The sequence below is a fragment of the Micromonospora sp. C31 genome (genome assembly GCF_018070575.1).
Classification (GTDB): Bacteria; Actinomycetota; Actinomycetes; order Mycobacteriales; family Micromonosporaceae; genus Micromonospora.
This window is the reverse complement of record NZ_JAGPXN010000002.1, coordinates 291619-345193: the sequence shown is the minus strand read 5'-3', so window position 1 is coordinate 345193 and position 53575 is coordinate 291619. Positions and strand designations below refer to the sequence as shown.

Sequence of the window (53575 nt, the reverse complement as noted above, 5' to 3'; positions counted from 1 at the left end):
TCCGGTTCACCATCGGCCGGCGGCGATGTCCCGCCCGCGTCGACCCGGACGGCGACCGGGCTGTGGCCGGCGCCACGCTGCCGCGGAGGCCGGTTGTCGCTCACCGGGCCGCGTGCTGTCATTGGCACATGCCCGGTGGTGAGGAACTGCTCCGGTCGAGGGGCCTGCGGGTCACCCGACCGCGCCTCGCCGTGCTCGACGTGCTGGCCGCCGGCGGTCACCTGGAGGTCGACGAGATCACCCGCCGGGTCCGCGAGCGCCTCGACTCGGTCTCCACCCAGGCCGTCTACGACGTGCTGGGCGCTTTCTCCCGGGCCGGGCTGTCCCGCCGCATCGAGCCGGCCGGCAGCCCCGCCCGCTACGAGGCCCGGGCCGGGGACAACCACCACCACGTGGTCTGCCGGGGCTGCGGCGAGATCGCCGACATCGACTGCGCGGTCGGCAGCGCGCCCTGCCTGGATCCGGACATCGCCCACGGGTTCGAGGTCGACGAGGCGGAAGTGACGTTCTGGGGCCTCTGCCCCACCTGTCAGGCCCGCCGCTCCGCCGACGACTGACGGCCGGAGCCCTCCGCACGACGCCCGGCGGCCCTCCGCACACCGGCCGGCGGGCTCTTCCGCGCGGCGCGCGGCGACGGGGCGTGGCACGCTTGGTCGGTGGACTCCGATGACCTCGGTCTCTTCGGTCCCGGTTCGGTCACGTGGAAGGTGCACGAGGAGCCGATCCTGATCGTCGCCGGCCTGCGTTCGCTCTACCTCCAGTCGCTGCATCCCCGGGCCATGGCCGGGGTCGCCCAGAACAGCAACTACCGCTCCGACGCCTGGGGCCGCCTGGTGCGCACCGCCACCTACGTGGGCACCACCATCTACGGCACCACCGCCGAGGCGGAGGCCGCCGGGCTCCGGGTGCGCCGCCGGCACGCCCGCCTGCGGGCCACCGACCTGTCCACCGGGGAGGAGTTCCGCGTCGACGACCCCGAGCTGCTGCGCTGGGTGCACGTCACCGAGGTCGAGTCGTTCCTCGACACGGCCCGCCGGGCCGGGCTGCCGTTGGCCGCCGACGAGATCGACGGCTACTACACCGAGCAGCGGCGCTCGGCAGCCCTGGTCGGCCTCGACCCGCAGACCGTCCCGGGCACCGCCGCCGAGGTCGCCGACTACTACCGGCGGATCCGCCCGGAGCTGCGGATGACCCGCGAGGCGGCCGAGACGGCGCTCTTCCTCACCGCGCCGCCGATCCCGTGGAAGCTCAGCCTGCCCGCCCGGATCGGGCTCAACCTCGGGCCGCCCCGCTGGGCGTACTTCGGCATCGCCGGCACCGCGCTCGCGCTGCTGCCGGCCTGGGCCAGGCGGATGTACGGCGGGCTGGGCCTGCCCACGACCGCGCTCTCCGCCGACCTGAGCGTCAGGGCGCTGCGGCTGACGCTCGCCACGTTGCCGCGCCGGTGGCTGGAGGGCCCCTTGCAGCAGGCCGCCAAGGAACGCGCCGCCCGGCTCGCCGGCACGCCGGCCTGACGGGAACGCCGGCCTGACCGGCACGGCCGGCCCGAACGCGCTGCCGGTCGGGGCGTGCGGCTGACCCGACTGCCGGCCCGACCGCGCGGCCGGCCCGACTGCCGGCCGAGTGTGCGGCTGACCCGGCTGTCGGCCGGGCGAGCCGGGCCGGTCAGTCCTGGCCGGGCACCGGGTCGACGGCGCGCTCGACGGCCGCCCACGGCTCCTTGCCCGGCGCCTGCGCCCCCACCGGGCAGGTGCGCCGGTAGTCGCACCAGCCGCAACGTGGGCCTGGCGTGGTCGGGAACGCCTCGTCGGGGTCCTCCCCGTCGGCCACCGCCCGCTCGGCGGCCATGATGTCGCGGGCCGTCTCCTCCGCCCGGGTGAGCTGCCGGGCCAGGGACTCCGCGGTGTGCTCGTGCGCGGCCACCGTGCCGCTCGGCAGGTGGTGCAGCTCCACCCGGCGACACGGCCGGCGGAACACCCGCTCGGCGGCGTACGCGTAGAGCGCCAGCGCCTGCGAGCCGCGCGCGTCGTCGGCGTCCAGCCCCGTGCGGCCCGTCTTGTAGTCGACGATCGCCAGCTCCGGGCCGTCGGGCCCGGGGCGGGAGTCGATCCGGTCGGCCCGGCCGTTGAAGGCCAGCACGGCGGTCTTGACCGCCACCACCCGCTCCACGCCGAGCGGATCGACGCCGGGCTCCAGGGTCTCGACGTAGGACTCCAGCCAGCCCAGCGCCCGCCGGTAGGCCGCCCGCTCCTGCTCGTCGTCGCGGTAGCCCTCGCGCACCCAGGTGCCCTTGAGCAACGCGGCGAGAGCCTCCGGCCGGCGCCGCTCGGGGCTCAGGGCGTACCAGTTCTTCAGGGCCGTGTGCACGCTCGCGCCGAGGGAGTTGTGCGCCCAGGGTGGGCCCTTCGGCGGGGCCGGACGGTCGACGTAGGAGTAGCGGTAGCGGCGGGGACAGTCGGCGTAGGCGCCGAGCTTGCTGGGGGTGCAGACGAAGAGCCGCTCCGGCATGCCCTCGAAGCCGAGCTGCTCGGGCTGCTCGCCGCGCGGGCGGGGCGCCCGGCCGCCGCTGGTGGAGGACCGTCCGGCTGAAGAGGCTCGTCGCACACCGCGATCCTGCCATCCACCCCCGACGGAACCGGTCGCCGGTCAGGTCATGTCGGCGTACTGGGTCACGAACGCGGCCACCGCGTCCGCGATGAGCTGCACCGCGATCGCGGCCAGCAGCAGACCGGCGATCCGGGTCAGCACCTCGATACCGCCGGGCCGCAGGACCTTGACGATTCCGCCGGAGAACCGCAACACGATCCACACGGTGGCCATCACGGCCACGATCGCGGCGGCGATGGCCGTGACGTCCGCCCCGCCGTCGGCCTGCTGGACGAAGAGCATGGTGGCCACGATGGCGCCGGGGCCGGCCAGCAGCGGCGTACCCAGCGGCACCAGGGCGATGTTCGAGGTGACCTGCTGACTCGGGTCGTCGGCCTTGCCGGTCAGCAGCTCCAGCGCCACCAGGATGAGCAACAGCCCGCCGGCGGCCTGGAGGGCCGGCAGGTCCACGTGCAGGTAGTCGAGCAGCGTCTGCCCCGCCACCGCGAAGATCACGATCACGCCCAGCGCCAGGGCGACGGCCTGCCAGGCCGCCCGGTTGCGGTCCCGCGCCGTCAGCGGGCCGGTCAGCGCCAGGAAGATGGGCATCATGCCCGGCGGGTCGACGATCACCAGCAGGGTCACGAAGACCTCACCGAACAGCTTGGCATCCACGTGATCAAGGTAGCCGCGCCGCCGGAGACGGAAACGCGGATCAGCCGGAAGCGACCTCGGTCACCCCGCGCGCCTCGGCGACGATCCGCTCGTACGCCCCGGGGTCGGTGGTGAACGCGCCGAGTCGGACGGTCTTGTGCGTGCCGTGGAAGTCCGACGAGCCGGTCACCAGCAGTCCCAACTCGTCGGCCAGGGCCCGCACGTGCGCCCGCTCGGCCGGGGAGTGGTCCTCGTGGTCGGCCTCCAGCCCCGCCAGCCCGATCGCGGCCAGGTCGGCGATCAGCTCGTCGGGCACGATCCGCCCCCGCCGGCTGGCCCGGGGATGGGCGAACACCGGTACGCCGCCCGCCGCGCGGACGAGCCGGACCGCGCGGAAGACGTCGATGTCCTCCTTGGGCAGCCGGTAGCGCTCACCCAGCCAGTCCGGCCCGAACGCCTCCGTGGTGGTGGCAACCAGGCCGGCCCGGATGAGCGCCTGCGCGATGTGCGGCCGACCCACGGTCCCGCCGCCCGCGCCGGTCAGGATCGCCGGCCAGCTCACGTCGATCCCGTCGGCCCGCAGCAGCGCCACGATCCGCTCGCCCCGCTCCTCCCGGGCGGCCCGCACCCGGGCCAGCTCCGCGACGAGTTCCGGGGCGTCCGGATCGAACAGGTACGCCAGCAGGTGCAGCGGCACCGGGGGTTCCTCGCCGTACCAGCGACAGGAGAGCTCCGCGCCCCGGACCAGGCTGAGCCCGGCCGGCAGCGCCGCCAGGGCGGGCGCCCAGCCGGCCGTGGTGTCGTGGTCGGTGATCGCCACGACGTCCAGCCCCGACTCCGCCGCCGCCCGCACCAGCTCGGCCGGGCTGAGCGTGCCGTCGCTGGCGGTGGAGTGGGTGTGCAGGTCGATCCGCGGTGCCGCGCTCATCGGCCCGACGCTACCGGCCGACGGCCCGCCCCGGGCACGCGGGCGCGCTCAGGAACGGCTCCCGTCGCCCACCGGCACCGGGCGGCCCCCGGCGGGCAGGCCGGTCACGGGCGCGGACCGGGCCGCCTCGCCGGCGAGCACCCGGCCCACCTCGACCCGCACCAGGGTGCCGGCCCCGTCGGAGTAGTGGGCCGCGCCCTGCGGCGTCCAGGCCACCGGCCCGGCCACGGGCGGACCGGCCGGGCGGGTCGCCGGGGCGGGGGTGAGCCGGTCCAGGTCCATCAGCAACGCGCGGTCCTGCCCGCCCGCCTTCCCGTTGGTCAGGAGCCACCGCCCGTCGGCGGAGACCGCGCCGGCCCCGTCGACGGTCAGCGTGGGCCCACAACCCGTCCGCACCGGCGCGAGGTCGCGGGCCGGGTCGAGCAGGGCGACGCAGGGTCGGCGGGGGGTGCCGGCGGACACCAGCGCGACCGCCAGGCCGTCGGGGCGGATGCCGTGGAGGTGCAGCGCCCCGTCGCCCGCGCCGCGCGGCGGGCCCGCCGCCGGGCGCCACAGGGCGTGGCCGGGCCGGCCCGGGTCGAGGCGGACCAGGACGGTGTCGCCGGCGAACCCGACCGGCACCGCGGCGGGCGGCGCCGGGGTGCGGGCGGCGGCGACGACCTGGGTGCCGACGATGCCCGCCACGACCAGGTCCGTCCCCTCCCGCCAGGCCACCTGCCGCCCGTCCGGGCTGAGGACGATGTCCCGTGCGCCGGCCAGGAGCAGGTGTGCCGCGCCGTCCGGCAGCACGATCCACAGCGAGCGGCCGGCCGCCGTCGGCACGCCCACCACCGCCCAGCCGGCCCGGTCGGGGAGCCGCTGGGCGCGCTCGGCGGACCGGCCCACGTCGGGCAGGGCGATCCGCTGCCCGGCGGCGGTGACCAGGACCTCGTCGAGGATGAGATCCACCTCGCCCCGCCCCAGGTCGGACCGCGGGGCGGCCGACAGCGGCGGCGTCGGGCCCGGCAGCGGCGAGGCGTACGGACCGCCGAGCACGACGGTGGGATGGCTGGGCCGCCCGGGCTGCCGCCCCAGCTGCGCCATCCCGGCGCTGAGCGTCACGGTGGCCACCGCGGCGAGGGCGATCCCGGTCAGCGCCCGCCGGCGCCGGGACCGGTCGGCCCGCCGGATCGCCAGTCCCGCCGGGTCGGCGGCGAGCGGGCGCGCGACGGCCACCCGCCGGGCGAACGTCTCCCGCACCGCCTGCTCCAGCTCGTCCCGGGTCACGGCGAATGGACGCGGCGGGCCGTCGGTCCGGTTGTCACCACGGCCGGCCGGACGACTCACCGGTGCTCCTCGGCGCCCGTGCGGGCGGCCTGTCGCCCGTCGCGGGCGGTACGCGACGCCGCCCCGGCGCCGGCGCGCGCGCCCGAGGCCACGGGGACCTGATCGTCCGCCGACTCGTCCGTCGACTCGGCGGGCGGCGTACCACCCCCGGCGTCCGGCGCGGGCGGGGCGGTCGCCACGGGGAGCCCGGCGACCGGTGTCGGAAGCCCACCGGCGGCGGGGGTGGTGGCGGTGGCGTTTCCCGACCTGCCCGGGGCGGCGGCAGCGCCGTCCGGGCTGCCCGCTGGGGCCGGCGCGACAGCCGGTGGGGCGTTCGTCGCGGCGACCACGGCTGCCGCGTCCTCCCCCACCACCATCGTCGGCGCCCCGTACGCCGTCGACGGGCGGACCGGCGTGCCGCCGCTGGCCGGCGCGAGCCGGCCGGCACCGCCGTGCACGGGGGCGGAACGACCGGTCGCGCCGCCGTACGCGGGGACGGGACGGTCGACGCCGCCGTACGCCGGAGCGAGCCGGTCGGTGCCGCCCCGGGCGGGGGCGGGCCCGTCCGTGCCGTCGGTTCGGACCGGGTCGGTCCTGGTCGGCAGGTCGAGGGTGGCCTCGGCGCCCATCCGGCGGCGCAGGGTGCCCAGGGCGCGCGAGGTCTGGCTCTTGACCGTGCCCGGCGAGATGCCGAGCAGGGCGGCGGTCTGCGCCTCGGACATGTCCTCGTAGAAGCGCAGCACCAGCACCGCCCGCTGCCGGCTGGGCAGCGCGCTCAGGTGGCGCCAGAGCAGGTCCCGGTCGAGCTGCTGCTCGATCTCGTCGACCCCGGCCCGCTCGGGCAGCACCTCGGTCGGGCGTTCACCGTGCCAGCGCCGGCGCCACCAACTGGTCGAAGTGTTGATCATCACCCGGCGGGCGTACGGCTCGATCGCCTCGATCCCGCCGAGCCGCTTCCAGGCCAGGTACGTCTTGGTCAACGCGGTCTGCAGCAGGTCCTCGGCGGTGGCCCAGTCTCCGCTGAGGAGGTAAGCGGTGCGCAGCAGGGCACCGGAGCGGGCCGCGACGAAGTCGCGGAACTCCTCCTCCAAGGGATCCCTGCTCACCACCGGCCACCTCCGCGCCCCGTTCCCCTGGCAGGTTGCCACGCCAGGGGCGGTCAGGGCGACGGCGAAAGGTGCGCGGTTCCTCCGATGTTCGGACGAAAAGTTTCACGCCCCGTCGTCAGCCTTGGCCTCATCGGCCTCCTTGCCCAGCCGCGCCTCGACCGCCTGCGGCTCGTACATCTCCTCGACGACGCGCAGGTAGAGCTCGTTCGGGTTGGGCAGGTTCTTGATCTCGCGCAGCGCCTGCTCCTGGCCGGCGGACTCCAGCACGAACGTGCCGTAGTTGAGCGCCCGGCCGGTCGGGGTCTGCTCGTACTTCATGTCGGTGACCCGGACCAGCGGCATCATCGCGACCCGCCGGGTGATGATGCCGTTGACGACCATCACCCGCTTGTTGGTCAGGATGAAGCGGTCGTACCACCAGTCGGCGACCTTCCAGGCCACCCAGCCCATGACGGCGAACCAGAGCAGCACCGCGATCGTGGTGAGCGCGCCCACGTCCTGCCCGGCGAGGAAGCCGGAGAGGTAGCCGAGCACGAAGGTCGCGGCGACGCCGACCAGCAGCGGGGTCGAGAGGTGGATCCAGTGTCGCTTCCACTCGCCCCGGTAGCGCTCGGTCGGGAAGAGATAGCGCGCGACCAGCGAGCTGGGCTCGTCCTCCAGCGGCAGCACCCGGCGCGGCGCCATGCCGGAGGCGTCGGCCCGCAGACCGGCCAGCTCGTCCTCGGAGATCTGCGGCGGCTGGTAGCCGGCCTCCGGGTCACGGACCCAGGCCCGACCGGACCGCCCCTCCCCGGCGTAGGCCGGACCGTCGCCGTAGCCGGCATCGTCCGAAAGGGAGGGGCCGTCGGAGAGGCCCGGACCGGTGCCGTAGCCCGGCCCGTCGTCGGGGCCGAGCCGGGGGATCGGCTCCGTGTCGCGCTCCCGGCGTTCCCGATCGGGATCGTCGGGATCGAAGGGTGGACCGGAGGGGTTTCCCATCGGCGGCTAGGCGACGAGGCTGGTGAAGAAATCGCCGAACCCCTGGGCGATGTCCATGATCCCGCCGCCCAGCGACTTGAACACATCCGCCGCCGAATTTGGTCGATAGGCGACGAAGAAGATCAAGAATGCGATTCCGGCCCAGGTGAGGACCTTCTTGACCATGGCGGGCCATCCTCTCGCGCGGCGCCGGGTCCCATTACCGCAGCGGCACCCAGAGTATCAGTGTGGTGTCGTACAGTGAATATCTGCGTCCGTTCTCCGACATTCCGGTTTGCCTGTCAAGCCCTGAGGCCCGTCAAGCCTTCCCGTGCAGGTACGGAGACGGTGCGCCGAACACGAGCTCGGGCGGTGTCCACTCGGTCAGGTCGTGCAGCACGACGTCTTCCGCGAGCAGGTGACCCGCACTCGCCGGCCAGGCTATCGCATGGAGCCACAAACCCCGAGCCTCGCCGGCGTACGCGCTTCGATCCGTCGCCGAGTTAACGAGCCACAGTGGAGTCGGATGACCGGCCACCTTGATCCTGGCCTGCCCCACGTGCTCCGGGTGCCCCGGCCCGGGATCCGTCAACGCCTGCGCGAGCTCCGGGCCCGGGTCCGGGCCGGCCAGCCCCGCGAACCGGGTGCCCAGGCCGACGCCCGGCTCCTCGGCCACGAAGACCACGTCCGCCGGGCCGTCCCCGAACGGCTCCGGCCCGGCGCAGGCGACCGCCGTGGCGCGCACCCCGGTGCGGTCGTCGCCGGCGTACGCCACGCCGGTCATGGTCCAGCCCGTCGGCAGCGGCCACGGGCACCACAGCGGCGCCCTCGGCCGGGTCGGCGGCTCGGCGGCGGCGGCGATCCGCTCCACCACGCTGGCCACGATCTCGGCCCCGATGTGCTCGGGCACGTGCAGTGGGGAGACCGGCCCGCAGCCCAGGCAGCGCGACTCGGTGTGCATCAGGTCCGGCGCCCGCACCGGTCCACCACATTTAGGGCAACTCACCGCGACACTCACCATCCCACCGTCACCCCGTGGCGCGGCCCCGTCAAGCGGAGCGCCGGTTTCGGTGCCGCCGGATGCCAGCCCGGGCGGGCCGCCTCAGTCCGGCGGCGGCCCGGCGTGGGTACGGATCCAGGCGTGCATGGCGATGCCGCTGGCCACGCCGGCGTTGATCGACCGGGTGGAGCCGTACTGCGCGATGGAGAAGAGCTGGTCGCAGGCGGCTCGCGCCGGCCCGGAGAGGCCCGGGCCCTCCTGCCCGAACAGCAGGACGCAGCGGCGGGGCAGGGTGGTGGTCTCCAGCGGCCGGGAGCCGGGCAGGTTGTCGATGCCGACGACGGGCAGTTCCCGCCCGGCCGCCCAGGCGACGAACTCCTCGATGGTCTCGTGGTGCCGGACGTGCTGGTAGCGGTCGGTCACCATGGCGCCCCGCCGGTTCCACCGCCGGCGGCCGACGACGTGCACCTCGGCGGCGAGGAAGGCGTTGGCGTTGCGGACGACCGTGCCGATGTTGAAGTCGTGCTGCCAGTTCTCGATCGCCACGTGGAAGTCGTGCCGCCGCCGGTCCAGGTCGGCCACCACGGCCTCGCGCCGCCAGTACCGGTACCGGTCGACGACGTTGCGTCGGTCGCCCTCCGCGAGCAGCTCGGGGTCGTAGCGCGGGTCGTCCGGCGGGTCCCCCGGCCACGGTCCCACGCCGACGTCGAACTGGTCTCCGGTCACGGTCAGGCAGGGTACGGCCCGCCGGCCCCGCCCCGGGCCGCAACCCCGGCCCCGGGAGCCCGACCCGCCCCCGGGAGCCCGACCCGACCCCGGGCAGCCGCAGCCCGGTCCGGGACTCCGGCACGGAGCGCCCCCGCAGCAGGTGGAGCGAAGCGGGTCAGCGCAACGCCAACGCGACCCCGAGCCGGTCGAGGAAGCGCCGGTCGGCGGGCGCCGGCGGCAGCCCCGGGGGCCCGGTCGTCGCCGCCCCGCACACCCGGGCCGCCACCGACTGCACCCACTGCCGGTACGCGGCCGAGTCGGCGGGATCGGCCCGCCGCAGCAGCACCCGGGTCGCGGCCCGGCAGGCGGCGAGCAGGTCCACCACGTCGGCGAGGCGGTCGACGGGGTCGCTCGCCCCGTCGTCGCGGGCATAGATGGCGACGACCACCGCGCGTACGAGATCGCTGTCGAAGGCCCGGCCGGCGGCGAGCGCGTCGAGGCCGGCGAGCCCGGCGGCGACGCCCCGGCGGGGCCGCCCGGGGGCGGGCGCGGCGGCGGCCACGATCACGCGGCCGGGCAGGCTGGTCAGCAGATCCCACTCGGCGGCGGAGTAGACGGCGGTGGTCAGCGGTGCGGCGCGGCGGCCGGCAGAGGACGGCTCTCCGGCGACGGAGTGGCTCATGGGGACCTCCGGCGCCAGCATAAGCCCCGGATCGGAAAAAGGGCCCCTACCACCCGGAATCCGGATGAGAAGGGGCCCGTCGGTCAGCGCGGTTCGGGGAAGCTGGGCCGTTCCGGGTCGACGCCCTCGGGCACCGCCGTCGCGGCGTACTCCTTCTTGGGGACCATCACCCGGCGGCGGAAGACGCAGACCATGGTGCCGTCCTGGTTGTAGCCCCGGGTCTCCACGGACACCACGCCCCGGTCGGGCTTGGAGGAGGACTCGCGCTTGTCCAGCACGGTGGTCTCGCCGTAGATCGTGTCGCCGTGGAAGGTGGGCGCGACGTGCCGCAGGGACTCGACCTCGAGGTTCGCGATGGCCTTGCCGCTGACGTCGGGCACCGACATGCCCAGCAGCAGCGAGTAGATGTAGTTGCCGACCACCACGTTGCGCTTGAACTGGCTCGCCGTCTGAGCGTAGTGCGCGTCCATGTGCAGCGGGTGGTGGTTCATGGTGAGCAGGCAGAAGAGGTGGTCGTCGTACTCGGTGACCGTCTTGCCGGGCCAGTGCCGGTAGACCGCGCCGACCTCGAACTCCTCGTAGTAGCGGCCGAACTGCATCCTTGTCCCCTTCGACGGGCGGCGATGGAGTTCGGCACAGCATGCCTTATGGAGTGTTAAGGCGATGCGCGGGGCGCGTGGCGTGCGGAAATGTCACACCGCCACAGCCGGGGGGAGACGCAATGAGCGGCGGGGCCCTCCCCGGCACCCGCCGCCCACGCTCTGATGCGGAGGATTCTGCCGTACGAGAGGGCACACCGAACAGAGACGGAGGTCACATTTACCTTTTCGTAACATTACTGTGCGTGTGCAACCGACCGGGCCTCGGCGGGCGCCGCACGCCGGATAGCCGCTTGTCAACCGCCCGATTGCTCATTCGTTCCGGTCAATCGTGTCGATCTCCCTGGAAACGCTCCCATCACGTCCGGTCACGCAAATGCGCCGCGCACTTGCGTAACGCAACCCTGGACGGAAACAACCATCATCGATGGGAGCGCGCCCCGCGCAGCGCCGCGACGAGCACGTTTCGGCGGAAGCGGGTCGGGAATTCCACGTGGTACGCCCTGGTTCCACCAGACGTAGCTATTCCGCGCCGATCGGAGACTTTCATGGCAACCGTAGAGCTGACCACGGCAAACTTCGACGAGGTGACCGGCAGCGACGGCATCGTGCTGGTCGACTTCTGGGCCGACTGGTGCGGCCCGTGCAAGCGGTTCGCCCCGGTCTACGAGCGCTCCTCCGACAAGCACTCCGAGATCGTGTTCGGCAAGGTCGACACCGAGGCGCAGCAGGAGCTTGCCGCCAAGTTCGACGTCCGGTCGATCCCGACCATCATGGCGATCCGCGACGGCGTCATCGTCTTCGCCCAGCCGGGCGCCCTGCCCGAGTCCGCCCTGGAGAACCTGATCGAGCAGGTCCAGGCCCTCGACATGGACGACGTCCGCCAGAAGCTGGCCGGGCACAGCCACTGAGCCGCAGCGCCGCACGACGGCCGGGTCCCGACGGGCCCGGCCGTCGTCGTCCGGCCGACGGGCACCGGGCAGAGGGCCGCTCTGGCCCCCTGGCCAGCGGTTGGTGGCCGTCGGAGGGAGCCGGGGCGGGCGGTACATCCCGTATCGTCACGACCCGATGGATACCTTGACCACCCGCGGTCGCGCCGCCCGGCTCGCCGCCACCGCCCTCGGTCTGGCCGTCCTGCTGGCCGGCACCGCCTGGGGCGCCGACGACCACTTCCCGTTCGGCCCGTTCCGGATGTACTCCACGTCCAACCCGCCGAACTCCCCCGCCCCGGACACCCGCGTCGAGGGCGTCGACAGCAGCGGAGCGGTCGTCGACCTGGGCGAGCGCGCCACGGGCATCCGGCGGGCCGAGATCGAGGGCCAGCAGAGCCGCTACGCCGCCGACCCCGCGCTGCTCGCCGAGGTCGCCGACGCGTACGCCGAACGCCACCCGGACGCGACCGAGCTGGTCGAGGTCCGCATCGTCGTGCGCTGGCACGGCATCCGCGACGGGCGGCCCACCGGCCGCTGGACCGACGAGACCGTGGTCGCCTGGCGGGCGGACCGATGAGCCGCTGGTTGACCGAGGCGGTACCCCGCGGCCGGGTGGCCGCCTTCCGCACGCTGATCTACCTCTTCGTCGCCGCCGACCTGGTCGTCTTCACCCCCTGGGTACGCACCCGCGTGGCGGTGCCCGGCGAGCTCTACCAGCCGCTGCTGGTCGGCCGCCTGCTGCCGCTGCCCACGCCGACCCAGACGCTGGTCAGCGCGCTCTTCTGGGCCCTGCTGCTGCTCGCCCTGCTCGCCGCGACCGGCCGGGCACCCCGGCTGCTCGGCTGGACGGTCTTCGCGCTCTACTTCGAGTGGATGATCGTCGCGATGAGCTACGGCAAGGTCGACCACGACCGCTTCGGCCTGCTCGTCGCGCTGGCCGTGCTGCCCACCGCGGGGCGGGCCCGGCACGGCGACGCCACCCGCACCGAGGCGGGCGGCTGGGCCCTGCGGGTCACCCAGATCGCCGTCATCTGCACGTACTTCCTGGCCGCCTGGGCCAAGCTGCGCTTCGGCGGGCTGGACTGGCTCACCGGCTCGGTGCTGGCCAGGGCCATCATCCGGCGCGGCACCGAGTTGGCCGACCTGATCGCCGCGGTGCCGTACCTGCTGATCGTCGCCCAGTTCGGCATCGTCGCGTTCGAGCTGCTCAGCCCGGTGGTCTTCCTGCTCAGGGAGCGCTGGCGCCTGGCCATGGTGGGCTTCTTCTACTCGTTCCACCTGGTCACGATGGCGGCCATCACGATCTCGTTCGCCCCGCACCTCGCCGCGATGACCGCCTTCCTGCCGCTGGAGCGGGTCCGGCCGGTGCTCTGGGCACGCCGGCTGCTCACCCGCCGGGGGCGGGACGCCGCACCGCCCGCCGGCGCCGGACCGGCACTGGCGGGTCAGGCGTCCGCGGCCGGACGGCCGGACGGCCCGTAGAGGCGCTCCCGCGCCTCCTGGGGCAGCGCGCACGCGGCCGTGCCGCCGGGCAGCCGGTGCCGGTTGCGGGCCACCCAGCGGTACGCGGGCCACGCGGCGGCGCGTACCGGGGGGAACCGGAGGCCGGCGCCCGCGACCCGCCAGAGCGGACCGCTGTCACCGAGCAGCCGCGCGATCGCGTCCGGGCCCGCCGCGCGGGAGCCGTCCGCACCCACCCACTGCACCGCCTCCTCGCACTCGGCCTCGCTCAGGCCCAGCGCGTCGAGGTCGGCGAACTGCCACGGCACCACCCGGACGCCGGTCGGGATGCGCCGGTCGATGAACTCGGCGCACCGGGTGCAGAACGCGCAGTCCCCGTCGTAGACGAACGTCGACCTCTCCATGCCTCCATCCTCCACCCGTCGACCGCGCCCGGTGCGGCGAGGGGGGGCGGGAACACGGCGGGTCGCTTGCGCCGCGATCGTACGCGTGTTCGAATGATGGCCATGCGCTGGGACAACCTCGCCGCTCCCCCGGACGAGGGGGTCCCGGGTCGGGCAGCGCCGGCGACACCACCCCTGCCGCTGGCGCTGCCCGGCGCCGTCGCCCGCACCTTCGACACGCCGGGCTTCGCCGGCATGACGTTCTACGAGGTGCAGGCGAAGTCGATCATCAACAAGGTGCCCGGCGCGTCCCGGGTCCCGTTCCAGTGGACGATCAACCCCTACCGGGGCTGCTCACATGCGTGCGTCTACTGCTATGCGCGGAACACGCACACCTACCTCGACCTCGACGCCGGGGCGGACTTCGACCGGAAGGTGATCGTCAAGGTAAACGCGGGTGAGCTGGCCCGGCGGGAGCTGGCCGCGCCGCGCTGGCGGGGCGCGCCCGTCGCGATGGGCACCAACGTCGACTGCTACCAGCGGGCCGAGGGGCGCTACCAGCTCATGCCGCAGATCATCGCGGCGCTGCGCGACTTCGCCAATCCGTTCTCGATCCTCACCAAGGGCACGCTGATCCTGCGTGACCTGCCGCTGCTGCGCCAGGCCGCCGAGGTCACCCGGGTCGGCGTGGCGTACTCGGTGGGCTTCGTCGACGAGCACCTCTGGCGCACGGTGGAGCCGGGCACCCCCAGCCCGAGGCGGCGGCTGGACGCCGTACGGGCCCTGGCCGACGCCGGCTTCGACGTCGGCGTGCTGATGGCGCCGATCCTGCCCGGGCTCAGCGACGACGACGCCTCGATCGACGCGACCGTGGCGGCCATCGCCGCCGCCGGGGCGAGCAGCGTGACGCCGTTGGCGCTGCACCTGCGCCCGGGCGCCCGGGAGTGGTACGCGCGCTGGCTCGGCCGCGAGTTCCCGCACCTGGTCCCCCGCTACCGCGAGCTCTACCGCTCCGGCGCGTACGCCCCGCAGCCCTACCAGCGGGAGCTGACGGCCCGGGTACGCATCGCGGCCCGCCGGCACGGGCTGCACGGGGGCGAGCGCGGCGACGACCGCCGCCCACCCGACCCGCCGCCCGCGCCGCCGCCCGCCGAGCAGCTCACCCTCCTGTAGCCGGCCAGCAGGCAGGCGATCCCCGATCGGGCGCCGCGCGCTCGCGGGCGGGGGCTGAGCGACGGGGTTAGAGTCGGCGGGTGCGCTCCGCTCAGCAGATCCTCGCCGACTCCGCCGTGATCGCCGTCGTGGGCGCGTCCCGCGACCCGCGCAAGGCCGCGCACAGCGTGCCGTTGCAGATGCAGCGGTACGGCTGGCGCATCATCCCGGTCAACCCGACGGCCGACGAACTCTTCGGTGAGCGGGTCTACCGGTCCCTGACCGACATCCCGCACCCGGTCGACCTGGTGGACGTGTTCCGGCCCGCCCAGGACGCGCTCGACGTGGTACGCGAGGCGGTGGCCATCGGCGCTCCGGCGGTCTGGTTGCAGCTCGGCATCGTCTCGGCCGAGGCGCGGCGCATCGCCACGGAGGCGGGCGTCGACTACGTCGAGGACCGCTGCCTGATCGTGGAACGCGCCGCCGCCGGCCTGACCCGGCTGGGCTGAGCGGCTCGGGGAAGGGGCACGCCGCAGCGGTGAGCGCCGGCCACCGGGGCGGTTGTCCGAGATCCGTACCCTGCGGCCATGTCTCCCCGCCTGTCCGGCCGACTGCCGAAGCGCGACGACGGACTCTGGTCCCGCCGGCTGCTCGCCGCGACGGCGGCGGCAGCGGCGGCGGTGACGGTGGTCGCGGTGCTGTCCCGGGTTCCCCGGTTCGAGGTCGACGGGACCGTCTGCGTCTTCTATCTGTTCGTCGGTCTGACCGCGCTGCTGCGACGGTGGCGGCCACGGCAGGACGCCCGGCTGGTCTGGCGGGAGAGGGTCGCCGGCCTGGACGGGGTGGAGCCGGGTCTGGTCGCTCGGCGGTCCCTGGCCGGCCGGGGTGCGGCTGCGGCCGAGGGTGTGGCGGTCGCTGAAGCCGGCGCCGGTGGTCGGCGGCCGGGACGTGGCGGTGCCGGAGCAGCGCCTGGCGGCCGCGATCGAGGCGTACCGGGAGCGACCGCGGGCGCTGGCGGTGGGGCCGGTCACCGCACCGGAACCCACCACCAGCGCCGATCCGCCGTGGAGCAACGACCCGAGGTGTTAGGAAGGGCCCCCTCCTATACCTGAGGCGTTAATAAGGTGCCCTTCCTTACGGTCAGAGTTTGTACTGCTTGAGCAGGCCCCGGGAGATGATGGTCTTCTGGATCTCCGAGGTGCCCTCGCCGATGAGCAGGAACGGGGCCTCGCGCATCAGCCGCTCGATCTCGTACTCCTTGGAGTAGCCGTAGCCGCCGTGGATGCGGAACGCCTCCTGGACGACCTCGGCGCAGTACTCCGAGGCGAGCAGCTTGGCCATGCCGGCCTCGACGTCGTTGCGCTGGCCGGCGTCCTTGAGCCGGGCGGCGTTGACCATGAGCGCGTGGGCGGCCTCGATCTTGGTGCCCATCTCGGCGAGCTTGAACGCGACGGCCTGGTGCTTCGCGAGGGGCTGACCGAAGGTGTGGCGCTGCTGGGCGTACGCGACGGCGAGTTCGAAGGCACGGATGGAGATGCCGCAGGCGCGGGCCGCCACGTTGACCCGGCCGACCTCGATGCCGTCCATCATCTGGTAGAAGCCGCGGCCGACCTGCTCCGCGCCGCCGAGGACGGCGGAGTCGGGGACGGTCACGCCGTCGAGCACCATCTCGGTGGTCTCGACGCCCTTGTAGCCCATCTTGTCGATCTTGCCGGGGATGGTCAGGCCGGGGGCGGTCTCGCCGAAGCCGGGCTCCTTCTCCAGCAGGAAGGTGCTCATGTTGCCGTAGACGGAGTCGGCGCCGGTGTCGGTCTTGACCAGGGTCGCCACCACGGAGGAGTACGCCCCGTTGGTGAGCCACATCTTCTGGCCGTCGATCACGTAGTGGTCGCCGTCGCGTACGGCCCTGGACTTGATCGCGGAGACGTCGGAGCCGCACTCCGGCTCGGACATCGAGAAGGCGCCGCGCACCTCGCCGGTCGCCATCCTCGGCAGCAGCCGGGCCTTCTGCTCGGCGGAGCCGTGCTGGGAGATCAGGTACGCGACGATGAAGTGGGTGTTGACGATGCCGGAGATCGACATCCAGCCCCGCGACAGCTCCTCGACCACCAGCGCGTAGGTGAGCAGGGACTCGCCGAGCCCGCCGTACTCCTCGTCGATGGTGAGGCCGAAGAGGCCCATCTCGCGCATCCCGTCGAGGATGTCGCTCGGGTACTCGTCGGCGTGCTCCAGCCGCTGCGCGTGCGGGATGATCTCCTTGTCGGCGAACTCCCGGACGGTTTCCAGGATCGACCGCTGCACATCGGTCAGGCCGGGCGTCTGGGCGAGTCTGGCCATCTCAGCCTCCGGGTGGTCGGCGCCTTACTCATGGGTAACTGAACGCTTGGTCAGTATTGGCCGCCCGGCCGTCGAGGCCAAGGTGACCAGTGCACACAACCGCTGTGAAAAGGTTCACCGCTGCGGGTAGCGTCCGGCAAGAGGGGACGCGATCCGCCACCGGCAGGAGGAGACCGTGAGCCAGCCACCGTCGTCGGGGCCGCCGGATCCCGACCGGCCGTCGTCGCCCTGGGAGCCCCCGCCGGGGCACGACCCGGCGAGCCACGAGCCACCGTCCTACCGGCAGCCCGGCCACGAACAGCCGGCGTACGGGCAGCAGGCGTACGAACAGCCGGCGTACGGGCAGCCCAGCTACGAGCAGCCCGGCGAGCCGCCGCACGGGCAGCAGTGGGGGCACCAGCCCCCGTACACCCCGCAGGTGCCCTACGGGCAGTACGGCCCGCCGTCCGGCCCCCGGCCCGGCGGGACCAACGTGCTGGCCATCCTCTCCCTGGTCTTCGCGTTCGTCTTCTCCCCGGCGGGCATCGTCCTCGGGCACCTGGCCAAGCGGCAGATCCGCAGCACGGGCGAGGAGGGCGACCAGCTCGCCACGTGGGGCCTCATCCTGAGCTACGTCATCACCGGGCTCGGCCTGCTGGCCTGCTGCGGCTGGATCGCGCTGATCGCCGTCGCCGGCAACAGCGGCCCCAACTACTGAGCCCCGGGCTCAGCGGAACTGGGCCTCCCGGACGCTGTTGCCGCCGTCCACCACCAGCATCTGCCCGGTGATGTACGAGGCGGCCGGCGAGCAGAGGAACGCGATCGCCGCGGCCACCTCGTCCGGGGTGCCGGGGCGGCCGACCGGGGTGCCGAGGCCCTGCCTGATCTCCGCCACCGTGGAGGCGGCGGTGTGGATGGTGCCGGGCGCGACCGCGTTGACGGTCACCCCGTCGGCGATCATCTCCATCGCCAGCGCCCGGGTCAGCCCCACGACACCCGCCTTGGCCGCCGCGTAGGCCGCCTCGGTGGGCAGGGCGTTGACCGGCCCGGCGGTGGCCGCCAGGTTGACGATCCGGCCCCAGCCACGCTCCGCCATGCCGCCGATGAAGGCCCGGCTGCACAGGAACGCCGTGGTGAGGTTGCGGTCGATCTCGCCGCGCCACTCGTCGTAGCTGAGCTGGGCGACCGGGCGCAGCACCTCGGGGCTGGCCCGGCTGGCCAGGCCGGCGTTGTTGACCAGCACCTCCACGTCCCCGAGCTGCTCGGCGACCGCGTCGGCGAGCGCGCCCACCTCCGACTCGTCGGTGAGGTCGGCGACGAAACCGGTCACGCCCAGCTCGCCGGCCCGTTCGTGGATGCGCCGGGTGGTGGAGACGATCGCCACCCGGGCGCCGAGGTCGGCCAGCCGGCGGGCCGCCGCGTACCCGATGCCGTCCGGGCTGCCCGCCCCGGTGACCAGGGCGACCTTCCCGTCGAGGCGCATGGTCACCGGGTCCGGCAGCGGCGCGGGATCATCGGTGCCGGCGGCGCCCGGCGGGGCGGCGGCGCGGGTGCGCCGGGCCAGGCCGGGGCGGCTCGCGTCCCGTCTCGGTCGGCTGCCGGAGCGGTCCGCGGCTCGCGCGTCAATCACCATGCCAGGATCCTGCCCGCTTCACCGGGCGCGGGCAATGCGGCACACCCGGTGGCGACGCCCCGGCGTCTGGGCAGGGCTGACTACCCTGACGGGCGCACCCCGACCAGACGGAGCAGACGAGATGACCTATCCCCCGCCCTCCGGCGGCTGGAACGACCCGGCGTGGTCGGGCCAGCAGTCGAGCCCGCCCGCCGACCCCGCCCGCCCGGTGAGCGGTCAGCCCGTTCCCACCCAGCCCGCCGGCGGCGACCCGTACGCGCCGGCCGAACCGTACGCCGCGGACCCGTACGCGGGCGGCGACCCGTACGCCGGGGCGAAGCAGGCCTCCGGGCAGCCGGCACCCGCCGGCTACCCGCCGCCCTACCCGAACTACGGCTACGCCCCCGCGCCGAAGACCAACGGCCTCGCCATCGCCGCCCTGGTGCTCTCCCTGGTCGGCATCGCGTCCTGCGTCACCGCGCCGGTCGGCGCGATCCTCGGCCACGTCGCGCAGAACCAGATCCGGCAGACCGGCGAGGGCGGCGAGGGCATGGCGAAGGCGGCCATCATCGTCGGCTGGATCCTCACCGGCCTGCTCGTGCTGGGGATCCTCTTCTACGTGGCGATCATCGTCTTCGCGATCTCCCAGGCGGACACCAGCGGCACCAGCTACTGACCCGACGGTGCCGCCCCGGCCTCGGGCCGGGGCGGCACGGATCGTCGGGGAGGCGGGACTACTCCGCCGGCGGGGTGAAGGACGAGGTGCGGGTCATGCCCGCGGCCCGCCCCTTCGCCGCCACCACGAGAGCCATCTTGCGGGACGCCTCGTCGATCATCTCGTCGCCGAGCATCACCGCGCCGAGCCGGCCGCCCGCCTCCGACGTGTAGTGCTCGTACGCGTCGAGGATCAGCTCGGCGTGGTCGTAGTCGGCCTGGGCCGGCGAGTAGACCTCGTTCGCGGCGTCGAGCTGGCCCGGGTGCAGCACCCACTTGCCGTCGAAGCCGAGCGCCGCCGAGCGCTTGGCCACCTCGCGGAACGCGTCGACGTCGCGGATCTGCAGGAACGGGCCGTCGATGGCCTGCTTGTCGTGCATCCGGGCCGCCATCAGGATGCGCATCAGGATGTAGTGGTAGGGATCGCCCGGGTAGTCCGGGATGAGCGCGCCGACCACCAGGGACTTCATGTTGATGGAGGCCATGAAGTCGGCCGGGCCGAAGATGATGGTCTCGACCCGGGGCGAGGCCGCCGCGATGGCGTCGATGTTGACCAGGCCGGCGGCGTTCTCGATCTGCGCCTCGATGCCGATCCGGCCGACCTGGAGGCCGAGCGTGCGCTCCAGCTGGGTCAGCGTCATGTCGAGCCACTGCACCTGGGCCGCGTTCTGCACCTTCGGCAGCATGACGCAGTCGAGGTTGGCGCCGGCACCCTCCACCACGTCGATGACGTCCCGGTAGGTCCACGGGGTGGTCAGGTCGTTGACCCGGACGACGCGGGTCTTGCCCGACCAGTCGCCCTCGTTCAGCGCCGCGACGATGTTCTTCCGGGCGTCGGGCTTGGCCAGCGGGGCGACCGCGTCCTCCAGGTCGAGGAAGACCTGGTCGGCCGGGAGCCCCTGGGCCTTGCCGAGCATCTTCACGCTGGAGCCGGGTACCGCGAGGCAGGACCGGCGGGGGCGACCGACTGCGGCCATGGATGCGCTCCTTCCAGCGTGCGGAGGGCACGCCGACGTCACGTGGGCGGGAAAGCGAAGGCTGGACGATGCCGAGGGCCGTTGTGACGCCACGGTAACCTCGTGCCGTGACCGGGGTGAATGGACCTGTGGAAGATCTCACTGGGCGTCGACTCGTGGTGGTGACCGGGGCCAGTTCCGGCATCGGCCTCGCCGCCGCCGTCGATCTGGCGCGCCGCGGTGACCAGGTGGTACTGGTCGGCCGGGACCCGGCCCGGCTCCAGGCCGCGGCGGAACAGGTACGGGAGGCGTCCGGCGAACGACCGGAGCTGTTCCGCGCCGACTTCGCGGACCTCGACGACGTCCGCCGGCTGGCCGGGAAGCTGCGCGAGGCGTACGACCGGATCGACGTGCTCGCCAACAACGCCGGGGCGATCGCGCTCGAGCCCCTCACCACCGTCGACGGTTTCGAACTGTCGATCCAGGCCAACCACCTGGCCCCGTTCCTGCTCAGCAACCTGCTGCGCGACCGGATCGGCCGGCTGGTGGTCACCGCCTCCGGCGCGCACCGCAGCGGGACGCTCGACCCGGCCGACCTGAACGCCCCGCTGCGCCGCTACCGGCCGATGCGGGCGTACGGCACCAGCAAGCAGGCGAACATCCTCTTCACCGCCGAGGCGGCCCGACGCTGGCCGGAGATCCCCGCGTACTCCTTCCACCCCGGGGTGGTGCGCAGCCGGTTCGGCAACGACAGCCGGCTGATCGCCATGGGCATGCGGTTCCTGCCGTTCCGCAGCCCGGAGAAGGGCGCCGAGACGCTGGTCTGGTTGGCCAACCAGGCCCCGGAGCGGCTGACCACGGGCGGCTACTACGTCGACCGGCGGCTGCGCCGGCCGCTGCCCAAGGCGGCCGACCCGCAGCTCGCCGCCCGGCTCTGGACGGCCAGCGCCGAGGCGGTCGGCATCGCCGGATAGCGGTGTCGCCGGCCGCCGGTGCGGCCCGGACGGGCAGTGGATCAACCGCGCCGTGGATCAACCGGGCGGCGGGCCGGCGTCGGCGGGGACGGCGGTGGAGACCGGGCGGACGCGGCGGGCCGCGCGGGCGCCGCCGAGCACCACCACCGCGACGCCGGCCAGCAGCAGCGCCAGCCCGACCAGGGCGGTCACCCCGGGCAGCTGCCCCAGCCAGGCCCAGCCGATCAGGGCCGCGCCCGGGGCCTCCAGCAGGGCCAGCACGCTGACCGTGGTCGCCGAGACGCGCTTCAGCGCGTAGTTGAACATCGAGTGCCCGAGGAGTTGGGCGCCGGCCACCAGGGCCAGCACGACGAGCCAGGTGCCGGTGTCGAAGCCGGTCAGCGGCACCCGGCCGACCAGGCAGACCACGAGCAGGACCAGCGCGCAGACCCCGTAGCAGATGGTGGTGTAGGTGGTCGTGCTGATCGTCGTGCGGGCCCGCTCGCCGAGCGCGGTGTAGACCGCCGCGAAGAGCCCACCGGCCACCGCGAGCAGGTCACCGGCGACGGCCTGGCCGGAGACGGCGAAGTCCGCACCGGTCGCCACGCCCGCCCCCGCGACCGCCACCCCGATGCCGACCCAGACGGCCCCCGGCAGCCGGCGGCCCTGGGCGCGGGCGATCAGGCCCTGCCAGACCGGCTGGGTGGCGCACAGCGCGGTCGCCGCGGCGACCGAGGTCAGCTTGGTGCTGGGCATCCAGGTGGCGAAGTGCGCGGCGAGCGCGACCCCCGACAGGACGCAGTAGACGCCCTCGCGCCGGCCGGCGGCGACGGTCAGCGACCGGAACTCGGCGCGTCGCCGGGCCGCCGAGAACGGGCCGAGCACGGCGACCGAGAGCAGGTTGCGCCAGAACGCGACGGCCAGCGCCGGTGCCGCCGCGACGGCCACCAGGGGCGCGGACGAGGAGACGGCGACGACGGCCAGCACGAGCGCCCCGGTGGTCACCGGGGCGAACGGCGGGCGGTGCGCTACGGGGGACACGGGGGGCAATCCTCACACGTCACGCGCCAGGGCGTACCGTCAGCGCTCCGTTACGATCATGCTTTCGGCGCCGACGATTCCCCCTACCGCCCGGAGGCGCTCCTCCATGCCCACGTACCAGGCGGTCCTGTTCGACTTCTTCGGCACGTTGACCCGTTCCGTCCAGCGGGGCGCGGCCCACCGGTCGACCGCCGAGCTGCTCGGCTGCGCGCCGCGAACGCTCGCCGACGTGCTCGACCGCACCTACTACGAGCGGGCCTGCGGACGGCTCGGCGACGCCGAGGCGACCCTGCGCTGGGTCTGCGAGCAGGCCGGCGTGCACCCCTCCGACGACGCGGTCCGCGCGGCGGTCGCCTCCCACCACCGGGCCGTACGCGCCGACACCCGGCTGCGGGACGAGGCGGTGCCGACGCTGGCCGTGCTACGCGGGCTCGGTCTGCGTACGGGGGTGATCAGCGACTGCACGCACGAGCTGCCGGCGTTCCTGCCGCAGTTGCCGATCGCCCCGCTGCTCGACGTACGGGTCTTCTCCGTGCAGGTGGGGCGCTGCAAGCCGGACCGGGCGCTCTACCAGGCGGCGTGCCGGCGACTCGACCTCGCGGCGGCGGACTGCCTCTACGTCGGCGACGGCGGCAGCCAGGAGCTGACCGGGGCGGAGCGGGCCGGGATGACCGCCGTGCGCCTGGCCGCCCCGGACCTGGCCGGCCACATGGTGTTCAACGCCGACTCCGGCTGGAGTGGGCCGGTGCTGCGCTCGCTCGACGAGGTGGTCGACCTCGTCGGGCGCGTACCCGGGCGGGCGGACGTACTCGTACCGGCGGTCGCAGCCGTGCCGGCGGGTTGCGCCCCCGGGTGAGCCCGGTCCCGGGGCCGGGGCGGGTCAGCGGCGACGGACCCGGTGCAGGCGGAACGGCTTGCGGGTCGCCCGCACCGCCGGCGTCTCGCGGGGCACCTCGGCCAGCGAGTCCGCGGGCAGTCCGGTGCCGGCGACCTGCTCGCCGGCCGGGGCCAGCCGGTTCACCGCGCAGCCGTCGGTCGCCCAGCGCTCGACGAGTTCGGCGGCGGGCCCGGGCGCGTTCAGGCGCTTCGCGGCCACGAGGGGCGCCACGGTCTCCCAGTGCTCGGTGCCGGGCGTCAGGCGGCTCACCCGGGCCGGCCAGGTGACGATCCGCCCGCCGTGGTCACCGCGCAGGGTGACCTGCGCCTCGGTCGCGTCGGCCAGGCCCGGGGCGGACTGCTCCCCGGGGCCGCTGACCACGAAGAGCGACCCCTCCATGGGCAGGCACCACAGCGCGAGCGCCGGCCCGCCGGGCACGCTCACCCAGGCCACGGCGGCCTTCTTCACAGCCTCGTCGACCAGCGGCGTGCTGGTCCGCTCCGCGTCGGTCACCCCGGCATCCTCCCGCATCCGCCCCCGTGCCGTCAGCCGACGAACGGGGGGACCATGATCTCGCCCCGGGCCACCGCCATCACGTGGCCGGCCACGGTGGCGCCCACCGCCTGGCCGTCCTCGGCGGTCACCGTGCAGGCCAGCACGGACGGGCGGTTGATCTCGACGCCCTGGTGGACGGTGTACTCCGCGCGCCCGTCGGCGGGCAGCAGACCGCTGGCGACCAGCCACACGCCGAGCCCCAGGGCGGCCGAGCCGGTGGCCGGGTCCTCCGGCACGCCGAGCCCCGGAACGAAGACCCGGGCGTGCGCGGTTTGCGCGGCGGCGTCCCAGGAGAAGACGCTGACATGCTCCACTCCGTACCGTTGCGCCGCCGCCGCGTTGACCCGGGCGCGGGCCACCGCGTCCGGGCGGACCGGAAGGTAGGGAAACTCCAGCCCACAGCCGGCCACCCGGGGCGCCGGGCCGACGTGGTCGTCCGCGTTCAGGCCGGCCATCTCCAGCAGCGGCTCCGGGTCCAGCTCGGGGCCGAGGGTGGGGACGCCGCCGGTCAGCGTGGCCCCGGTGGCGGTCACCTCGATCGGCAGCACACCCGCGCCGCACTCCTGGGTGACCTGCCCCACACCGAACATGCCCCGACGGCTGGCGGTCACGGCCGCGCCGACGCTGGGATGCCCGGCGAAGGGCAACTCCTCGGCCGGGGTGAAGATGCGGGCCCGGTAGGTGGCGCCGACCTTGGTGGGCGCGAGCACGAACACCGTCTCGGAGAGGTTGAACTCACAGGCCAGCGCCTGCATCTGCTCGGTCGCCAGCGATTCGGCACCGAACACCACGGCCAGCGGGTTGCCGGCGAACGGGCGGTCGGTGAAGACGTCCACGATCTCGTAGGCCAAGGTCGACATGCTGACAAACACTAGGCGCTTAGGCTGGTGCCCGTGAGCACGCCGACCCGGATCTACCTCGCCCGGCTCTCCGGGGTCGCCGTCTTCGACCCCAATGGCGACCAGGTGGGCCGGGTCCGCGACGCGGTGGCCCGGCTGCGGCCGACGCAGCGCCCGCCGGAGGTGGTCGGGTTGGTGGCCGAGATGCCGATGCGACGGCGCATCTTCCTCTCCATCAACCGGATCACCTCCATCGACGCCGACGCGGTCGTGCTCGGCAGCGGCACGCTCAACCTGCGGCGCTTCGAGAAGCGCCCGAACGAACTGCTCGTGCTCCAGGAGCTGCTGGACCGCCGGGTGCAGCTCGACCCGGGCGGGCAGACGGGCTCCGTGGTCGACGTGGCGATGGAGTGCAGCCGGGGTGGCGAGTGGTCGCTGGCCCGGGTCGCCGTGCGCGAGCAGACCGGTCGGCTGTCCCGCCGGGGCCACCTGCACCAGGTCGAGTGGGAGCGGGTACGCGGGCTGAGCGGCATCGCCGACAGCCGGGGCACGGCCAACCTGCTCTCGGTGCTGGAGGACATGCGCCCCGCCGACCTCGCCAACGCCCTCCAGGACCTTCCCGACACCCGGCGCAACGAGGTCGCCGCCGCGCTGGACGACGAGCGCCTGGCCGACGTGCTCAGCGAGCTGCCGGAGCACGACCAGGTGGAGATCCTGGCCGCGCTGGACCGGGAGCGGGCCGCCGACGTGCTGGAGGAGATGGACCCGGACGACGCCGCCGACCTGCTCAGCGAGCTGCCGCCACCCGAGCAGGACGTGCTGCTCGACCTGATGCAGCCCGACGAGGCCGATCCGGTGCGCCAGCTGCTCAAGTACACGCCGGGCACGGCGGGCAGCGTGATGACCTCCGAGCCGGTCATCCTGCCGCCGGACGCCACCGTCGCCGAGGCCCTGGCCCGGATCCGGGAACCGCAGCTCTCCCCCGCGATCGCCGCGCAGGTCTTCGTGTCCCGGGCACCGATGACCACCCCGACCGGCCGTTACCTCGGCATGGTGCACTTCCAGCGGCTGCTGCGCGAGCCGCCGGCCGACCTGCTCGGCGGCATCGTGGTCAACGACCTCGACCCGCTGCGGCCGACCACCCCGCTGCCGGAGATCACCCGCCGGATGGCCACGTACGACCTGGTCGCCATGCCCGTGATCGACCGCAACAACCGGCTGGTCGGCGCGGTCACGGTCGACGACGTGCTGGACCACCTCCTGCCCCGGGACTGGCGGGACCGGGACGCCGCCGCGCGCCCGTTGCCCGCCGAGGCGACGCTGGACGGCGCGGATGGCTGAGCAGCGACGGGCACCGCGGCTCGACCAGCCGCGCGAGCCCCGGGGCGTCAAGCTGCCCCGGTTCGACCCGGAGGCCTTCGGCCGGTGGTCCGAGGGGATCGCCCGGGGGATGGGCACCGCGAACTTCATCGTCTACATGACGATCGTGATCGCGATGTGGTTCGGCTGGAACACGCTGGCCCCGGCGCACCTGCGCTTCGACCCGTACACCTTCACGTTCCTGACCCTGGTGCTGTCCCTGCAGGCCAGCTACGCGGCCCCGCTGATCCTGCTCGCGCAGAACCGGCAGGCCGACCGGGACCGGGTAACCCAGGAGGAGGACCGCCGGCGGGCGACCATGCAGAAGGCCGACACGGAGTACCTGACCCGCGAGATCGCCGCGTTGCGCAACGCGATGGGCGAGGTGGCGACCCGGGACTTCCTCCGCTCGGAGTTGGCCCGGCTGGCCGAGGAACTGGACGAGGCGGGTCGGCGCCGGCAGCGGTTGGAGCACCGGCAGCAGGAGCGGATCCCGCAGCACGGCGACGGGCTGGAGGAGCCCCGCGACGACCTGGACGGCGACCGGACGCAGGACGGCCGGCCGGAGTCCCGGAGCCGGGAGCCGGAGGGCTGAGCCCCGGCAGCGGTGGGGCGGGCGCCCGCCCCGGGGAGCCGGGCCCGCCTCGGTCGTCCCGTTTCACCCGGTACGCCGCCCGGCCCGGCCGCCGCCATCGATTCGCTCACACCGGCCCCCGGTGACGGCGGTCAGGCCTGGCCGCCGACGTAGCATTGCGGGCATGTCAGCACCCGTCAGCACCGTCTCCGACGCGATCCAGGCCGCGCTGGCCACCGTCAACGACCCGGAGATCCGCCGGCCCATCACCGAACTGGGCATGGTCCGCTCCGCCGAGGTCGGCGACGACGGCGTGGTACGGGTCGAGCTGCTGCTCACCGTCGCCGGCTGCCCGCTGAAGGACAAGCTGCGCTCGGACATCACGGCCGCGGTCGGCGCGGTGCCCGGGGTGACCGGCGTGACGATCGAGTTCGGCGTGATGAGCCCCGAGCAGCGCCAGGAGCTCCAGGCGAAACTGCGCGGCGGCGGCGCCGCCCAGGAGCCGGTCATCCCGTTCGCCCAGCCGGGCTCCCGCACCCGGGTCTACGCGGTCGCCAGCGGCAAGGGCGGCGTCGGCAAGTCCAGCGTGACGGTCAACCTGGCCGCCGCGCTGGCCGCCCGCGGGCTCTCCGTCGGTGTGGTCGACGCCGACATCTACGGCCACTCGGTGCCCCGGATGCTCGGCGCGGACGGCCGCCCGACCCGCGTCGAGGACATGATCATGCCGCCGCAGTCACACGGCGTGAAGGTCATCTCGATTGGCATGTTCACCGCCGGCAACGCCGCCGTGGTGTGGCGCGGGCCGATGCTGCACCGGGCGTTGCAGCAGTTCCTCGCCGACGTCTACTGGGGTGAGCTGGACGTGCTCCTGCTCGACCTGCCGCCGGGCACCGGCGACGTGGCCATCTCCCTGGCCCAGCTGCTGCCCAACTCCGAGATCCTGATCGTCACCACCCCGCAGACCGCCGCCGCCGAGGTGGCCGAACGGGCCGGCGCGATCGCGCTGCAGACCCACCAGCGGGTGGTCGGCGTCATCGAGAACATGTCCTGGCTGGAGCTGCCCGACGGCTCGCGGATGGAGGTCTTCGGCTCCGGTGGCGGCCAGACGGTCGCCGAGTCGCTGACCAAGACCATCGGCGCGCAGGTGCCGCTGCTGGGGCAGATCCCGCTCGACACCCGGGTACGCGAGGCCGGCGACGAGGGAACCCCGGTCGTGCTGGCCGCGCCGGAGTCACCCGCCGCCACGGCGCTGGGCCAGATCGCCGACCGGCTCGCCGTGCGACGGGAGTCGCTGCTCGGCAAGCCGCTGGGCCTCAAGCCCGCCGGCCGCTGACCGTACGCCGGCCACGGCCGGCGACCCCCGCCACCCGTCCGGGGGCGGCGTTCCCCGCGGAGCGCCGCCCCCGTCGCCGTCTCCGGCGCGGCTACGGCGGGCGGGGTCAGGTCGCGTCGTCGTAGCTGACCCGGGGAGCGGGGGCCGGGGCGGCGCCGGTGGCGGTGGCCGGTCGGCTGCCGCCCGTACGCAGGTCGGCGGCGGAGGCCACGTCCTTCAGCTCGTCGTGCACGCCGGTGACGTCCGCCCGCAGGTTGTCGTAGACGCCCTGGAGGGGCTTCCGGATCGCCTGCTCGTCCTCCTCGCTGAGCAGGTGCTTGCGGATGAACGCCTTCGGGTGCAGATCCTCCAGCTGGATGTCGGTGCCCAGCTCGCGACTGAGGTCGGTCGTGGCGTTGCTGGCCATGGCGCGCAGGTTGCGCACCATGCGCAGGCCGTCGCTGATCACCGCGGGCAGCCGGTCACCGAAGATCAGCAGCGCCAGGAGCAGCAGCGCACCGATCTCCCACCAGTTCAGGTTCTCGAACACTGCGCGGGCCTCCTTCGGCGTCAGCAGCAAGACTACGCACGTCGGGCACCCCCGGGGAGAGGTGACCGGTCCCTACTTGGCGTCTGCGGCCAGTGTCACGGAGGCGTTCTGCCGGTTGGCGCCCCGGCGGTACTCCACGGTCACCACCGCGCCGGGCGCGAACTTCCGGACCAGGGCGATGAGGTCGGTCGGTTCGGTCATCGGCCGGCCGTTGAGCTTCAGGATCACGTCCCCGGCCTTCAGCCCGGCACCGGCCGCCGGGCCCGACGGTTCCACGGCAGCCAGGCGTACGCCGGTTCCGCCGGTGCCCGCGCCGGCCCCGCCGACCTGGGCGCCGATCACCGTGCGCCGGGCCTTGCCGGTGCCGATGATGTCCTGGGTGATCCGCTTGGCCTGGTTGATCGGGATGGCGAAGGCGAGGCCGATGTTGCCCGCCTCCTGCCCGTCGGAGACCAGCGACTTGATGGTGGAGTTGACCCCGATCACCCGGCCCGCGCCGTCGACCAGCGGGCCGCCCGAGTTGCCGTGGTTGACCGCCGCGTCGGTCTGGATCGCCGCGTAGTAGCGCGTGGGACCGCCGGGCTCGCCGGCCCGCATCGTGCGGTCCAGGGCGCTGACGATGCCGGCCGTGACCGTGTTGGCCAGCGAGAGCGGCGAGCCCATGGCCAGCACCGGGTCGCCCACGGCCAGCGCGTCGGAGTCGCCGAACTCGACCGGCCGCAGGCCCGTCCGGGAGACCTTGATCACCGCGATGTCGGATTCCGGGTCCTTCCCGACGACGGTCGCGGGGGCCGAGCTGCCGTCGTTGAAGATCACCGACGCCTTGCCGGTCGCCCCCGCCACCACGTGGTCGTTGGTGATCACGTGCCCGTCGGCGCTGGCGATGAAGCCCGAGCCCTCGCTCGTGCCGCCCAGGCCCGCCACCCGGACGGTCACCACGCTGGGCAGCACCCGCTCGGCGACCCCGGCCAACGACTCGGGCCTGCGCTGGGCCAGGCCGGGCGCCTGCGGGTCCGCGCCGAGGACCGTGCCGGCCACGGCGCCCCCGCGCACCGCGAAGGCGTACCCGAGCGCCCCGCCCAGGCTGCCCGCGAGCAGCGCGGTGATCAACGGGATGAGCAGCAGCTGCCGCAGCGTCGGCCGGCCCGGGGCATCCGGGTCGCTCACCGGCTCCGGCTCCGTGCCGGGGCCCGGCGCGGCCGGCAGCACCACGGCCGCAGGCGCGGAGGGGTCGCGCCACGGGTCGGCCATCGCGTCCGACCACCAGGGCGAGGTCGTGCCGCCCCCGGCGCCGTGAGGCGCCGACGGCGAGCCCACCGGGGGGCGTCCGGGCAGCGGCGGTCGTGCCGGTGCCGGAGTTCCCCCGGGCTGGCGCCAGTCCCAGCCGTCGGTCACGTCGGTGCCCTCCCAGTCCATCCCCGGCTCCCGTGCGCCACGGACCCGGCGACAGGGTCGCCCGGTCGCGCTCGCCGGAACACCACTTCCAGGATTACACGGATGCGCCGGATGGAGTCACCGGTTGCCGACGGTGATCGTCGGGTGGCGGACGCGCGGCTGCGCCCGTTCGACGTCGCCTCTAGGCTCACAGTGCCCACCCGCCCCCGCACCACGCATGCCGCCCGGAGGTGTCCCATCGCCACGGTCGCCGGTTCCGGCACTTCGACGGCCCAGACCCTGCACTTCGCCGAGTCGTACGTGACCGAGGATCTCGTCCTGCGCACCGCCCGCAGCCTGGCCCACGAGGTCGGCCTCGAGGCGGTCACCGCCGGTGCCGGCGCGGCGCTGCGGCTGCTCGCCGCCGCCGGCAGCGCCCGGGCGGTGGTGGAGATCGGCACCGGCACGGGAGTCAGCGGGGTCTGGCTGCTGCGCGGAATGCGCGCCGACGGCGTGCTCACCACCATCGACGTCGAGGTCGAGCACCAGCGGATCGCCCGGCGGATCTTCACCGAGGCGGGCTTCGCCGCCGGGCGCACCCGGATCATCACCGGCCGGGCGCTGGACGTGCTCCCCCGGCTCGCCGACGGCGCGTACGACCTGGTCTTCGTGGACGCCGAGGCGACCGGGTTCGCCGCCTGCGTCGACGCCGCGCTGCGGCTGCTGCGGCCGGGCGGCGTGGTCGCGCTCAACGGCACGCTGGCCGGCGGCCGGATCGGCGACCCGGCCGCCCGCGACGTCGAGACGGTGACCGTCCGCGAGGCGATCAAGGCGATCCGGGAGTCCGAGCACTGGATCCCGGCGCTGCTGCCGGTCGGCCACGGGCTGCTCGCCGCCGTCAAGTGCTGACCCGCCGCTGACCGGGCGACCGCCGGGGGCGGGCGCCGCCTGGCGGTCAACCCAGCGAGCCCAGCCAGCGCAGCAGCGAGCGTACGCCCCAGCCGGTCGCGCCCCGGGTCAGCTCGGCGTCGTCGCCGTCGGCCCACGAGGGGGCGGACATGTCCACGTGCAGCCACCGGTCGTGCAGCTCGCCGGTGAACTCCCGCAGGTAGAGCGCGGCCAGCACGGAACCGGCGCCCCGGTCCGGCGAGCTGTGCAGGTCGGCCAGCTCGCTGCCGAGGTGCTCGGCGTAGTCGGCGGGCAGCGGCATCCGCCAGGCGGACTCGCCGGCGGCGGAGATCGCGGCCAGCACGTCCGCGGCGAGCCCGTCGTTGTCGCTGTAGAGCGCGCCGGTGCGCTTGCCCAGCGCGACCGCGTTCGCCCCGGTGAGCGTGGCGAGATCGACCAGCAGGTCGGGCCGGAGCTCGGCGACGGCGTACGCGAGGGCGTCGGCCAGGACGAGCCGCCCCTCGGCGTCGGAGTTGGTGGTCTCGCTGGTGGTGCCGCCGTAGTGGCGGATGACGTCGCCGGGGCGGAACGCCGAACCGCTGAGCATGTTCTCGGCCAGCGGCGCGAGCGTGGTGACCCGGACCGGCAGGCGCAGGGCCGCCGCGCCGAGGGTCGCCGCGACCACCGCCGCCGCCCCGGCCATGTCCTTGCGCATCAGCTTCATCGACGCCACCGGCTTGATCGAGATGCCGCCGGTGTCGAACGTGATCCCCTTGCCGACCAGCACCACGTGGGTACGCGCGTCGGCCGGCCGCCAGTCCAGCTCTACCAGGCGCGGGCCGCTGGCGGAGCCGCCCCCGACGGCGAGGATCCCGCCGAAGCCCTCGGCCGCCAGCTCGTCCGGGCCGCGTACGCGCAGGTGCAGGTCGGGCACGTCGGCGGCGAGGGCGGCGACCTGCTCGGCGAACCACTGCGGGCTCTTGACCGACGAGGGGGTGTTGGTGAGGTCGCGGGCGAAGCGGGTCATCCGGGCCGTCGTCCGGGCCACCTCCACGGTCGCGGCGTGCGCGTCCGGGTCGGCCACCACGACGTCGACCTCCGCCAGGGCGGGGGCGGTGCCGGCGTCGGTCATCCGGAACCGGTACGAGGCCAACAGCAGCCCCTCGACCAGTCCGCGTACGGCTGCCGACGTGGCCTCGACCGGCATCGCCAACGTGACGCGTGTCTCATCCTTCGCGGCGCGGGCCAGGGCCGCGCCGGCCGCCCGCCAGCCCGCCTCGTCGCCCTCGCCGACGCCGAGCAGCAGCAGCCGGCCTGGATCCCGTCCGGGGCGCAGCTGTGCCCGGACCTCGCCGGGGCGCCCGTGCATCCGGGCCGCCGGCACCAGGGCGGCGGCCTCCTCGGTCACGCCGTCGGGCAGCGTCGCCGCGGTCGGGGCCGGTCGGGCCGGATCGTCGTCGGCCGGGCCGGGCCGGACGGGCAGAACGAGGGTGTCGAGCCGGTCCGGCTCGGCGAGCAGACGGATGGCGAGCACGCGGAGCCGTACCTCCAGGGAAGCTCGCGGAGCGCGGCTCCGCGGGGAATGAAGACCCTGAGCCACCGGCGGGGCCGGTGGCTCAGGGGTTGACGAAAGGCCCGCGCGGGCGCACGGACCGTTCCTCGGTCAGCCGGCGGCTGCCTTCAGTGCGTCACCGAGCGCATTGGCCTCGTCGGGAGTCATCTCGACGACGAGCCGGCCACCGCCCTCCAGCGGGACGCGCATGACGATGCCCCGGCCCTCCTTGGTGACTTCCAGCGGACCGTCGCCCGTCCGCGGCTTCATCGCCGCCATGTTGTCTCCCCTCAGACCTACACCAGGGTCGGTGGGTTGCCCCACAGCCACTTCGTCTTGACCACCCGCAACCTACGCGGGGGTGTCGACCAACGATTTTCCCTGATGAACACCGCCGGACCCAAACCGAAGCAGCATTGATGTAACAGCATCTAGCTTATCCTGAGAAGGCCTGTCACAATGTGCGGTCATGCAGGCACGGTCGGCACTCTTCGACCTGTACGGCGACCACCTCCGGGCGAGGGGCGGCCGGGCACCCGTCGCCGCCCTGGTCAGGCTGCTGGCGCCGCTCGGGATCGCCCCGCCCGCCGTGCGCACGGCGGTCTCCCGGATGGTCCGCCAGGGATGGCTCGACCCGTGCCGGCTGACCACCGGGCCGGGGTATTCGATCACACCGAAAGCCGCCCGCCGGCTGGACGAGGCGGCGGCGCGGATCTACCGGACCGGCCGGATCACCTGGGACGGACGGTTCGACCTGCTGGTGCTGGAGGCCCCCCTGTCCCGCCGCGACCGGCAGCGGCTCGCCGCCAACCTGACCTTCCTCGGCTACGGCGCCCTGGACGAGTGCACCTGGGTGGCGACCCGGCCCGGTGAGGACGTGGACGTGCTGCTCGACGAGGCGGACGTGCGCTACGAGCGGTTCACCGCCGCGCACACCGCCGGCACCCCCGGCGCCATGGGCGTCGTGCGCCGGGCCTGGGACCTGGCGGAGATCGGCCAGGCGTACGAGCAGTTCGTCGCCGAGCAGCGCCCGCTGCTGGCCGGGGTCACCGTGCGCAGCCTCGACGAGGAGGCGTACGCCGCCCGGTTCCGGCTCGTGCACGCGTGGCGTACCTTCCTGTTCCGGGACCCGCAGCTGCCCCCGGCGCTGCTCCCCGAACGCTGGCCCGGCACCGCCGCCGCCAGTTTCTTCGACCGGCACGCGGCCCGGCTGCGGCCGGCCGCCGACCGGTACGTCGAGCAGTGCCTCGACGCCGGCAACCGCATCGCCCGACAGAAGGGTCGTTAGAAGTGACCGAGCCGCTGCTCGTCGACCGCACCGACGCCGTCGTCACCCTGACGCTGAACCGCCCCACGGCGATGAACGCGCTGGACGTGGCGCTCAAGGAGGCGCTGCGGGAGACGCTGGCCGAGCTGGAGACCGACCGGTCCTGCCGCGCGGTGGTGCTCGCGGGCGCGGGTCGGTCGTTCAGCGCCGGCCAGGACCTGCGCGAGCACGTGCAGACCCTGGAGTCCACCGACGGCAACCCGCTGGACACCGTCCGCGCGCACTACAACCCGATCGCCGCCCGGCTGGCCAACCTGCCCAAGCCGGTGGTCGCCGCCGTGCGGGGGATGGCCGCCGGCGCGGGCGCCTCGCTGGCGTTCCTGGCCGACATCCGCATCGGCGGGCCGTCGACCAGCTTCCTGATGGCGTTCGCCAAGGTCGGGCTCGCCGCCGACACCGGAGCCTCCTGGACGCTGCCCCGGCTCGTCGGGCACGCGAAGGCCATCGAGCTGCTGATGCTGGCCGAGCCGGTGCGCGCGGCGGACGCCTGCCAGCTCGGGCTGCTCAACCGCCTGGTGGAGGACGACGAGCAGGTGCTGCCGACCGCGCAGGAGCTGGCCGCCCGGCTGGCCGCCGGCCCGACCGTCGCGTACGGGGCGATCAAGCGGCAGCTCTCCATCGCCGACGCGGGCACGCTGGCCGACGCCCTGGCCGCCGAGGCGCAGGCGCAGGCGATCTGCGGGGCCACCGCCGACCACCGAGCCGGCACCCTGGCCTTCGTCAACAAGCAGAAGCCGGTCTACGAGGGCCGCTGACGCCTTCCCGCCCGGCCGGCCCCCACGGGCACCCGCAGGCGGCCGGCCGTGCCGTCGGCGGGGCGTGGGCCGGCGCGGCGCGGACCACCGGCAACGGCCATCCGCGCGTCGACGCGCGGCCGTCGCCGGACCGGGTCAGTCGTCCTCCTCCGGATCCTGGTTGGCCTCCGCGCCGAGCACGAACGCCTGCATGGCCAGCTCGTCGCCGGAGGGCGAGACGAAGGCGGGCAGCTCGCGGGGGCCCAGCTCCTGCACGTAGGCCCAGAACAGCCGGACCGCCTCGGCGGGCGACGCGGCCTCGATCGGCAGGTCGAGGCTGACCAGCCAGGAGCGCCGCCGTGGTGGCGGGCCGAGCCGGTCGGCCAACTCCCGGAGGGCCGCCGGGTCGAGCGCGGTCACCGGCCCGTCGAGCGCCAGCGCCTCGGCCGGCACCGGCTCGTCGAAGGCCCGCCGGGTGTACGCCACCACCAGCGACGCGTCGACCCACTCGGACTGCGGATCGTCCGGATCCTCCCGCTGCTCACCACCGGCCGCGGCGACCCGGCCCAGCGCCACCAGCCGGAGCGGCGCGTCGACCAGCACGGCCACCCGGTCGCCGGGGCGGGGCCCGGGGTCGTCGGCCAGGCCGGTCAACGCGAGCGTGTCGTGGTGCACGAGCCGCTCGGCCTCGTAGCGCCCGGTGGGCAGCAGCACCGCCCAGGCGCCCGTGCCGTCGGCGGGGCGGGCCCCGTCCACCCGGTGCGCGGTGTCGGTCGTCATGACCTCCATCCCATCACGCCACCCGTGCCGCCACGACGTGGCAGCCCACAAGGTGGTCGTCGACCATCCCCGTGGCCTGCATGAGTGCGTAGGCCGTGGTCGGGCCGACGAAGCGGAAGCCCCGCTTCTTGAGCGCCTTGGCCATCGCCGTGGACCCGGCGGTCAGCGCCGGCACCTCCCCGAACGACGCGGGCCGGGCCGGCCGGGGCGGCGGGGCGAAGGACCAGAGCAGCGCGGAGAGCCCCTCCGGAAGCTCCAGCGCCGCCCGGGCGTTGACGATCGCCGCCTCGATCTTGGCCCGGTTGCGGACGATGCCGGCGTCGGCGAGCAGCCGGGCGACGTCGGCGTCGGTGTAGCCGGCCACGGCCCCGATCCGGAACCCGTCGAAGGCCAGCCGGAACGCGGGACGCTTGCGGAGGATGGTCAGCCAGGACAGCCCCGACTGGAACGCCTCCAGCGTGAGCCGCTCGTAGAGCGCGTCGTCGCCGCGCACCGGGCGACCCCACTCGGTGTCGTGGTAGGCGGCGTAGTCGGGGGTGCTGTGCCCCCAGCCGCATCGCGGCAGCCCGTCGGCGCCGATCACCAGGTCAGTCACGCGTCCACGCTAGGGCACGGCACCGACGGGCCCGCGCCCCACGGTCCCGTGCCGAGCCTCGGCCGACGGGCCCGCACCGCCCGGGTTCGGCGACGTCGGGGCGTCCCGGTCACGCCGACCCCCCGACTTCGGCGACGTCAGGTCGATCAAGCGAGGTGTCGCTCGGACGAGGGCACGCGAACCGGCCCCGCCATGCCCACCGGTCAGGGCAGCCGGCCCTGCTCCACCAGCCGACCGAACTTCTTCAGCGCCTGGGTCAGGCTGAACTTCGACCCGGGCCAGAGCACCGGCCAGGCCACCCGGCCCGCCGGGCCGCCCGGCAGGTGGAACCACTCGTGCCAGACGACCTGGGTGCGGTCCCGCTCCAGCGGCGTGCAGCGGAGCACGCCGGGACCGCGCAGCAGCTTCCCGCAGTGCACCACGCCCACCTCGTAGGGCGCGTCCACCCGCACCACGCGCATCTCGTCACGCAGCACGGCGGGGCCGAACGCCGTGACCGCCTCGACCAGGCTGCCCTCGCCGCCGTCGCCCTCGACCACCCGGACGGTGGTGAAGGGGATCCAGTCCGACTGCCGTTCCCAGGCGGTCAGCGCCGCGAAGACCCGCTCCGCCGGCGCGTCGACGATCACCGTGGCAGTGACCTCGCCCGCGCCGGGCTGTGCCACGTCGCGCAGGTCGTCGCCGGGTTCCGGCGCGGTCACCTCGGCTCCGACCCGACAACCGGACCGTCACCGGTCGCGTCGCCCGCCGGCTGCGTCGTGCCGCCCGCCCCGCTCCGCTCCGCGACGCCGTCGGCAGCGGCCCGCCCCGTGCCGCCGTCGTCGCCGGCTCCGGCCCGGCCGGTGGCGGCATCGTCGCCCCGCGTCGCGGCTCCCGCCGTCGAACCGGCGGCCGGGCCCGCGAACGCGGGGATCGGCTCGACGACGACGTCGGTGTCCCCCGGCGCCTCCGGCCGGTCGGCCCCGACCGGCACCGTCCCCCGGGCCGCCGCCGACGGCTCGGCGGCTGCCTGCTCCCGCGCCTTGCGCAGGGCGTCGGCGTCCGCCGTCCGGCCCTCGCGCAGCGCGGTGACCTCCGCCTCCAGCACGCCGATCAGCTCGGACTTGTAGCCGATGTCGTAGGCCGCCCGGCGCATCGCGTGGTCGACCTGGGCCATCCGGTAGCCGCGCAGCGCGGTGTCGAACCGGACCTCGCCCACGTCGGACTCGCCCAGCGGTCGGCCCGCCGGCAACGGCACGGCCCGTCCGTCCGGCTCGGCAGGTGCCAGGCCGGGATCCCGGCCGGAGACCAGCACCGTCACCCCGAACACGACCGCCGCAACGGTCAACGCCACGACCAGCAGGAGCAGAACCTGACCCATACACAGATCGTGGCACGTCGAACCGCCCGGAGCGACCCCACCACCCGCAGCGTCCCGGATCCGCGGCACAGGAGCCGCCCCCGGAGCCCGCTGCGGGCGCACCGCGCCGCCCGGGGCGGCGAAGCCGCTCGTCCTGCCCAGGGGAGTCGAGGAGGACCGCTGCCGCCGGACCGTCGACACCTACGCGCGTCGGGGCCGCCAGACCGGCGGGGCCCGGCCCGGGCGGACCGGCTAGCGTCGTGACCGGCCGACGACGGGTTCGGGTCGGCGGGGAACCTTCAGGAGGCGGCATGGCCGGGGCGCTTCGGCTCGGTGGGCGCACGTTCGGCCCGGACGAGCTGGTGGTGATGGCGATCGTCAACCGCACGCCGGACTCGTTCTTCGACCGGGGCGCCACCTTCGCACAGGACAGCGCGCTGCGCGCCGTGGAGCGGGCGGTCGAGGAGGGCGCCGAGATCATCGACATCGGCGGGGTCAAGGCCGGCCCGGGCGACGAGGTCGACGTGGCCGAGGAGATCCGCCGCACGGTGCAGACCATCGCCGCCGTCCGGGCCGCCTTCCCCGACGTGGTGATCTCGATCGACACCTGGCGGGCCGAGGTGGCGGTGGAGGCGGTGGCGGCGGGCGCCGACCTGCTGAACGACACCTGGTCCGGAGCCGACCCGGCACTGGCCCAGGTGGCGGCGCGCACCGGCGCCGGGCTGGTCTGCTCGCACGCCGGCGGGCTGGCGCCCCGCACCCGCCCGCACCGGGCGGCCTTCGCCGACGTGGTCGCCGACGTGCTCACGACGGTGACCGGGCTCGCCGAACGCGCGGTCGCGCTGGGCGTACGCGCCGACGGGATCCTGATCGACCCGGCACACGACTTCGGCAAGAACACCCGCCACTCGCTGGAGATCACCCGCCGGCTCGGCGAGCTCTCCGGCACTGGCTGGCCGCTGCTGGTGGCCCTGTCGAACAAGGACTTCATCGGCGAGACGCTGGACCTGCCCGTGGCGGAGCGGCTGGAGGGGACGCTGGCGGCCACCGCGGTCTCGGCCTGGCTGGGCGCCCGGGTGTTCCGCGCGCACCAGGTCCGCCCCACCCGTCGGGTGCTCGACATGGTCGCCTCGATCCGGGGCGACCGCCCGCCGACGCTGACCCGGCGGGGCCTCGCCTGACCGTCGCCGCACGGGGGCGGCAGACCGACCGTCGACCGACCGGGGACGGTCAGGACCAGCGCAGGATGTCCTTGCGCCAGGCGTAGAGGATGCCGAGCGCCAGCACCGCGACGAAGACCGCCATCTCCACGACCGTGACCATGCCGAATCCCGGCCGGTCGAAGACGACCGCCCAGGGGAAGAGGAAGACCGACTCCACGGCGAACAGCACGTAGAGGTACGCATACACGTAGTAGCGGATCTGCATCTGCGCCCAGTCGGCGCCGACAGGGTCGAGGCCGCACTCGTAGCTGGCGCGTTTGCCGACGGGATCGGCCGGCCGGGCAGGACGTAACACCCGGTTGGCCGAGAACGCCGTAACGAAGAAGAGGACGCTGGCGAGCAGGAGCAGCCCGAGCGTCGCGTACGAGCCCAGGTAACCGGTCACGGTCGCCGAGCCTACCGCTCCTCGTCGCCGCCCGGGTCGAACCCGTTACGGATTCGTTTCCCGCTGGGACTAGTGCCTCCTGGCAACAGTTGTCGAATATTGGGATCTCACTCATCGTGACCGGAGGACAGATGGCGCGCGTCGACGTACGGCCCGGCCGGCGAGCGCGTGACCGACGCGCCGTACCCCTGCTGGCGATCGGCCTCGCGGTGGGGCTGACCGTCACGGCGGTGCCGGGCTGGGCGGCCGCCGCGCCGGCCGCCGCCTGGGTCGCCTCGCCCGCGACCGAGCCGGTCGAGGAGCCGGGCGAGGAGCCGGGCGAGGACCCCCCGACGGCGGATCCGACCGACCCGGGGCCCGTGCCCACCGAGGCGCCCTCGACCACGGCGCCGCCGCCGGAGACCACGCCGCCGGCCGCGACCACCGCGCCGGCCCCGACGACGGCCGCCCCGCAGCAGCCCGCGCCGACCACCGCCGCGCCCACCACCGGCGGGCCGCCCCCGGCGCCGTCGGTGCCGCCGGTCCGGCCCTCCGCGCCGGCCGCCACCCCGCCGGCGCCCCTGGCCGGGGTCAGCGTCACGACCGACGACGTGACCCTGACCGCCGCGTACTGGAACGCGCCGAACACGGTGACCACGCTGCGGGTCACCGTCACGAACACGGGCGCCACGCCCGCCCGGATCCGGCTCGCCTACACGCTCCCGGCGGGGCTGACCGACACCGGCACCGAGGGCTGCGCCCCGGTGGGCGGCGGGGAGCACCACTGCGGTGAGTGGTCGAGCGCGCCCGGCGCCCGCTTCAGCACCTTGCTCCGCGTACGGGTCGACGGCGACGCCTGGAAGCGGATGCCGCTCAACGGCTCCGTTCGGGTCACCGCGACCGCGCCCGGCATGCCCGGCACGGTGGGCGACGACGAGGGCTTCGCGGTGCTCTTCCCGCCCGGCCCGCCGGTGCCGGGGATCAGGCTGGACGCCGACGCGGTCTCCTTCGACATCAGCGGCGGGTCGAGCGGGCTCGACGTACGCCTGGCCAACACCGGCCGGGTGGACGCCGAGGGTCGGGTCGACGTCGTCCTGCCGGCCGGGGTGACCGTGCCGACGCCCCCGGCGGGCTGCACCACGGTCGACCCCACCCGTACGCGCTGCCACCTGGGCACCCTCGCCGCCGGCCGCAGCGTGCAACTGCGGCTACCGGTCTCCGCGACCCCCGAGGCCCAACGGCAGGCCCCGCTGGCCGGCGCGGTGCTCGGGCAGCTCGACCCGCGCAGCGGTCGGGCCCGGCAGGTGCAGATGAGCTTCCGGATCACCGCCGCCGCCGCGCTGGCGACCCCGGTGGCCTCGCCGCCCGCGCCGACCGGGTCGCAGGGCGTGCTGGCCGCCGGGGTCCCGGCCGTCGGCGACGACGCGGGCGGCTCGGTGCGGCGCACGGCGATCCTGCTGATCGCGATCTCCGCGCTGCTGGTGGTGCTCGCCCTCGCCCTGGCCACCACCTCGCTGCGGCGGCGGATGGCCGCCCCGGCGGGTGCGTCGACGGCAGCGACGGAGTGACCCGGCCGGCCCCGGCGACGTCGGGGCCGGCCGCGCACCCGCCCCGCCAGCGGTGATCTGGATTACGGCGGGCGGATGGAAACGCCTCAAATCGGGGTGGAATCTCGCTTGATCCCATCCCACAGGGCGGCCTCCGAGAAGGTTGGGGCGGCGATTCGACGTAGGCTCTCAGGTGAGGTAACTACAGCGGACCGGGCCCGCCTCCGCGGGTCTGGTGCAGCGGTGCGTCAAGGAGGTCACGTGGCCGGGCAAGGCGAGGTCACCATCATGTTCAGCCGCCCGAGCGACCGCGCCCAGCGAAGCGAGGTGCAGGCGTGACCAAGCAGATCCGTCAACTGGACCGGGTGGTCATCCGCTTCGCCGGTGACTCCGGCGACGGCATGCAGCTCACCGGCGACCGGTTCACCTCGGAGACCGCGCAGCTGGGCAACGACATCTCCACGTTGCCGAACTTCCCGGCGGAGATCCGGGCCCCCGCCGGCACCCTGCCGGGCGTGTCGAGCTTCCAGGTGCACTTCGCCGACTACGACATCCTGACCCCCGGCGACTCGCCGAACGTGCTGGTGGCGATGAACCCGGCGGCGCTCAAGGCGAACCTCGCCGACCTGCCGCGGGGCGCGGACATCATCGTCAACACCGACGAGTTCACCAAGCGCAACCTGGCCAAGGTCGGCTACCAGTCGAGCCCGCTCGAGGACGACTCCCTCGCCGGCTACGTGGTGCACCCGGTGGCGCTGACCTCGATGACGGTCGGCGCGCTCGCCGAGCAGGCGGTGTCGAAGAAGGACGCCGAGCGGGCCAAGAACATGTTCGCCCTCGGCCTGCTCTCCTGGATGTACAACCGGCCCTACGAGTCGACGCTGCGCTTCCTGGAGCGCAAGTTCGCCGCCCGCCCCGAGCTGGTCGCGGCTAACGTCGCGGCGTTCCGGGCCGGCTGGAACTTCGGCGAGACCACCGAGGACTTCGCGGTCCGCTACGAGGTCAAGCCGGCGAAGATGCGGCCGGGCACCTACCGCAACATCACCGGCAACGCGGCCCTGTCGCTCGGCCTGGTGGCCGCCGGCGTCCGCTCCGGGCTGCCGGTCTTCCTGGGCGCCTACCCGATCACCCCGGCGTCGGACATCCTGCACGAGCTGAGCAAGCACAAGCGCTTCGGCGTGCTCACCATGCAGGCCGAGGACGAGATCGCCGCCGTCGGCGCGGCACTGGGCGCGTCGTACGGCGGCTCGCTCGGCGTCACCACCACCAGCGGCCCGGGCGTGGCCCTCAAGAGCGAGACGATCTCCCTCGCGGTGGCGCTGGAACTACCGCTGGTCATCGTCGACGTGCAGCGGGCCGGCCCCTCCACGGGCATGCCCACCAAGACCGAGCAGGCCGACCTCAACATGGCGCTGTACGGCCGCCACGGCGAGGCCCCGGTCGCGGTGATCGCGCCGAAGTCGCCGGCGGACTGCTTCCACGCGGCCCTCGAGGCGGCGCGGATCGCGCTGACCTACCGCACGCCGGTCATCCTGCTGTCCGACAACTACGTCGCCAACGGCTCCGAGCCGTGGCTGTTGCCCGACGTCGAGTCGTTGCCCGACCTGCGGGTCGAGTTCGCCACGAAGCCCAACGGCGACGACGGCACCACGTTCCTGCCCTACCTGCGCGACCCGCAGACCCTGGCCCGGCCGTGGGCCGTTCCGGGCACCGCCGGGCTGGAGCACCGCATCGGCGGGCTGGAGAAGGCCGACAAGACCGGCGACATCTCGTACGACCCGGCGAACCACGACTTCATGGTGCGCACCCGGGCGGCCCGGATCGAGACGATCCCGGTGCCGGACGTCGAGGTCGAGGACCCGGACGGCGACGCCCGGGTGCTGGTGCTCGGCTGGGGCTCCACGTACGGGCCGATCGGCGCGGCGTGCCGGGGCCTGCGCCAGCGCGGCCACGCCATCGCGCAGGCGCACCTGCGGCACCTCGCCCCCATGCCGGCCAACCTCGGCGAGGTGCTGCGCTCCTACGACCGCGTGGTCGTCCCCGAGATGAACCTCGGTCAGCTCGCCCACGTGATCCGGGCGAGGTACCTGGTCGACGCGATCGGCTACAACCAGGTCCGTGGCCTGCCGTTCACGGCCGCCGAGCTGGAGACGATGCTGGAAGAGGTCCTGAAGAATGTCTGAGCCCGTCGCCCTCAAGCTCACCGCCAAGGACTTCAAGTCCGACCAGGAGGTGCGCTGGTGCCCCGGCTGCGGCGACTACGCGATCCTCGCCGCGATCCAGCAGTTCATGCCGGAGCTGAACATCCCGCGCGAGCGGATCGTCTTCGTCTCCGGCATCGGCTGCTCGTCGCGCTTCCCGTACTACATGAACACCTACGGGATGCACTCGATCCACGGCCGCGCCCCGGCGATCGCCACCGGCCTGTCGGCCAGCCGGCCCGACCTGTCGGTCTGGGTGGTCACCGGTGACGGCGACGCGCTCTCCATCGGCGGCAACCACCTGATCCACGCGCTGCGCCGCAACGTCAACCTGAAGATCCTGCTGTTCAACAACCGGATCTACGGCCTGACGAAGGGGCAGTACTCGCCGACCTCCGAGGTCGGCAAGGTCACGAAGTCGACGCCGGCCGGCTCGGCCGACGCGCCGTTCAACCCGCTGTCGCTCGCGCTCGGGGCCGAGGCCACCTTCGTGGGCCGCACCATCGACTCCGACCGCAAGCACCTCCAGTCGGTGCTGCGGGCCGCGGCGGAGCACCAGGGCTCGGCGTTCGTGGAGATCTACCAGAACTGCAACATCTTCAACGACGGCGCGTTCGAGCAGCTCAAGGAGCCGGCCACCCGCGACGACTTCCTGATCCGGCTGGAGCACGGGCAGCCGATCACCTTCGGCAAGGACGGGCAGTTCTGTGTCGTGCACCCGCCCGGCGGGTTCGGCCTGGAGGTCCGGGAGACCGCGTCGGTGAGCCCGGGCGAGATCGTCGTGCACGACGCGACGGTCGCCGACCCGGCGTACGCCTTCGCGCTGTCCCGGCTGCCCGGCCTGGACCTGCGCAACACCCCGATCGGCGTGTTCCGCTCGGTGGACCGGCCGTCCTACGACAGCGTGGTGCAGGGGCAGCTCGCGGAGGCGAAGGCGAAGGTCACCGAGACCCCCGAGCAGCAGCTCGCCGGCCTCCTCGCCAGCGGGGACACCTGGACCATCCGCTGACCGACCGCCGTCGACGCGGCCCGCCCTGACGGCGGGACGCCACCGGGTGCCCGTACGGCGCCGACGACGCGACAGGGCCCGTCACCGACCGGTGACGGGCCCTGTCGCACGCGGGTCAGGGCGTGGCGCTCGTCTGGGGGCGGTCGTCGCGTACGTGCACCAGCATGTCGCCGGTCTCGATGACGGCGCCGGCCTTGTCGGCCAGGGTGACCACCTTGCCCCGCCGGACCAGGGCGATGACCAGCGATTCCAGCTCGCGGGGGGAGCGGCCCACCTCGGCGCGCTCGGCGGAGCGCATCGCCAGCGCCATGCCCTGGCCGGGGGTGAGCAGGTCCTCCACCACGTCGATCAGCGGCGGGGCCGAGGTGGACAGGCCCAGCAGCCGGCCGGCGGTGGCCGAGGAGACGATCACGTGGTGGGCACCGCTCTGCTTGAGCAGCGGGGCGTTCTCCGCCTCGCGGGCCGCGGCGATGATCCGCACCTGCCCGGCGGTGAGCTGCCGCACGGTCAACGCCACCAGGACCGAGGCGTCGTCGCTGTCGGTCGCGATGATCACCGCCTTGGCGTTGCGTACGTGCGCCTCGTTGAGCACCGACGAGCGGGTCGCCGAGCCCTCGATCGCCACCAGGCCGGCCGAGGTGGCCTGCCGCAGTGCGGGACCGCTGCGCTCCACCACCACGATCCGGGACTTGTCGAGCCCGTTCTCCAGCAGGGCGGAGACCGCGCTGCGCCCCTTCGTGCCGTAGCCGCAGATGATGACGTGGTCCTTCACGGCTCTCCTCCACCGCGACAGGCGACGCCCGGTGCGGTACTGCTCGGTCAGCACTTCCAGCGTGGTGCCGACCAGGATGATCAGGAAGATCACCCGGGCCGGCGTGATGTAGACGACGTTGATCAGCCGGGCGCTCTGGCTGACCGGGGCGATGTCGCCGTAGCCGGTGGTCGAGAGGCTGACCACCGTGTAGTAGAAGCAGTCGAGGAGGCTCAACCCGTCCTCGTTGACGTCGCGGTAGCCGTCCCGGTCGAGGTAGACCACGGCGACGGTGGCGAAGACCAGGCCGAGGGCGGCGGCCAGCCGGAGGCTCAGCGCGCTCAGGGGCCCCCGTCGCTGCGCGGGAAAGTGGATCACGTGAGGACCTGCCCCGGCCCTGTGGTCGCCTGCACGACCACAACATAGCGGCCGGCGGGGATCTCGCACGGCCGGGCCACCGACCCGGGGGCGCAGGACGCCTCGCACGACGCGCGGCCGGACGGGCCGACCGGCGCGGCCGGCAGGGGGCATGATGGGGGTGTCCCGGACGACGAGCCCGAGAGCGAGGCCCGCATGTCGTTGCTGCGACGAGTGATCGGCGGGGTGCTGCGCCGGTTGCGGCTGCGGCAGGGCCGCACGCTGCGCGAGGTGGCCGAGGCCGCCGGAGTGTCGGTGCCCTACCTGTCGGAGGTCGAACGCGGTCGCAAGGAGGCCTCCTCGGAGGTGCTCGCGGCGATCTGCCGGGCGCTCGGCATCCGCCTGTCCGACCTGCTGGAGGAGGCGCGCGACGACCTGCGCCGGGTCGAGCCGCGCATCCCGGCCGCGCCCCGGGCCGGCCTGGCCCGGCTGGAGCGGGCGGAGGCAGGCCGCCCCGACGCCGCCGCCCCGGCGCTGCGGGCCGGTCCCCGGGCCGGCGGTCCGCTGCTGCACCTCGGCCCCCGTACGCCCGGCCCGACCCTGCGGGCCGGCCGGTCCGCCGCCGCCGCGGGCGTCCGCCCCGGTCCGCGTACCCGCGCCGCACTCGGCTGCGCACGGACGCGGGCGGGCATTCGGGCATTGACCGTCGTCTAGGCCGGCCGGTTCTGCCGTCGGCTGATCTGCCGCCGGCAGAATCGTTGGCTCCGCGCGCATCGTGCCGCGCAGGCTGGAGGGGCCGGTCCCCCGGGCGTCCTCCGGTCGCCCGCCGGCACTGCCAGGAAGGCGGACGCGATGATCGGTCTCGACGTGCGGATGATCGACGGTGGGCAGCCGTCCTTCGGCGACCAGGTGTTCGATCGGCTGCTGAAGGAACGGATCATCTTCCTCGGCACGGAGGTGACCGACGCCTCGGCGAACCAGATCTGCGCCCAGATGCTGCTGCTCGCCGCCGAGGATCCGGAGCGGGACATCACGCTCTACATCAACTCGCCGGGCGGCTCGGTGAGCGCCGGCATGGCCGTCTACGACACGATGCGGTTCGTCCGCAACGACGTGGCCACGGTGGCGCTCGGCTTCGCCGGCTCGATGGGGCAGTTCCTGCTCTGCGCGGGCAGCGCCGGCAAGCGTTACGCACTGCCCCACTCGCGGATCATGATGCACCAGCCATCCGGCGGGATGGGCGGCACCGCCGCGGACATCACCATCCAGGCGGAGAACATGCTGCACGTGAAGCGGACCATGCAGGAGCTGATCGCCCGGCACAGCGGGCGCGGCCTGGAGGAGATCCAGCGGGACTGGGACCGCGACCGGTGGTTCACCGCCGAGGAGGCCCGCGAGTACGGCCTGATCGACCGGGTGGTCACGAAGGCCGAGCATCTCCCGGGGAGCTGAGTGAGGTACCGGCACCGGTGCCGGACGCGCCCCCTCGATCCGCGTCCGACCCCCCCGGTCCGCGATGGCCGCCGCTGTGCCGACCGTCGATATTCGGAGCCTATTCCCGCCGCTGGGAATCCGCGCGGATCGCGGGCCACAGCGTCTTACGCACGAATCTCGTTACACGCGACGGCGGACGGGCCGGGCCGGACGTCCCACCGTGTCAGCGGCGCCGGCCTGGTGATCGTCCCCGGACGGAGTGGCCGCCATGCCCGGCGTCCGACGGGACAGGACCACCTACCATCGCCGGGTGGGCATCGGCGCGGACGACGTACGCCATGGCCACTTGATCATCTCCCCCGACCTCGCGACGGGCCGGGTGGAGCTGGTGGTGGAGTCACCCGGGCGGCGCCACGTGGCGACCCTGACCCCGGAGGAACTGGAAGCGGTCACGGAAGTGCTGGTCTCCGTCGACAGCGGGCCCGAGCGATCCGAGCTGAGCGCGAGGCTCCGGAAGACGATCGGCCGCGACCCCTTCGAGTCCGCCGGCGACGGCTCACCGCTGAAACTCGGCGGCCTGCCGTGGTGGGCTGAACTCCTGATGGCCCTCGGCGCGGTCATCAGCCTCACCGACGACCCCGGTGCCCCGCGAACCTTCCTCGGCGTGGCCCTGGCGGCCCTCACCCTCTACAGCCTCGTCCGTCGCGGCCTGCGCAGCTGGTCACGCCGGTAGGCCGGACAACCTCCCACCTGGACACTGGTCGTGGACCACGTGGCGGAGATCAGCTTCGGCGTGTGGTCCCTGCGACGACTCGTCGGCCGATGAGCACGACGACGATGGTGCATGCGGCGAGAGCGAGTGCCGCGAAGGTCGCGGTCTCATCCTCGCCCAGCGTCCCGAAACATGATGGAGAGCGGCTCGGACCACGACGTCAGCAGCAGGACAGCATTCCCAGCATCAGGCCGCCGACCTGCGCGACGATGAGCGCCCCGGGCCACGCCAGAACGGACACCACCAAGGGCCTGCATGTTCGAGACGTCCAGACCCGCCGCGAGGGCGCGGGTGGCGTCGACCATCCTCAGCGCGGACACGTCGATGTGCAGCAGCCGGGAAGGGGCAGCGACGAGCGGTGGCTTCGGGCGGCATACCACTGCACAGGGCAGGCCATCGACGCGAGAGCGCACCCGCAGGTCAGACGGCTTCTGGGCTGATCTTCGAGGTGCCCCCGGCAGGATTCGAACCTGCGACACACGGTTTAGGAAACCGATGCTCTATCCCCTGAGCTACGAGGGCGCGAGGGCCTAGTCTAGCGACCCGGGCGTTCACCTGGGGTGGCAGGGAGTCGCCCACCTTCACCCACGTCACCCGGACCCCCGTTCGCCCAGCCCAGGAACACACACAGCCATGCCCACTCCCGGCCCTGCGGGCGCGGCGACCTCGAGCCTGCCGCCGTCACCGGCCGGCACCTCGGAAACGATGTGCGGAACCCACGCAGCATGCTTCGCCGAGCGCGGGGCAGGCGTACGGCATGGTGGCCCATGACGGCTGGTCGCCGGCCGCCGTTCTGCGACCAGCCTGATCCCACGCCAACCGTCGCTGCAGCGGCTTCAATAGCGGTATGCAGGTCAAGAAGGACGGGCGGGACTGGCGCGTCGGCGCCGCCGCCGACGTGGGCTGGATCGCTGGTCACACCACTGCCGGGGTCTCGATCACCACCGGGATCCCGCCGGTCTTCGACGCCTACGCCACCACGTACCAGGCCGACTACGCGACCGCCGCCTACGAGCAGGCCCTGGTCGAGGACCTCGTCACGCACACGCCCGACCAGCCGTGGTGGCTGGGGTATCTCGACACCGGCGCCCACGACGTCGTCTTTCCCCACGCCCCGAGGGTGTTCCTTTACTGGAACTGGCCGTACGTGCTGGTCGAGGCCGGCCCCAAGCAGGCCCTCACCTGGCGCACCGGCGGTCACATGCGCCACGGCCGCGGAGCGCTACCCGACCTGTTCTTCCCCGCCGACAGGTCATGGCTGGTCTCCGCACTCTGGGACGACACCTGGACCTGCGTCGGTGGCCCAACACCACTGATCCACACCCTCGAACGCGACCCGGTAGCCAATGCCCGCAAGGTCCGATCCGACGAGGACGCGCTACCACCGGGGCTGACCCGCGAGTGACGACCCACGCCCCCGCCCTCTTCCTCGCTGGCCCGATCTCCTAGGACCGAAAGCCAAGCGTGCTTGGCCTAGCGTAGTAGGCTGACGGGCATGGGTCGGTTCTCCGAGGATGATCTGCATGCGGTTGTCTCCCGGTACGAGGCGACGCGGGCGCAGGCGTTGACCGAGCGGGACGAGCAGCTGCGGGCGTTTCACGCGGCCGGTTGGCGGCCGGTGGATCTGCAGCGGGTCACCGGGTACAGCCGGGAGACGATCCGTCAGGCACTACGACCGGAGGTCCGGCGGGCGACCAACCTCAGCCGGCGCAGGACATCACCCCAGCCGCCAGCGGACTACCGACCCTACGGTGAGCGGAAGCCCTACGTAGTGGCCGAAACCCTCACCGCGCTGCACGGTCCGACCGAAGGTAGCGTGACGCTTCCGCGTCACCTCGACTGGTCCGGGCACGCCGAATACGACCTTGACCGGCCCGCCCGCCTGGCCAGCATGTACAAGGTGGTGCTCACCGAAGCCAGTACCGTCGAGGATCTGGACACCTGGCTCGATGCCGACCTTCTCCGGCGGCTCTGGCCCACCCTCTGGCTGCCGCCCCAGCTCCGCCAGCGCTGGGAGGACGCCTTCCCCGAACTCGCCGCGACCCGCAGCAACGCGCCGTAGCGGTGGACCCCTTCCACGAACGCCTCGCCCGTACCGGACTCGCGGCAGCCGATAGACACGGCTTCGCGCTGGCCGGCGGCTACGCGGTCCAGGCCGCCGGGCTTCTGTAGCGGCCCAGCGAGGACGTCGACCTGTTCACCGCCTGGGACCGCCGCGACGAGTTCACCGCCGCCGTCGCCGCCGTCGTGCACGGCTACCGGGACGACGGCCTGACCGTCGAGATCGAGCGGCAGTACGACACGTTCGCCCGGCTGACTGTCACCGACGGTGTGCGGGTTTCCAAGGTCGAACTCGGCGTGGACTGGCGTGCCAACGAACCGATCCTCATGGCGATCGGGCCGGTCCTCCACCCGGATGACGCGGTCGCGACATCGGCGCTGCCTCAGTCGCTGTCGGCCGGGTTCAGCAGACCGGCGGCGGCCCTGTCGGACGCGGTCATCCCGGCGTGGAATGCCATAGACCCGACGAAGAGCAGGCGCGCGCCGGCCGCCGATCGCGAAACGTTGCAGAAAGCAGAATATCGATTAGGATCTTCTCCCATGATGCGGTCGAGGTCAGCGCTTTGGTCGGGTCGGGCGAACGCCGGCCTCGCGGCTGGGCGCTTTGGCCTGTTGCTGCAGCGGGTCCACGTCTCCATGGACGGCGGTGCCGGCGCCGCAATGGGATGGCCGGCCGCCAGATCAACCGCCTCGACGAGGTGAAGCGGCACGCCCGGTCCGCGTCGCAGCCGTACGAGCACCTCGGCGACCCGGCCGGTGCCGCCTGAGATCATCCGCCCCCTCCGTGTTCCGGGACAGTAGGGGACACCTGGCAGCCGACCACCACCTAATTAGGAGGAGATTAGAGTCATGTCCACGGTCCGACGACTCACCGCCGCTGCGGCGCTCGCCACGGCGATGCTGGCATCGAGCCTCGCCGTCGCCTCTCCGGCTTCGGCTGCCCCGTCGCCGGGGGTGCAGGTCTTCACCGGCTACGGCAGCAGCTCGATCCCGCAGATCGCGATGATCAACGCCCAGAACCAGGCCCGCAACGTGGCCTATGCCGCGGGCTATTCGGAGCCGTTCCTCCAGTGCTCCAACGGGGTGTCCTCGGTGAGTCAGCCCATGCCCAACTTCTACTTCGCGCAGGCCCAGATCATCTGCGCCGCGTGAAAGCTCCGCCGGGTGACCGGACCGAAGTATCGATCGGTCCGGTCACCCGGGGCGGCAGTTGACCGTCGGCCAGGTCCAGTTGCCGTTGGCGGTGCTCGTCACCGCGAAGTTGTCGCCGCTGCCGTTCGGCCCGGCGGTGATGCCAGGGTTTACGTTGCTCTGTAACCGTCGGTGGCATGATCGGGACCTACATCTCGGCTGGTCAGTCGATCTCGGCTGACTGTTCAGCCGGAAACCGGGTGCTCGTAGATCCGGGTCCTCGGGCGACTCGGCGACGGATGGATGTGCCGGCTCGGTGCGGGTCACCCCGCCGGGCACCCGTCGCCGGCGGCTCGTCGGGTCGGGGCAGGTGGGCGATCGACCGTCGGGTCTGCGCACCGATGGAACCGGCGAGGGAGAGCTCCGGCAGCCGTTGCTCCTCCTGGGCCGGCAACGCGGCGAGCACCACCATCGCGAACAGGAAGGTGGCGACGAACGTACCGAGGGTCGCCTGGATGGTCCGGTCCTGCAGGAAGGCCAGAAGCTCTTTCGCATCCCGGCCAGCCGCGCGGACACGGTGCGAGGTCGGTTCATGACGTGTGGCTCGTCATCGGCGGTCGGCCGGAACGACGGCGACAGTTTCCGTTGCCTGGAGCGGGTGGACGGTGATCTCCTGCGTCACCGACGCCACCCGGATGCCGTTCTCGGCGAAGCGGTCCAGCACCCGCCGGGTGACCTGGTCCTTGACCTGCCGTGCGGTGCGGACCGGCACCACGATCCGGGCGGACAGCTCGACCCAGTTGGGGGTGGCCCGGACGAAGACACGGGCGTCGACCTCGGCATCGGCGACCGGGTAGCGGTGGCGCATCTGCTCGATGGCGCGCCGCGCCTCGACCGTCGACGGGATGCTCTCCGCCTCCTCGCACAGGATCCGCTCCGCCAGGTGCCAGTCCGCCTCGTACGGCACGGGCCGGGTCAGCTCCTTCTCACGATGCGAACGCAGGTCGCGGGTCTCCATGAGCGGTCTACCGAATCTCGCAGACGACGAAGCGGCGGGTGGCATCTCCTACCGTGAGCCAAGCGATCCCGACGAAACACACGCAGCCAAACCCGCCGCCTCCGGGCATCAGGGTCTACGGCTGTCGGTGCCGCGCCCGTTCAACCCGGCCCGCCCGCAGTGCGAGAAGTTGGTGGCACCTCGACGCTCAGCCACGATCACGGCGGAACACACAGCCATCCCCGGCACTGCGGGCGCGGCAACACCGATCCTGCCGCCGTCGCCGGCCGGTATCCCGTTCACGATGTGCGAGGCTGCGGAGCATCAGCGCTCCACGAGCACGGGGGCGAGTGCTATCGGGATGTGAAGGACCGGCAGGGGATGCCGCTCATGTGGTCGGGGCGTTGAGGACGCAGTCGACCGCCGTGTAGAGGGTTTCGGTTTCGGACACCAGGATCGAGTCCATCTTCATCGCCACGATGCTCCTCACCCCGCCTCAGTCGGCGGGCGAGGAATACGGCGTAACTGTTCACGGCCGCACACGGCGCGACGGATCCGTACATCATCGTCTGGTACTTGTGCTCTGGACCGGACTGGCCATCATCACCTGGCGCACCGGCGGGCTTGAGATCACCGTCGTGCTGCACGCCGCACTCAACACGTTCACGTTCGTCCTGGCCACAGCCCTGTGAGTGGACCCCGGTAGCGCACTCCAGGACCGCTCAACCGGAGCCGGCACGCCGTACCAGTTCGTCCCCACCTTCGCTGTCATCGTCATCACCGCAATCATCTGGTGGCGCATCGAAAAGACAGGCCCAGCACTCACCACGGGCCGTTATCAAACATCACGTCACACCCGATCGTGACCCTCGGCGAGGCGACGGCCGTGCTGCGTACGACTGACGGCGGCGGCTCTGCAGCGGTATCCGGGCGCGACCCCGTGGCGGATGACCGCGGCTGACTACCTGCCTGCGGCGTACACCGGCACGGCCCTGCTCGGTACGCCCACCCGGACGCCGTGGGACGAGTCGCTGGGCGAGTCGATGCGGCGCACCGGCCGAGCGGTGATGGAGGAGCGCCTGCTCGATCGGCTCATCGCCGACCTGGGCACGGCCGGGGCCAGGTGACGGTCCGGCGATGGCTCGCCGGAGGCCGCGTTCCGGCGGCCTCCGCTGTTGACTGATCGGTCAACTAACCGCTACCTTCGACTGGTCGGTCGAGTCCGGGAGGCGCGAATGGCCCGCGATACGCGTGAACGGATCGTGGCGGTTGCCCGTGACCTGGTCCATGGCGCATCCCTGGCCGCGGTCAGCACCGAGGACGTGTGCCGGGCGGCTGGCGTCCACAAGGGCAGCCTGTACCACTTCTTCGCCTCGAAGCAGGCCCTCGGCGGCGCGGTGCTGGAGCACAACTGGGCGATGATGAGCGCGGTGCTCGAGGAAGCCTTCGCTGACGACCTGCCGCCGCTGGCACGGGTCGACCGGTTCGTGGACAGCTTCGCGCGGATGCTCACGCTGATGCGCGACCGGTTCGGCACCACGCCCGGCTGCCCGCTCGGCTCGCTCGCGGCCGAGTTCGCCATGCACGGCGACGATGCGCGGGCCCAGGCCATCCGGCTGCTGCAGGCGTGGAAGGCCTACTTCTCCACGGCCATCAGCGAGGCGAAGGGTCGCGGCGAGGTGGCATCCACGGTGGACGCCGAGACCGCCGCGACTCGGGCACTTGCCCACTTGCAGGGCCTGGCGCTGCTGGCGAAGGCGATGGACGATCCCGGCCTCGTCCTGCAAGCCAAGACGGACATCCGTCTGCTGCTGCAGGCGCCGCGCTGATCGATACGGCGTTGGCGCCCATTGTGCTGGCAGCAGAGTTGACCGATCAGTCAAACACCTGGGAGGGGAACATGTCACCGACATCCGCACACGCCGCATCCGAAGGCAACGCGGCGGCGTACCGTTTCAACCGGTTCCGTACCGGTCTGCTCATCGACGACCTGACCTTCGACCGTGGCGCACCCGCGCCGGGCGACCATATGCCGGCGTTCGACCTGCCCACCCTCGACGGCGGCCGGTTCCGTGACACCGATCTCGGCCGCCTTCCGGTGCTGCTCGTCTTCGGTTCCCGCACCTGCCCGGTGACCGAGAGCGCCGGCCCGGTGCTGCGCCTGCTGCACCGCGAGTTCGGCGACCGGGTCCGCTTCGTGCTGGTCAACACCCGGGAGGCTCACCCGGGTGAGCGGTTCGACCAGCCGCGCACGTGGGCGCAGAAGCTGGCCCACGCCGAAGAGCTGCGCCGCCATCACGCTGTCAGCTTCGAGGTCGCGGTGGACGACCTCGACGGCGGGCTGCACCGCGCGATGAGCCCGAAACCCAACTCCGCCTATCTGATCGACACCGCCGGAGTCATCCGTTACCGCGCTCACTGGGCCAACGACGAGCGCGGCCTTCGCTCCGCTCTGATCCACCTCACCGCCGGCCGCCTTCCGGAAAGTGACCGCAGCCGCGCGATGATCGGCCCGCTGCTGCGCGCAGTCGGCCACCTGCCCGGCGTGGTCCGCTTCGCCGGTGGCCGAGTCGAACGAGACGTCTGGCTCGCCGCGACGCCCCTCGCGGTGCTCGGCCGCGTCTCACAGTTGTTCCGCCGGCTCCCGCATGATCGACGAGGCGCCGCCGCAGCACTGCTTGTCGCCACTGTCGCGACACTGACCGTCGCCGCGGTCATCGCGGGGCGGTGAGATCCCGGCTGGCGGAACGGGCTGTCGCGTTCGCACTTGTCTGGGATCACTGCACAGCGGTCACGTTCGCAGCCCCGTCGACCGGGCCGCCGGACGCACTCGCGTCCCGGCGGCCCGCCCTCCGTCAGTCGGTCGTCAGCCGTTGTCGATCAGGCTGGCGATCTGGTTGTAGATCACGTGCGCCTTCGCGCCCTGGTTCGACGGGCAACCGCCGAGGTGGTGCAGGGCGATGACCCGGTGGCTGGAGTTCAGCACGGGCGACCCCGAGTTGCCGCCGGAGGTGTCGCAGCTGTA

At 73.5% G+C, this 53575-nt stretch carries 63 protein-coding genes, 1 tRNA gene and 1 pseudogene (1 of these 65 cut by a window edge); 33 read left to right on the top strand and 32 right to left on the bottom strand.

The window, feature by feature from the left end:
* Window positions 1–128: 128 nt before the first annotated feature.
* Window positions 129–557, top strand: coding sequence for a Fur family transcriptional regulator (locus KBX06_RS06525; RefSeq protein ID WP_210833282.1), 429 nt, complete (start codon window positions 129–131; stop codon window positions 555–557).
* A gap of 99 nt (window positions 558–656) precedes the next feature.
* On the top strand, window positions 657–1514 hold the full coding sequence (locus tag KBX06_RS06520; RefSeq protein WP_210833281.1) for an oxygenase MpaB family protein: 858 nt from the start codon (window positions 657–659) through the stop codon (window positions 1512–1514).
* 151 nt (window positions 1515–1665) lie between these two features.
* Here the strand turns inward: KBX06_RS06520 and KBX06_RS06515 are convergent, their stop codons facing one another.
* The 11 genes from KBX06_RS06515 to KBX06_RS06465 form a co-directional block, all read right to left on the bottom strand.
* A complete protein-coding gene (locus tag KBX06_RS06515; protein WP_247685362.1) occupies window positions 1666–2508 on the bottom strand; it encodes a PD-(D/E)XK nuclease family protein in 843 nt (280 codons plus the stop codon).
* Between the two features lie 138 nt (window positions 2509–2646).
* On the bottom strand, window positions 2647–3261 hold the full coding sequence (locus KBX06_RS06510; RefSeq protein ID WP_210833279.1) for a MarC family protein: 615 nt from the start codon (window positions 3259–3261) through the stop codon (window positions 2647–2649).
* A gap of 40 nt (window positions 3262–3301) precedes the next feature.
* Window positions 3302–4168, bottom strand: coding sequence for a PHP domain-containing protein (locus KBX06_RS06505; RefSeq protein ID WP_210833278.1), 867 nt, complete (start codon window positions 4166–4168; stop codon window positions 3302–3304).
* Window positions 4169–4216: 48 nt separating this feature from the next.
* Entirely contained in the window at window positions 4217–5494 is a 1278-nt protein-coding gene (locus tag KBX06_RS06500) for a hypothetical protein (protein WP_307854460.1), read from the bottom strand.
* A complete protein-coding gene (locus KBX06_RS27615) occupies window positions 5491–6579 on the bottom strand; it encodes a SigE family RNA polymerase sigma factor (protein WP_307854459.1) in 1089 nt (362 codons plus the stop codon). Before KBX06_RS27615 ends, KBX06_RS06500 begins: the two co-directional genes overlap by 4 nt.
* A gap of 105 nt (window positions 6580–6684) precedes the next feature.
* Window positions 6685–7560 (bottom strand): PH domain-containing protein, encoded by an 876-nt coding sequence (locus KBX06_RS06490; protein ID WP_210833277.1) that lies wholly within the window; start codon window positions 7558–7560, stop codon window positions 6685–6687.
* Between the two features lie 6 nt (window positions 7561–7566).
* A complete protein-coding gene (locus KBX06_RS06485; protein WP_007455302.1) occupies window positions 7567–7725 on the bottom strand; it encodes a hypothetical protein in 159 nt (52 codons plus the stop codon).
* 133 nt (window positions 7726–7858) lie between these two features.
* Complete coding sequence (locus KBX06_RS06480; protein WP_307854458.1) at window positions 7859–8560, bottom strand: DUF6758 family protein; 702 nt, start codon at window positions 8558–8560, stop codon at window positions 7859–7861.
* An 81-nt stretch (window positions 8561–8641) separates the two neighbouring features.
* Window positions 8642–9265 (bottom strand): RNA methyltransferase, encoded by a 624-nt coding sequence (locus tag KBX06_RS06475; RefSeq protein ID WP_210833276.1) that lies wholly within the window; start codon window positions 9263–9265, stop codon window positions 8642–8644.
* A 157-nt stretch (window positions 9266–9422) separates the two neighbouring features.
* Window positions 9423–9950: a hypothetical protein gene (locus KBX06_RS06470; protein ID WP_210833275.1), complete on the bottom strand. Its 528-nt coding sequence runs from the start codon at window positions 9948–9950 to the stop codon at window positions 9423–9425.
* A gap of 62 nt (window positions 9951–10012) precedes the next feature.
* A complete protein-coding gene (locus tag KBX06_RS06465) occupies window positions 10013–10528 on the bottom strand; it encodes a MaoC family dehydratase (RefSeq protein ID WP_210833274.1) in 516 nt (171 codons plus the stop codon).
* A gap of 548 nt (window positions 10529–11076) precedes the next feature.
* Here KBX06_RS06465 and trxA point away from each other — a divergent pair.
* The 3 genes from trxA to KBX06_RS06450 all read left to right on the top strand — a co-directional run bounded on the left by trxA (window position 11077) and on the right by KBX06_RS06450 (window position 12942).
* Entirely contained in the window at window positions 11077–11439 is a 363-nt protein-coding gene (trxA, locus tag KBX06_RS06460) for a thioredoxin (protein ID WP_132231600.1), read from the top strand.
* 157 nt (window positions 11440–11596) lie between these two features.
* The gene (locus KBX06_RS06455) at window positions 11597–12037 is read left to right on the top strand and encodes a hypothetical protein (protein ID WP_210833273.1); all 441 of its coding nucleotides are present in this window, start codon (window positions 11597–11599) and stop codon (window positions 12035–12037) included.
* Entirely contained in the window at window positions 12034–12942 is a 909-nt protein-coding gene (locus KBX06_RS06450; RefSeq protein WP_247685268.1) for an HTTM domain-containing protein, read from the top strand. The genes KBX06_RS06455 and KBX06_RS06450 overlap by 4 nt, the downstream gene beginning before the upstream one ends.
* On the opposite strand, the gene KBX06_RS06445 is transcribed toward KBX06_RS06450, so the two are convergent.
* Window positions 12906–13325, bottom strand: coding sequence for a thiol-disulfide oxidoreductase DCC family protein (locus tag KBX06_RS06445; RefSeq protein ID WP_210833271.1), 420 nt, complete (start codon window positions 13323–13325; stop codon window positions 12906–12908). The genes KBX06_RS06450 and KBX06_RS06445 overlap by 37 nt on opposite strands.
* Before the next feature lie 102 nt (window positions 13326–13427).
* Between KBX06_RS06445 and KBX06_RS06440 the strand changes: the two genes are divergently transcribed.
* The 3 genes from KBX06_RS06440 (at window position 13428) to KBX06_RS06430 (ending at window position 15568) form a co-directional block, all read left to right on the top strand.
* Window positions 13428–14477 (top strand): Rv2578c family radical SAM protein, encoded by a 1050-nt coding sequence (locus tag KBX06_RS06440; protein ID WP_210833270.1) that lies wholly within the window; start codon window positions 13428–13430, stop codon window positions 14475–14477.
* An 80-nt stretch (window positions 14478–14557) separates the two neighbouring features.
* Window positions 14558–14965: a CoA-binding protein gene (locus tag KBX06_RS06435; RefSeq protein ID WP_210833269.1), complete on the top strand. Its 408-nt coding sequence runs from the start codon at window positions 14558–14560 to the stop codon at window positions 14963–14965.
* A gap of 78 nt (window positions 14966–15043) precedes the next feature.
* Window positions 15044–15568: a hypothetical protein gene (locus KBX06_RS06430; protein ID WP_210833268.1), complete on the top strand. Its 525-nt coding sequence runs from the start codon at window positions 15044–15046 to the stop codon at window positions 15566–15568.
* Between the two features lie 28 nt (window positions 15569–15596).
* Here the strand turns inward: KBX06_RS06430 and KBX06_RS06425 are convergent, their stop codons facing one another.
* Entirely contained in the window at window positions 15597–16793 is a 1197-nt protein-coding gene (locus KBX06_RS06425) for an acyl-CoA dehydrogenase family protein (protein ID WP_210833267.1), read from the bottom strand.
* 175 nt (window positions 16794–16968) lie between these two features.
* Between KBX06_RS06425 and KBX06_RS06420 the strand changes: the two genes are divergently transcribed.
* Window positions 16969–17490: a DUF4190 domain-containing protein gene (locus tag KBX06_RS06420; RefSeq protein ID WP_210833266.1), complete on the top strand. Its 522-nt coding sequence runs from the start codon at window positions 16969–16971 to the stop codon at window positions 17488–17490.
* Window positions 17491–17499: 9 nt separating this feature from the next.
* On the opposite strand, the gene KBX06_RS06415 is transcribed toward KBX06_RS06420, so the two are convergent.
* The gene (locus KBX06_RS06415) at window positions 17500–18405 is read right to left on the bottom strand and encodes an SDR family NAD(P)-dependent oxidoreductase (protein ID WP_210833265.1); all 906 of its coding nucleotides are present in this window, start codon (window positions 18403–18405) and stop codon (window positions 17500–17502) included.
* Between the two features lie 121 nt (window positions 18406–18526).
* On the opposite strand from KBX06_RS06415, the gene KBX06_RS06410 reads away from it, so the two are divergent.
* On the top strand, window positions 18527–19060 hold the full coding sequence (locus KBX06_RS06410; RefSeq protein ID WP_210833263.1) for a DUF4190 domain-containing protein: 534 nt from the start codon (window positions 18527–18529) through the stop codon (window positions 19058–19060).
* 58 nt (window positions 19061–19118) lie between these two features.
* On the opposite strand, the gene KBX06_RS06405 is transcribed toward KBX06_RS06410, so the two are convergent.
* A complete protein-coding gene (locus KBX06_RS06405) occupies window positions 19119–20075 on the bottom strand; it encodes a CoA ester lyase (RefSeq protein ID WP_210833262.1) in 957 nt (318 codons plus the stop codon).
* 128 nt (window positions 20076–20203) lie between these two features.
* Here KBX06_RS06405 and KBX06_RS06400 point away from each other — a divergent pair, with 128 nt between their 5' ends.
* Window positions 20204–21028, top strand: a complete 825-nt coding sequence (locus tag KBX06_RS06400; RefSeq protein ID WP_210833261.1) for an SDR family NAD(P)-dependent oxidoreductase — start codon at window positions 20204–20206, stop codon at window positions 21026–21028.
* Window positions 21029–21085: 57 nt separating this feature from the next.
* Here KBX06_RS06400 and KBX06_RS06395 read toward each other — a convergent pair whose 3' ends face one another.
* Window positions 21086–22048, bottom strand: coding sequence for a DMT family transporter (locus tag KBX06_RS06395; protein WP_210833258.1), 963 nt, complete (start codon window positions 22046–22048; stop codon window positions 21086–21088).
* A 106-nt stretch (window positions 22049–22154) separates the two neighbouring features.
* Between KBX06_RS06395 and KBX06_RS06390 the strand changes: the two genes are divergently transcribed.
* Entirely contained in the window at window positions 22155–22904 is a 750-nt protein-coding gene (locus KBX06_RS06390; protein ID WP_210833257.1) for an HAD family hydrolase, read from the top strand.
* Window positions 22905–22928: 24 nt separating this feature from the next.
* Here the strand turns inward: KBX06_RS06390 and KBX06_RS06385 are convergent, their stop codons facing one another.
* A complete protein-coding gene (locus tag KBX06_RS06385) occupies window positions 22929–23456 on the bottom strand; it encodes a hypothetical protein (protein ID WP_247685266.1) in 528 nt (175 codons plus the stop codon).
* 14 nt (window positions 23457–23470) lie between these two features.
* On the bottom strand, window positions 23471–24340 hold the full coding sequence (locus KBX06_RS06380; protein WP_210833255.1) for a PhzF family phenazine biosynthesis protein: 870 nt from the start codon (window positions 24338–24340) through the stop codon (window positions 23471–23473).
* A gap of 33 nt (window positions 24341–24373) precedes the next feature.
* Here KBX06_RS06380 and KBX06_RS06375 point away from each other — a divergent pair, with 33 nt between their 5' ends.
* The 3 genes from KBX06_RS06375 (at window position 24374) to KBX06_RS06365 (ending at window position 27585) form a co-directional block, all read left to right on the top strand.
* Window positions 24374–25660 carry a magnesium transporter MgtE N-terminal domain-containing protein gene (locus KBX06_RS06375; RefSeq protein WP_210833254.1) on the top strand — a complete coding sequence of 429 codons (1287 nt, stop codon included), beginning with the start codon at window positions 24374–24376 and terminating at the stop codon, window positions 25658–25660.
* Window positions 25653–26273 (top strand): DUF1003 domain-containing protein, encoded by a 621-nt coding sequence (locus tag KBX06_RS06370; protein WP_210833252.1) that lies wholly within the window; start codon window positions 25653–25655, stop codon window positions 26271–26273. Before KBX06_RS06375 ends, KBX06_RS06370 begins: the two co-directional genes overlap by 8 nt.
* A 163-nt stretch (window positions 26274–26436) precedes the next feature.
* A complete protein-coding gene (locus KBX06_RS06365; protein ID WP_210833250.1) occupies window positions 26437–27585 on the top strand; it encodes an Mrp/NBP35 family ATP-binding protein in 1149 nt (382 codons plus the stop codon).
* 106 nt (window positions 27586–27691) lie between these two features.
* Here KBX06_RS06365 and KBX06_RS06360 read toward each other — a convergent pair whose 3' ends face one another.
* Both KBX06_RS06360 and KBX06_RS06355 read right to left on the bottom strand, forming a co-directional pair.
* A complete protein-coding gene (locus KBX06_RS06360) occupies window positions 27692–28114 on the bottom strand; it encodes a preprotein translocase subunit TatB (protein WP_210833248.1) in 423 nt (140 codons plus the stop codon).
* Between the two features lie 72 nt (window positions 28115–28186).
* Window positions 28187–29530: a S1C family serine protease gene (locus KBX06_RS06355; RefSeq protein WP_210833246.1), complete on the bottom strand. Its 1344-nt coding sequence runs from the start codon at window positions 29528–29530 to the stop codon at window positions 28187–28189.
* A 279-nt stretch (window positions 29531–29809) separates the two neighbouring features.
* Between KBX06_RS06355 and KBX06_RS06350 the strand changes: the two genes are divergently transcribed.
* A complete protein-coding gene (locus tag KBX06_RS06350; RefSeq protein ID WP_210833328.1) occupies window positions 29810–30397 on the top strand; it encodes an O-methyltransferase in 588 nt (195 codons plus the stop codon).
* A 46-nt stretch (window positions 30398–30443) separates the two neighbouring features.
* Here KBX06_RS06350 and KBX06_RS06345 read toward each other — a convergent pair whose 3' ends face one another.
* Both KBX06_RS06345 and KBX06_RS06340 read right to left on the bottom strand, forming a co-directional pair.
* A complete protein-coding gene (locus KBX06_RS06345; RefSeq protein WP_210833245.1) occupies window positions 30444–31910 on the bottom strand; it encodes a M17 family metallopeptidase in 1467 nt (488 codons plus the stop codon).
* Between the two features lie 129 nt (window positions 31911–32039).
* Window positions 32040–32207 (bottom strand): DUF3117 domain-containing protein, encoded by a 168-nt coding sequence (locus KBX06_RS06340; RefSeq protein ID WP_007455245.1) that lies wholly within the window; start codon window positions 32205–32207, stop codon window positions 32040–32042.
* Between the two features lie 190 nt (window positions 32208–32397).
* On the opposite strand from KBX06_RS06340, the gene KBX06_RS06335 reads away from it, so the two are divergent.
* On the top strand, window positions 32398–33216 hold the full coding sequence (locus tag KBX06_RS06335) for a PaaX family transcriptional regulator C-terminal domain-containing protein (RefSeq protein WP_210833243.1): 819 nt from the start codon (window positions 32398–32400) through the stop codon (window positions 33214–33216).
* 2 nt (window positions 33217–33218) lie between these two features.
* Window positions 33219–34010, top strand: coding sequence for an enoyl-CoA hydratase-related protein (locus KBX06_RS06330; protein ID WP_210833241.1), 792 nt, complete (start codon window positions 33219–33221; stop codon window positions 34008–34010).
* A 135-nt stretch (window positions 34011–34145) separates the two neighbouring features.
* Here KBX06_RS06330 and KBX06_RS06325 read toward each other — a convergent pair whose 3' ends face one another.
* The 4 genes from KBX06_RS06325 to KBX06_RS06310 all read right to left on the bottom strand — a co-directional run bounded on the left by KBX06_RS06325 (window position 34146) and on the right by KBX06_RS06310 (window position 36724).
* On the bottom strand, window positions 34146–34769 hold the full coding sequence (locus tag KBX06_RS06325; RefSeq protein WP_210833240.1) for a hypothetical protein: 624 nt from the start codon (window positions 34767–34769) through the stop codon (window positions 34146–34148).
* A 13-nt stretch (window positions 34770–34782) separates the two neighbouring features.
* On the bottom strand, window positions 34783–35364 hold the full coding sequence (locus KBX06_RS06320; RefSeq protein ID WP_210833238.1) for a DNA-3-methyladenine glycosylase I: 582 nt from the start codon (window positions 35362–35364) through the stop codon (window positions 34783–34785).
* A gap of 203 nt (window positions 35365–35567) precedes the next feature.
* Window positions 35568–36065, bottom strand: coding sequence for an SRPBCC family protein (locus tag KBX06_RS06315; protein WP_210833236.1), 498 nt, complete (start codon window positions 36063–36065; stop codon window positions 35568–35570).
* Complete coding sequence (locus tag KBX06_RS06310) at window positions 36062–36724, bottom strand: DivIVA domain-containing protein (RefSeq protein WP_210833234.1); 663 nt, start codon at window positions 36722–36724, stop codon at window positions 36062–36064. Before KBX06_RS06310 ends, KBX06_RS06315 begins: the two co-directional genes overlap by 4 nt.
* Before the next feature lie 290 nt (window positions 36725–37014).
* Between KBX06_RS06310 and folP the strand changes: the two genes are divergently transcribed.
* Window positions 37015–37884 (top strand): dihydropteroate synthase, encoded by an 870-nt coding sequence (gene folP, locus KBX06_RS06305; protein WP_210833233.1) that lies wholly within the window; start codon window positions 37015–37017, stop codon window positions 37882–37884.
* A gap of 49 nt (window positions 37885–37933) precedes the next feature.
* Here folP and ndhC read toward each other — a convergent pair whose 3' ends face one another.
* The gene (ndhC, locus tag KBX06_RS06300; RefSeq protein WP_210833231.1) at window positions 37934–38311 is read right to left on the bottom strand and encodes an NADH-quinone oxidoreductase subunit A; all 378 of its coding nucleotides are present in this window, start codon (window positions 38309–38311) and stop codon (window positions 37934–37936) included.
* A gap of 131 nt (window positions 38312–38442) precedes the next feature.
* On the opposite strand from ndhC, the gene KBX06_RS06295 reads away from it, so the two are divergent.
* From KBX06_RS06295 to KBX06_RS06285, 3 genes are all read left to right on the top strand, one after another.
* Window positions 38443–39858, top strand: a complete 1416-nt coding sequence (locus KBX06_RS06295; protein ID WP_210833225.1) for a hypothetical protein — start codon at window positions 38443–38445, stop codon at window positions 39856–39858.
* Window positions 39859–40172: 314 nt separating this feature from the next.
* Window positions 40173–42020 (top strand): 2-oxoacid:acceptor oxidoreductase subunit alpha, encoded by a 1848-nt coding sequence (locus KBX06_RS06290; RefSeq protein WP_210833223.1) that lies wholly within the window; start codon window positions 40173–40175, stop codon window positions 42018–42020.
* Entirely contained in the window at window positions 42013–43047 is a 1035-nt protein-coding gene (locus tag KBX06_RS06285; protein ID WP_210833221.1) for a 2-oxoacid:ferredoxin oxidoreductase subunit beta, read from the top strand. Before KBX06_RS06290 ends, KBX06_RS06285 begins: the two co-directional genes overlap by 8 nt.
* 115 nt (window positions 43048–43162) lie before the next feature.
* On the opposite strand, the gene KBX06_RS06280 is transcribed toward KBX06_RS06285, so the two are convergent.
* On the bottom strand, window positions 43163–44176 hold the full coding sequence (locus tag KBX06_RS06280) for a TrkA family potassium uptake protein (protein ID WP_210833220.1): 1014 nt from the start codon (window positions 44174–44176) through the stop codon (window positions 43163–43165).
* Between the two features lie 195 nt (window positions 44177–44371).
* Between KBX06_RS06280 and KBX06_RS06275 the strand changes: the two genes are divergently transcribed.
* The 3 genes from KBX06_RS06275 (at window position 44372) to KBX06_RS06265 (ending at window position 46322) form a co-directional block, all read left to right on the top strand.
* A complete protein-coding gene (locus KBX06_RS06275; protein WP_210833218.1) occupies window positions 44372–44869 on the top strand; it encodes a helix-turn-helix domain-containing protein in 498 nt (165 codons plus the stop codon).
* Window positions 44870–45007: 138 nt separating this feature from the next.
* Window positions 45008–45607 carry a ClpP family protease gene (locus tag KBX06_RS06270; protein WP_210833217.1) on the top strand — a complete coding sequence of 200 codons (600 nt, stop codon included), beginning with the start codon at window positions 45008–45010 and terminating at the stop codon, window positions 45605–45607.
* Window positions 45608–45899: 292 nt separating this feature from the next.
* On the top strand, window positions 45900–46322 hold the full coding sequence (locus KBX06_RS06265; protein WP_210833214.1) for a hypothetical protein: 423 nt from the start codon (window positions 45900–45902) through the stop codon (window positions 46320–46322).
* Between the two features lie 488 nt (window positions 46323–46810).
* Here KBX06_RS06265 and KBX06_RS06260 read toward each other — a convergent pair.
* Window positions 46811–46883, bottom strand: a tRNA-Arg gene (locus KBX06_RS06260).
* A gap of 325 nt (window positions 46884–47208) precedes the next feature.
* Between KBX06_RS06260 and KBX06_RS06255 the strand changes: the two genes are divergently transcribed.
* The 4 genes and pseudogenes from KBX06_RS06255 to KBX06_RS06240 all read left to right on the top strand — a co-directional run bounded on the left by KBX06_RS06255 (window position 47209) and on the right by KBX06_RS06240 (window position 49574).
* Window positions 47209–47766 carry a hypothetical protein gene (locus tag KBX06_RS06255; RefSeq protein ID WP_210833213.1) on the top strand — a complete coding sequence of 186 codons (558 nt, stop codon included), beginning with the start codon at window positions 47209–47211 and terminating at the stop codon, window positions 47764–47766.
* Between the two features lie 90 nt (window positions 47767–47856).
* Window positions 47857–48423: a hypothetical protein gene (locus KBX06_RS06250; RefSeq protein ID WP_210833212.1), complete on the top strand. Its 567-nt coding sequence runs from the start codon at window positions 47857–47859 to the stop codon at window positions 48421–48423.
* Window positions 48424–48425: 2 nt separating this feature from the next.
* Window positions 48426–48791, top strand: a pseudogene (locus KBX06_RS28420) (nucleotidyl transferase AbiEii/AbiGii toxin family protein); the annotation flags it as partial.
* Between the two features lie 480 nt (window positions 48792–49271).
* Window positions 49272–49574 (top strand): hypothetical protein, encoded by a 303-nt coding sequence (locus tag KBX06_RS06240; protein ID WP_210833211.1) that lies wholly within the window; start codon window positions 49272–49274, stop codon window positions 49572–49574.
* A 202-nt stretch (window positions 49575–49776) separates the two neighbouring features.
* Here the strand turns inward: KBX06_RS06240 and KBX06_RS28665 are convergent, their stop codons facing one another.
* Window positions 49777–50085: a DUF2254 family protein gene (locus KBX06_RS28665; protein ID WP_374225581.1), complete on the bottom strand. Its 309-nt coding sequence runs from the start codon at window positions 50083–50085 to the stop codon at window positions 49777–49779.
* 75 nt (window positions 50086–50160) lie between these two features.
* A complete protein-coding gene (locus KBX06_RS06230; protein WP_210833210.1) occupies window positions 50161–50571 on the bottom strand; it encodes a mechanosensitive ion channel family protein in 411 nt (136 codons plus the stop codon).
* Window positions 50572–51029: 458 nt separating this feature from the next.
* Here KBX06_RS06230 and KBX06_RS27605 point away from each other — a divergent pair, with 458 nt between their 5' ends.
* From KBX06_RS27605 to KBX06_RS06210, 4 genes are all read left to right on the top strand, one after another.
* A complete protein-coding gene (locus KBX06_RS27605) occupies window positions 51030–51242 on the top strand; it encodes a hypothetical protein (protein ID WP_247685265.1) in 213 nt (70 codons plus the stop codon).
* A gap of 207 nt (window positions 51243–51449) precedes the next feature.
* Window positions 51450–51677: a DUF2399 domain-containing protein gene (locus tag KBX06_RS06220; protein ID WP_307854470.1), complete on the top strand. Its 228-nt coding sequence runs from the start codon at window positions 51450–51452 to the stop codon at window positions 51675–51677.
* Window positions 51678–51785: 108 nt separating this feature from the next.
* Window positions 51786–52379: a TetR/AcrR family transcriptional regulator gene (locus KBX06_RS06215; protein ID WP_210833209.1), complete on the top strand. Its 594-nt coding sequence runs from the start codon at window positions 51786–51788 to the stop codon at window positions 52377–52379.
* Window positions 52380–52450: 71 nt separating this feature from the next.
* Window positions 52451–53281: a redoxin domain-containing protein gene (locus KBX06_RS06210; protein ID WP_210833208.1), complete on the top strand. Its 831-nt coding sequence runs from the start codon at window positions 52451–52453 to the stop codon at window positions 53279–53281.
* Window positions 53282–53416: 135 nt separating this feature from the next.
* On the opposite strand, the gene KBX06_RS06205 is transcribed toward KBX06_RS06210, so the two are convergent.
* A protein-coding gene (locus tag KBX06_RS06205) for a serine protease (protein WP_210833207.1) crosses the window boundary here: on the bottom strand, window positions 53417–53575 show its 3' portion. The gene runs 1071 nt beyond the window's last position; 159 of the gene's 1230 nt are visible here — the last part of the coding sequence; the start codon falls outside the window, past its right edge — the gene reads right to left on this strand; it ends in the stop codon at window positions 53417–53419.

Excerpts from the sequence above, each read along its gene's own strand:
- KBX06_RS06525 (WP_210833282.1), top strand. The coding sequence starts at position 129 with ATGCCCGGTGGTGAGGAACTGCTCCGGTCGAGGGGCCTGCGGGTCACC.
- KBX06_RS06515 (WP_247685362.1), bottom strand. The coding sequence starts at position 2,508 with ATGCCGGAGCGGCTCTTCGTCTGCACCCCCAGCAAGCTCGGCGCCTAC.
- KBX06_RS06505 (WP_210833278.1), bottom strand. The coding sequence starts at position 4,168 with ATGAGCGCGGCACCGCGGATCGACCTGCACACCCACTCCACCGCCAGC.
- KBX06_RS06490 (WP_210833277.1), bottom strand. The coding sequence starts at position 7,560 with ATGGGAAACCCCTCCGGTCCACCCTTCGATCCCGACGATCCCGATCGG.
- KBX06_RS06485 (WP_007455302.1), bottom strand. The coding sequence starts at position 7,725 with ATGGTCAAGAAGGTCCTCACCTGGGCCGGAATCGCATTCTTGATCTTC.
- KBX06_RS06480 (WP_307854458.1), bottom strand. The coding sequence starts at position 8,560 with ATGGTGAGTGTCGCGGTGAGTTGCCCTAAATGTGGTGGACCGGTGCGG.
- KBX06_RS06470 (WP_210833275.1), bottom strand. The coding sequence starts at position 9,950 with ATGCTGGCGCCGGAGGTCCCCATGAGCCACTCCGTCGCCGGAGAGCCG.
- KBX06_RS06465 (WP_210833274.1), bottom strand. The coding sequence starts at position 10,528 with ATGCAGTTCGGCCGCTACTACGAGGAGTTCGAGGTCGGCGCGGTCTAC.
- trxA (WP_132231600.1), top strand. The coding sequence starts at position 11,077 with ATGGCAACCGTAGAGCTGACCACGGCAAACTTCGACGAGGTGACCGGC.
- KBX06_RS06455 (WP_210833273.1), top strand. The coding sequence starts at position 11,597 with ATGGATACCTTGACCACCCGCGGTCGCGCCGCCCGGCTCGCCGCCACC.
- KBX06_RS06450 (WP_247685268.1), top strand. The coding sequence starts at position 12,034 with ATGAGCCGCTGGTTGACCGAGGCGGTACCCCGCGGCCGGGTGGCCGCC.
- KBX06_RS06445 (WP_210833271.1), bottom strand. The coding sequence starts at position 13,325 with ATGGAGAGGTCGACGTTCGTCTACGACGGGGACTGCGCGTTCTGCACC.
- KBX06_RS06440 (WP_210833270.1), top strand. The coding sequence starts at position 13,428 with ATGCGCTGGGACAACCTCGCCGCTCCCCCGGACGAGGGGGTCCCGGGT.
- KBX06_RS06430 (WP_210833268.1), top strand. The coding sequence starts at position 15,044 with ATGTCTCCCCGCCTGTCCGGCCGACTGCCGAAGCGCGACGACGGACTC.
- KBX06_RS06425 (WP_210833267.1), bottom strand. The coding sequence starts at position 16,793 with ATGGCCAGACTCGCCCAGACGCCCGGCCTGACCGATGTGCAGCGGTCG.
- KBX06_RS06415 (WP_210833265.1), bottom strand. The coding sequence starts at position 18,405 with ATGGTGATTGACGCGCGAGCCGCGGACCGCTCCGGCAGCCGACCGAGA.
- KBX06_RS06410 (WP_210833263.1), top strand. The coding sequence starts at position 18,527 with ATGACCTATCCCCCGCCCTCCGGCGGCTGGAACGACCCGGCGTGGTCG.
- KBX06_RS06405 (WP_210833262.1), bottom strand. The coding sequence starts at position 20,075 with ATGGCCGCAGTCGGTCGCCCCCGCCGGTCCTGCCTCGCGGTACCCGGC.
- KBX06_RS06390 (WP_210833257.1), top strand. The coding sequence starts at position 22,155 with ATGCCCACGTACCAGGCGGTCCTGTTCGACTTCTTCGGCACGTTGACC.
- KBX06_RS06385 (WP_247685266.1), bottom strand. The coding sequence starts at position 23,456 with ATGCGGGAGGATGCCGGGGTGACCGACGCGGAGCGGACCAGCACGCCG.
- KBX06_RS06380 (WP_210833255.1), bottom strand. The coding sequence starts at position 24,340 with ATGTCGACCTTGGCCTACGAGATCGTGGACGTCTTCACCGACCGCCCG.
- KBX06_RS06370 (WP_210833252.1), top strand. The coding sequence starts at position 25,653 with ATGGCTGAGCAGCGACGGGCACCGCGGCTCGACCAGCCGCGCGAGCCC.
- KBX06_RS06365 (WP_210833250.1), top strand. The coding sequence starts at position 26,437 with ATGTCAGCACCCGTCAGCACCGTCTCCGACGCGATCCAGGCCGCGCTG.
- KBX06_RS06355 (WP_210833246.1), bottom strand. The coding sequence starts at position 29,530 with ATGGACTGGGAGGGCACCGACGTGACCGACGGCTGGGACTGGCGCCAG.
- KBX06_RS06340 (WP_007455245.1), bottom strand. The coding sequence starts at position 32,207 with ATGGCGGCGATGAAGCCGCGGACGGGCGACGGTCCGCTGGAAGTCACC.
- KBX06_RS06335 (WP_210833243.1), top strand. The coding sequence starts at position 32,398 with ATGCAGGCACGGTCGGCACTCTTCGACCTGTACGGCGACCACCTCCGG.
- KBX06_RS06325 (WP_210833240.1), bottom strand. The coding sequence starts at position 34,769 with ATGACGACCGACACCGCGCACCGGGTGGACGGGGCCCGCCCCGCCGAC.
- KBX06_RS06310 (WP_210833234.1), bottom strand. The coding sequence starts at position 36,724 with ATGGGTCAGGTTCTGCTCCTGCTGGTCGTGGCGTTGACCGTTGCGGCG.
- folP (WP_210833233.1), top strand. The coding sequence starts at position 37,015 with ATGGCCGGGGCGCTTCGGCTCGGTGGGCGCACGTTCGGCCCGGACGAG.
- KBX06_RS06295 (WP_210833225.1), top strand. The coding sequence starts at position 38,443 with ATGGCGCGCGTCGACGTACGGCCCGGCCGGCGAGCGCGTGACCGACGC.
- KBX06_RS06285 (WP_210833221.1), top strand. The coding sequence starts at position 42,013 with ATGTCTGAGCCCGTCGCCCTCAAGCTCACCGCCAAGGACTTCAAGTCC.
- KBX06_RS06275 (WP_210833218.1), top strand. The coding sequence starts at position 44,372 with ATGTCGTTGCTGCGACGAGTGATCGGCGGGGTGCTGCGCCGGTTGCGG.
- KBX06_RS06270 (WP_210833217.1), top strand. The coding sequence starts at position 45,008 with ATGATCGGTCTCGACGTGCGGATGATCGACGGTGGGCAGCCGTCCTTC.
- KBX06_RS06255 (WP_210833213.1), top strand. The coding sequence starts at position 47,209 with ATGCAGGTCAAGAAGGACGGGCGGGACTGGCGCGTCGGCGCCGCCGCC.
- KBX06_RS06250 (WP_210833212.1), top strand. The coding sequence starts at position 47,857 with ATGGGTCGGTTCTCCGAGGATGATCTGCATGCGGTTGTCTCCCGGTAC.
- KBX06_RS06240 (WP_210833211.1), top strand. The coding sequence starts at position 49,272 with ATGTCCACGGTCCGACGACTCACCGCCGCTGCGGCGCTCGCCACGGCG.
- KBX06_RS06230 (WP_210833210.1), bottom strand. The coding sequence starts at position 50,571 with ATGGAGACCCGCGACCTGCGTTCGCATCGTGAGAAGGAGCTGACCCGG.
- KBX06_RS27605 (WP_247685265.1), top strand. The coding sequence starts at position 51,030 with ATGCTCCTCACCCCGCCTCAGTCGGCGGGCGAGGAATACGGCGTAACT.
- KBX06_RS06215 (WP_210833209.1), top strand. The coding sequence starts at position 51,786 with ATGGCCCGCGATACGCGTGAACGGATCGTGGCGGTTGCCCGTGACCTG.
- KBX06_RS06210 (WP_210833208.1), top strand. The coding sequence starts at position 52,451 with ATGTCACCGACATCCGCACACGCCGCATCCGAAGGCAACGCGGCGGCG.